Annotated in this window: 50 protein-coding genes and 4 tRNA genes; 26 read left to right on the top strand and 28 right to left on the bottom strand. The window is 63.0% G+C overall.

Going from position 1 to position 57,002, the window contains the following annotated elements; all coding sequences use genetic code 11:
- Positions 1-267: 267 nt before the first annotated feature.
- From pth to AAG813_RS06390, 7 genes are all read right to left on the bottom strand, one after another.
- Entirely contained in the window at positions 268-894 is a 627-nt protein-coding gene (pth, locus tag AAG813_RS06420; RefSeq protein WP_341913018.1) for an aminoacyl-tRNA hydrolase, read from the bottom strand.
- 147 nt (positions 895-1,041) lie between these two features.
- Positions 1,042-1,746, bottom strand: a complete 705-nt coding sequence (locus AAG813_RS06415) for a 50S ribosomal protein L25/general stress protein Ctc (RefSeq protein ID WP_341913016.1) — start codon at positions 1,744-1,746, stop codon at positions 1,042-1,044.
- 84 nt (positions 1,747-1,830) lie between these two features.
- The gene (locus tag AAG813_RS06410) at positions 1,831-2,805 is read right to left on the bottom strand and encodes a ribose-phosphate pyrophosphokinase (RefSeq protein ID WP_293594927.1); all 975 of its coding nucleotides are present in this window, start codon (positions 2,803-2,805) and stop codon (positions 1,831-1,833) included.
- Between the two features lie 245 nt (positions 2,806-3,050).
- Positions 3,051-3,127 (bottom strand) — tRNA-Gln (locus AAG813_RS06405).
- 106 nt (positions 3,128-3,233) lie between these two features.
- On the bottom strand, positions 3,234-4,088 hold the full coding sequence (gene ispE, locus AAG813_RS06400; RefSeq protein ID WP_341913248.1) for a 4-(cytidine 5'-diphospho)-2-C-methyl-D-erythritol kinase: 855 nt from the start codon (positions 4,086-4,088) through the stop codon (positions 3,234-3,236).
- Between the two features lie 38 nt (positions 4,089-4,126).
- Complete coding sequence (locus AAG813_RS06395; protein ID WP_341913012.1) at positions 4,127-4,552, bottom strand: lipoprotein insertase outer membrane protein LolB; 426 nt, start codon at positions 4,550-4,552, stop codon at positions 4,127-4,129.
- Positions 4,553-4,654: 102 nt separating this feature from the next.
- A complete protein-coding gene (locus AAG813_RS06390; protein WP_341913010.1) occupies positions 4,655-6,433 on the bottom strand; it encodes a tetratricopeptide repeat protein in 1,779 nt (592 codons plus the stop codon).
- Positions 6,434-6,496: 63 nt separating this feature from the next.
- Between AAG813_RS06390 and mutM the strand changes: the two genes are divergently transcribed.
- The 3 genes from mutM to mutY all read left to right on the top strand — a co-directional run bounded on the left by mutM (position 6,497) and on the right by mutY (position 10,499).
- A complete protein-coding gene (gene mutM / locus AAG813_RS06385) occupies positions 6,497-7,312 on the top strand; it encodes a bifunctional DNA-formamidopyrimidine glycosylase/DNA-(apurinic or apyrimidinic site) lyase (protein WP_341913009.1) in 816 nt (271 codons plus the stop codon).
- Positions 7,313-7,386: 74 nt separating this feature from the next.
- The gene (locus AAG813_RS06380; protein WP_341913008.1) at positions 7,387-9,357 is read left to right on the top strand and encodes a dynamin family protein; all 1,971 of its coding nucleotides are present in this window, start codon (positions 7,387-7,389) and stop codon (positions 9,355-9,357) included.
- A gap of 89 nt (positions 9,358-9,446) precedes the next feature.
- Complete coding sequence (mutY, locus tag AAG813_RS06375) at positions 9,447-10,499, top strand: A/G-specific adenine glycosylase (protein WP_341913245.1); 1,053 nt, start codon at positions 9,447-9,449, stop codon at positions 10,497-10,499.
- A gap of 97 nt (positions 10,500-10,596) precedes the next feature.
- Here the strand turns inward: mutY and rapZ are convergent, their stop codons facing one another.
- Genes rapZ through AAG813_RS06360 form a run of 3 tightly spaced genes read right to left on the bottom strand, consistent with a single transcriptional unit; the run spans position 10,597 to position 14,011 of the window.
- Positions 10,597-11,499 (bottom strand): RNase adapter RapZ, encoded by a 903-nt coding sequence (gene rapZ, locus AAG813_RS06370; protein ID WP_341913006.1) that lies wholly within the window; start codon positions 11,497-11,499, stop codon positions 10,597-10,599.
- The gene (gene recN, locus AAG813_RS06365; protein WP_341913004.1) at positions 11,496-13,139 is read right to left on the bottom strand and encodes a DNA repair protein RecN; all 1,644 of its coding nucleotides are present in this window, start codon (positions 13,137-13,139) and stop codon (positions 11,496-11,498) included. The genes rapZ and recN overlap by 4 nt, the downstream gene beginning before the upstream one ends.
- Positions 13,136-14,011 (bottom strand): NAD kinase, encoded by an 876-nt coding sequence (locus AAG813_RS06360; protein ID WP_341913002.1) that lies wholly within the window; start codon positions 14,009-14,011, stop codon positions 13,136-13,138. The genes recN and AAG813_RS06360 overlap by 4 nt, the downstream gene beginning before the upstream one ends.
- Before the next feature lie 48 nt (positions 14,012-14,059).
- Between AAG813_RS06360 and hrcA the strand changes: the two genes are divergently transcribed.
- The 4 genes from hrcA to greB all read left to right on the top strand — a co-directional run bounded on the left by hrcA (position 14,060) and on the right by greB (position 15,955).
- Positions 14,060-15,079, top strand: a complete 1,020-nt coding sequence (gene hrcA, locus AAG813_RS06355; RefSeq protein WP_341913000.1) for a heat-inducible transcriptional repressor HrcA — start codon at positions 14,060-14,062, stop codon at positions 15,077-15,079.
- A gap of 27 nt (positions 15,080-15,106) precedes the next feature.
- Positions 15,107-15,183, top strand: a tRNA-Ile gene (locus AAG813_RS06350).
- A 30-nt stretch (positions 15,184-15,213) separates the two neighbouring features.
- Positions 15,214-15,290: transfer RNA gene (locus AAG813_RS06345), tRNA-Arg, on the top strand.
- Between the two features lie 86 nt (positions 15,291-15,376).
- Positions 15,377-15,955, top strand: coding sequence for a transcription elongation factor GreB (gene greB, locus AAG813_RS06340; protein WP_341912998.1), 579 nt, complete (start codon positions 15,377-15,379; stop codon positions 15,953-15,955).
- Between the two features lie 22 nt (positions 15,956-15,977).
- Here greB and AAG813_RS06335 read toward each other — a convergent pair whose 3' ends face one another.
- The 4 genes from AAG813_RS06335 to AAG813_RS06320 form a co-directional block, all read right to left on the bottom strand.
- Entirely contained in the window at positions 15,978-18,224 is a 2,247-nt protein-coding gene (locus AAG813_RS06335) for a bifunctional (p)ppGpp synthetase/guanosine-3',5'-bis(diphosphate) 3'-pyrophosphohydrolase (protein WP_341912996.1), read from the bottom strand.
- Between the two features lie 113 nt (positions 18,225-18,337).
- Complete coding sequence (gene rpoZ / locus AAG813_RS06330; RefSeq protein WP_096662930.1) at positions 18,338-18,541, bottom strand: DNA-directed RNA polymerase subunit omega; 204 nt, start codon at positions 18,539-18,541, stop codon at positions 18,338-18,340.
- Positions 18,542-18,582: 41 nt separating this feature from the next.
- Positions 18,583-19,203, bottom strand: coding sequence for a guanylate kinase (gmk, locus tag AAG813_RS06325; RefSeq protein ID WP_341912993.1), 621 nt, complete (start codon positions 19,201-19,203; stop codon positions 18,583-18,585).
- A gap of 42 nt (positions 19,204-19,245) precedes the next feature.
- Positions 19,246-20,163 carry a YicC/YloC family endoribonuclease gene (locus AAG813_RS06320; protein ID WP_341912991.1) on the bottom strand — a complete coding sequence of 306 codons (918 nt, stop codon included), beginning with the start codon at positions 20,161-20,163 and terminating at the stop codon, positions 19,246-19,248.
- A 66-nt stretch (positions 20,164-20,229) separates the two neighbouring features.
- On the opposite strand from AAG813_RS06320, the gene AAG813_RS06315 reads away from it, so the two are divergent.
- The 7 genes from AAG813_RS06315 (at position 20,230) to AAG813_RS06285 (ending at position 27,183) form a co-directional block, all read left to right on the top strand.
- Positions 20,230-21,237, top strand: a complete 1,008-nt coding sequence (locus AAG813_RS06315; protein WP_077592949.1) for a serine/threonine-protein kinase — start codon at positions 20,230-20,232, stop codon at positions 21,235-21,237.
- Positions 21,234-22,136, top strand: a complete 903-nt coding sequence (locus tag AAG813_RS06310; RefSeq protein WP_293592984.1) for a PP2C family serine/threonine-protein phosphatase — start codon at positions 21,234-21,236, stop codon at positions 22,134-22,136. The genes AAG813_RS06315 and AAG813_RS06310 overlap by 4 nt, the downstream gene beginning before the upstream one ends.
- A gap of 111 nt (positions 22,137-22,247) precedes the next feature.
- Positions 22,248-22,976 carry a ribonuclease PH gene (rph, locus tag AAG813_RS06305; protein WP_341912983.1) on the top strand — a complete coding sequence of 243 codons (729 nt, stop codon included), beginning with the start codon at positions 22,248-22,250 and terminating at the stop codon, positions 22,974-22,976.
- A 46-nt stretch (positions 22,977-23,022) separates the two neighbouring features.
- The gene (gene rdgB / locus AAG813_RS06300) at positions 23,023-23,622 is read left to right on the top strand and encodes an RdgB/HAM1 family non-canonical purine NTP pyrophosphatase (protein ID WP_341912981.1); all 600 of its coding nucleotides are present in this window, start codon (positions 23,023-23,025) and stop codon (positions 23,620-23,622) included.
- A 19-nt stretch (positions 23,623-23,641) separates the two neighbouring features.
- Positions 23,642-24,892, top strand: coding sequence for a radical SAM family heme chaperone HemW (hemW, locus tag AAG813_RS06295; RefSeq protein ID WP_341912979.1), 1,251 nt, complete (start codon positions 23,642-23,644; stop codon positions 24,890-24,892).
- Between the two features lie 304 nt (positions 24,893-25,196).
- Entirely contained in the window at positions 25,197-26,051 is an 855-nt protein-coding gene (locus tag AAG813_RS06290; RefSeq protein ID WP_341912977.1) for an outer membrane beta-barrel protein, read from the top strand.
- Positions 26,052-26,304: 253 nt separating this feature from the next.
- Positions 26,305-27,183 carry a hypothetical protein gene (locus AAG813_RS06285; protein ID WP_341912975.1) on the top strand — a complete coding sequence of 293 codons (879 nt, stop codon included), beginning with the start codon at positions 26,305-26,307 and terminating at the stop codon, positions 27,181-27,183.
- Positions 27,184-27,362: 179 nt separating this feature from the next.
- Here the strand turns inward: AAG813_RS06285 and AAG813_RS06280 are convergent.
- Together AAG813_RS06280 and AAG813_RS06275 are read right to left on the bottom strand one after the other, a co-directional pair.
- A tRNA-Ser gene (locus AAG813_RS06280) sits at positions 27,363-27,450 on the bottom strand.
- 174 nt (positions 27,451-27,624) lie between these two features.
- Positions 27,625-28,347: a DnaJ domain-containing protein gene (locus AAG813_RS06275; protein WP_341912973.1), complete on the bottom strand. Its 723-nt coding sequence runs from the start codon at positions 28,345-28,347 to the stop codon at positions 27,625-27,627.
- A 480-nt stretch (positions 28,348-28,827) separates the two neighbouring features.
- Here AAG813_RS06275 and AAG813_RS06270 point away from each other — a divergent pair, with 480 nt between their 5' ends.
- A complete protein-coding gene (locus tag AAG813_RS06270; RefSeq protein ID WP_341912971.1) occupies positions 28,828-29,238 on the top strand; it encodes a hypothetical protein in 411 nt (136 codons plus the stop codon).
- A 117-nt stretch (positions 29,239-29,355) separates the two neighbouring features.
- Here the strand turns inward: AAG813_RS06270 and ureG are convergent, their stop codons facing one another.
- The 6 genes from ureG to AAG813_RS06240 form a co-directional block, all read right to left on the bottom strand.
- On the bottom strand, positions 29,356-30,012 hold the full coding sequence (gene ureG, locus AAG813_RS06265; protein WP_341912969.1) for an urease accessory protein UreG: 657 nt from the start codon (positions 30,010-30,012) through the stop codon (positions 29,356-29,358).
- 136 nt (positions 30,013-30,148) lie between these two features.
- A complete protein-coding gene (locus AAG813_RS06260) occupies positions 30,149-30,847 on the bottom strand; it encodes an urease accessory UreF family protein (RefSeq protein WP_341912968.1) in 699 nt (232 codons plus the stop codon).
- On the bottom strand, positions 30,844-31,485 hold the full coding sequence (gene ureE / locus AAG813_RS06255; protein ID WP_341912966.1) for an urease accessory protein UreE: 642 nt from the start codon (positions 31,483-31,485) through the stop codon (positions 30,844-30,846). The genes AAG813_RS06260 and ureE overlap by 4 nt, the downstream gene beginning before the upstream one ends.
- Positions 31,486-31,499: 14 nt before the next feature.
- Entirely contained in the window at positions 31,500-33,218 is a 1,719-nt protein-coding gene (gene ureC / locus AAG813_RS06250) for an urease subunit alpha (protein ID WP_341912964.1), read from the bottom strand.
- The gene (locus tag AAG813_RS06245) at positions 33,218-33,523 is read right to left on the bottom strand and encodes an urease subunit beta (RefSeq protein ID WP_341912962.1); all 306 of its coding nucleotides are present in this window, start codon (positions 33,521-33,523) and stop codon (positions 33,218-33,220) included. The genes ureC and AAG813_RS06245 overlap by 1 nt, the downstream gene beginning before the upstream one ends.
- A 219-nt stretch (positions 33,524-33,742) precedes the next feature.
- Positions 33,743-34,045, bottom strand: a complete 303-nt coding sequence (locus AAG813_RS06240; protein ID WP_341912960.1) for an urease subunit gamma — start codon at positions 34,043-34,045, stop codon at positions 33,743-33,745.
- Between the two features lie 147 nt (positions 34,046-34,192).
- Here AAG813_RS06240 and AAG813_RS06235 point away from each other — a divergent pair, with 147 nt between their 5' ends.
- The 4 genes from AAG813_RS06235 (at position 34,193) to infA (ending at position 39,698) form a co-directional block, all read left to right on the top strand.
- Positions 34,193-37,690, top strand: coding sequence for an ATP-binding protein (locus tag AAG813_RS06235; RefSeq protein WP_341912958.1), 3,498 nt, complete (start codon positions 34,193-34,195; stop codon positions 37,688-37,690).
- Positions 37,687-38,658, top strand: a complete 972-nt coding sequence (locus AAG813_RS06230; RefSeq protein ID WP_341912955.1) for a response regulator transcription factor — start codon at positions 37,687-37,689, stop codon at positions 38,656-38,658. Before AAG813_RS06235 ends, AAG813_RS06230 begins: the two co-directional genes overlap by 4 nt.
- Before the next feature lie 489 nt (positions 38,659-39,147).
- Entirely contained in the window at positions 39,148-39,387 is a 240-nt protein-coding gene (locus tag AAG813_RS06225) for a hypothetical protein (RefSeq protein ID WP_341912953.1), read from the top strand.
- Positions 39,388-39,446: 59 nt separating this feature from the next.
- A complete protein-coding gene (gene infA, locus AAG813_RS06220; RefSeq protein ID WP_096662987.1) occupies positions 39,447-39,698 on the top strand; it encodes a translation initiation factor IF-1 in 252 nt (83 codons plus the stop codon).
- Positions 39,699-39,779: 81 nt separating this feature from the next.
- Here the strand turns inward: infA and AAG813_RS06215 are convergent, their stop codons facing one another.
- Entirely contained in the window at positions 39,780-40,391 is a 612-nt protein-coding gene (locus AAG813_RS06215; protein WP_096695463.1) for a DUF502 domain-containing protein, read from the bottom strand.
- Positions 40,392-40,912: 521 nt separating this feature from the next.
- Positions 40,913-41,335, bottom strand: a complete 423-nt coding sequence (locus AAG813_RS06210; RefSeq protein WP_341912949.1) for a hypothetical protein — start codon at positions 41,333-41,335, stop codon at positions 40,913-40,915.
- Between the two features lie 141 nt (positions 41,336-41,476).
- On the opposite strand from AAG813_RS06210, the gene AAG813_RS06205 reads away from it, so the two are divergent.
- Positions 41,477-41,965 carry a CreA family protein gene (locus AAG813_RS06205; protein ID WP_341912947.1) on the top strand — a complete coding sequence of 163 codons (489 nt, stop codon included), beginning with the start codon at positions 41,477-41,479 and terminating at the stop codon, positions 41,963-41,965.
- Positions 41,966-42,172: 207 nt separating this feature from the next.
- Here AAG813_RS06205 and AAG813_RS06200 read toward each other — a convergent pair whose 3' ends face one another.
- Positions 42,173-42,595, bottom strand: coding sequence for a hypothetical protein (locus AAG813_RS06200; RefSeq protein WP_341912945.1), 423 nt, complete (start codon positions 42,593-42,595; stop codon positions 42,173-42,175).
- On the opposite strand from AAG813_RS06200, the gene AAG813_RS06195 reads away from it, so the two are divergent.
- Entirely contained in the window at positions 42,581-47,437 is a 4,857-nt protein-coding gene (locus AAG813_RS06195) for a PAS domain S-box protein (protein WP_341912943.1), read from the top strand. The genes AAG813_RS06200 and AAG813_RS06195 overlap by 15 nt on opposite strands.
- Before the next feature lie 380 nt (positions 47,438-47,817).
- Here AAG813_RS06195 and AAG813_RS06190 read toward each other — a convergent pair whose 3' ends face one another.
- Positions 47,818-48,804, bottom strand: a complete 987-nt coding sequence (locus tag AAG813_RS06190; RefSeq protein WP_341912941.1) for a response regulator — start codon at positions 48,802-48,804, stop codon at positions 47,818-47,820.
- A 213-nt stretch (positions 48,805-49,017) separates the two neighbouring features.
- The gene (locus AAG813_RS06185; RefSeq protein ID WP_341912940.1) at positions 49,018-49,401 is read right to left on the bottom strand and encodes an EF-hand domain-containing protein; all 384 of its coding nucleotides are present in this window, start codon (positions 49,399-49,401) and stop codon (positions 49,018-49,020) included.
- Positions 49,402-49,720: 319 nt separating this feature from the next.
- Here AAG813_RS06185 and AAG813_RS06180 point away from each other — a divergent pair, with 319 nt between their 5' ends.
- Positions 49,721-50,815, top strand: a complete 1,095-nt coding sequence (locus AAG813_RS06180; RefSeq protein ID WP_341912938.1) for an AI-2E family transporter — start codon at positions 49,721-49,723, stop codon at positions 50,813-50,815.
- 69 nt (positions 50,816-50,884) lie between these two features.
- Here the strand turns inward: AAG813_RS06180 and AAG813_RS06175 are convergent, their stop codons facing one another.
- Entirely contained in the window at positions 50,885-51,310 is a 426-nt protein-coding gene (locus AAG813_RS06175; RefSeq protein ID WP_341912936.1) for a hypothetical protein, read from the bottom strand.
- 322 nt (positions 51,311-51,632) lie between these two features.
- Between AAG813_RS06175 and urtA the strand changes: the two genes are divergently transcribed.
- From urtA to urtD, 4 genes are all read left to right on the top strand, one after another.
- Positions 51,633-52,910 (top strand): urea ABC transporter substrate-binding protein, encoded by a 1,278-nt coding sequence (gene urtA / locus AAG813_RS06170; RefSeq protein WP_341912934.1) that lies wholly within the window; start codon positions 51,633-51,635, stop codon positions 52,908-52,910.
- 193 nt (positions 52,911-53,103) lie between these two features.
- On the top strand, positions 53,104-54,678 hold the full coding sequence (gene urtB, locus AAG813_RS06165; protein ID WP_341912932.1) for an urea ABC transporter permease subunit UrtB: 1,575 nt from the start codon (positions 53,104-53,106) through the stop codon (positions 54,676-54,678).
- Positions 54,679-54,680: 2 nt separating this feature from the next.
- The gene (urtC, locus tag AAG813_RS06160) at positions 54,681-55,799 is read left to right on the top strand and encodes an urea ABC transporter permease subunit UrtC (RefSeq protein WP_341912931.1); all 1,119 of its coding nucleotides are present in this window, start codon (positions 54,681-54,683) and stop codon (positions 55,797-55,799) included.
- The gene (gene urtD / locus AAG813_RS06155) at positions 55,796-56,677 is read left to right on the top strand and encodes an urea ABC transporter ATP-binding protein UrtD (protein ID WP_341912929.1); all 882 of its coding nucleotides are present in this window, start codon (positions 55,796-55,798) and stop codon (positions 56,675-56,677) included. Before urtC ends, urtD begins: the two co-directional genes overlap by 4 nt.
- Positions 56,678-57,002 lie beyond the last annotated feature (325 nt).

The raw sequence follows: 57,002 nt of genomic DNA, 5'->3' as shown, positions 1-57,002 counted from the left end.
CAATCGCTCGTCCTGATCCGCTTTCGGCTGCGCTCCTCGGCCCAGCCCGACGGGTGGGGGAAAATTGCGGGTTCGGGTGCGGGGAGACATGACGCGCAAAGCGCGTCATGTCAGCGTCGAGCGGCCGTTATGTTTGCACGCGGGAGCAGCACACGTGGCCAAATGAAGTCCCCCTCCATCGCCCAGCGGGGCGAGGGAGGGGTTAGGGGTGGGAGTGGGGAGTCTGTCCTACTGTCCAGAGCAGACCGCAGGCGCAGCGTGACGCCACTAATCGTTTTCAGAATCCTCAGCTTCGACCTTGCGCGGTGGCTTGGGCCGCTGCGGCGCGCTGGTGTGGATCAGCATGGTGGCTTTTTCCATCTCGCCGGCCAGCAGGTCGGGCACGGCCTTGAGCGCACGCGCGATGCTGTCCTCGATCGCCGCGCGGTGTTCGGGGGACGGTTTTTTCAGCACCCAGTTGATGACTTCGGACTTCACGCCCGGGTGGCCGACGCCGATGCGCAGGCGCCAGTAGTCGCCCGTGCCCAGCTGGGCATGGATGTCGCGCAGGCCGTTGTGCCCGGCGTGGCTGCCGCCGAACTTGAGCTTGGCCTGGCCCGGCACGATGTCGAGCTCGTCGTGCGCCACCAGGATCTCTTCGGGGGCGATCTTGAAAAAACGTGCCAGCGCCGCCACCGATTTGCCCGACAGGTTCATGAAGGTCATCGGCTCGAGCAGCCAGACGGTCTGCCCCTTGATGCTGGTGCGGGCGACGCGGCCATGGTAATTCTTGTCGAGGGCCAGGCTCAGCTTGAGTTCGCGCGCCAGTGCCTCGGTCCACCAGAAGCCGGCGTTGTGGCGGGTCGCCTCGTATTCAGGTCCTGGGTTTCCCAAGCCTACAAAAAGTTTGATCATGCGGTGTGATGAGAGGAAAAAACGGTCTGCAGGCGGGGCCCGCCAACGGATTATGGGCGCAGCCAGACCTTCTCCCAAGAAAAACGGCCCTTGGCCTCCGGGGGAGGACAAGGGCCGCTGGCCTTTTGAGGCCGATGCCGTCAGGAATTACTTCTTGGCAGCAGGCTTGGCGGCGTCAGCCTTGGCGCCGGCTTTGGCTTCCTTGGCGGCAGCGGCCTGGGCGGCCTTGGGATCCACAGGCGCGGCAGCGGCAGCGGCAGCGGCAGCGGCGGCATCGGCTTCAGCTTCTTCCGAAACGGCAGAGACCGACACCAGCACCGGGTTGTCCAGGCCGCCCTTGGCGACAAACTTCACGCCTTTGGGCAGCGTGATGTCCTTGACGTGCAGCGAGCTGCCTTTTTTCAGGCCGGTCAAATCAACGGCGATGAACTCTGGCAGGTCTTTCGGCAGGCAGGAGATGCTCAGCTCGGTCAGCACGTGGTTGACCAGGCAGTTTTCGGCCTTGACCGCGGGCGACTCTTCTTCACCGCTGTAGTGCAGGGGCACTTTCATGGTCAGGCGGGTCTTGGCATCCACACGCTGGAAATCAACGTGCTGGATCAGTTGTTTGAACGGGTGCATCTGCAGATCACGCAGCAAAACCTTCTGGGTCTTGCCACCGAGTTCCATCTCGAGGACGGAAGCGTGGAATGCTTCTTTCTTGATGGCGTGCCACAGTGCGTTGTGATCGAGTTCGATCAGCGACGGTTCACCGGTGCCACCGTAAACGATACCGGGCGTGCGGCCCGTGATGCGGAGACGGCGGCTCGCACCCGTACCCTGCTTGGCGCGCTCAAAAGCGACGAATTTCATAATCTTCTCCAAAAGAGGTGGGCCGCGACCAGCTCACCCCGACATAAAAAAGCTGCACGAATGCAGCCGGCTTTTCGCTCCGGATCAGAACAGGTTGTCCTGGTCCGAAAACAAACTCATGACCGACTCACCGTTGGCGATGCGCTGGATTGTCTCGGCAATCAGCGGTGCCACGGAGAGCTGGCGAATTTTCTTGCAGTCCTGTGCGGCCTGGCTCAACGGGATGGTGTTGGTGATTACCACTTCGTCGAGGGCTTCGCCCTGCGCAATGCGTTCAATCGCGGGGCCCGAAAAAATCGGGTGGGTGCAATAGGCGTAGACCTTTTTGGCGCCGCGCTCCTTGAGCACCTCGGCCGCCTTGACCAGTGTGCCGGCCGTGTCGATCATGTCGTCCATGATGACGCAGTTGCGCCCGTCGATGTCGCCGATCACATGCATCACTTCCGACACATTGGCTTTGGGCCGGCGCTTGTCGATGATGGCCATGTCGCAGCCCAGTTGTTTGGCCAGCGCGCGGGCACGGACCACGCCGCCGACGTCGGGTGACACCACCATCAGGTCGTTGTAGTTTTTCTGGCGCAGGTCGCCCAGCAGCACCGGCGAGGCATAGATGTTGTCCACCGGGATGTCGAAAAAGCCCTGGATCTGGTCGGCATGCAGGTCCATGGTCAGCACGCGCGAGACACCGACGGCCTGCAGCATGTTGGCCACCACCTTGGCGCTGATGGGCACGCGCGCCGAACGCGGGCGCCGGTCCTGGCGGGCGTAGCCGAAGTAGGGGATCACGGCGGAAATGCGCTCGGCCGAGGCGCGCTTGAGCGCGTCGACCATGATCAGCAGTTCCATCAGGTTTTCATTGGTCGGCGCGCAGGTGGACTGCACCACGAACACGTCACGCGCGCGCACATTCTGCTGGATCTCGACCGTCACTTCCCCGTCGGAGAAACGTCCCACATGGGCGGCGCCCAGCGAAATGCCCAGATGCTGGGCGATCTCGGATGCCATGCTCGGATTGGCATTGCCCGTGAAAAGCATGAAGTCGGAGTGGTGCGGTTGCATGTGTGGCCCAGCGGGTGTCCAGGAAGAAAACGTTGCTGAATGGATAAAAGCAATAAACGCACTGAAAACACGGACGCCCTGTGTCCGTCCCATGTCAATGCGGCTTCTGGCCATTTCCTGCCCGGCCAATTCAGCGTCTGAATTGCGCAGGCAGCGCCTTCACCGGAGACACTCAACAGTCAGCGAGCACGGCCCCCGTTGTCGGGGGCCTAAAAACACGGGCCCCACATGGGACCCGAAAATTTTGGCAGGGGTGGAAGGATTCGAACCTGCGAATGCCGGAATCAAAATCCGGTGCCTTAACCAACTTGGCGACACCCCTACACAGGTAGATTGTCAGACCTGAAAACTGTCAAAGACATCTCTCAGGAAACCGGCAACCAACCCTTTAATCGTTGTTTCTGGAAACACATTCCATGGCCCGTATCTTACCAACCGGCCAGAGGATGTGCCTCCAGGTTGCTGCACTTGCGGACCTGCCAGTCGCCCGGGGCGACCGCAAGTTCCATCTCGTGCGGCATATGCGCAAATACAGCACTTCCCGAGCCAGTCATGCGGCCTTGCAAATGCTGCATGGACAGCCAATCGAGGGATTGGCCAACCTGCGGACACAAGGCCTGCGCGACTGGCTGCAAGTCGTTATGGCCGAATTCGTAAACAGAGCCATTTGCGTTTGCAGCAAAGCCTCGGATTGTAGCAGTTTCTGTATCGCGTTTGAGCGCGGGCGAGCGGAAAATGGCGTCGGTCGGCAGCCCGGCGGCGGGTTTGACCACGACAAAACGGGCGGCGGGCAGGACCAGCGGCGTGATTTCTTCACCGACACCCTCGACCCAGGCGTGGCCGCCACTGAGGAAAAACGGTACGTCGGCACCGAGGCCAAGGGCGATGGCCTGCAGTTGCTCCGCTGGCAACCGGACGCCCCACAGGCGCTGCAGGCCCAGGAGGCAGCTGGCGGCATCGGACGAGCCGCCTCCCATGCCGGCCTGCGACGGAATGCGCTTTTCCAGCCCGATGTGCACGCCCAGCGTGGTGCCGGTCGCGTTTTGCAGCGCCCGCGCGGCACGCACTACCAGGTCTTCGGCCGGCAGCGCTTCGCTGGCCTCGCTGCCCAGGTCGGTGCGCGTGATCTGGCCATCCTGGCGCAGCTCGAAATGCAGGGTGTCACACCAGTCGATCAGCATGAACACCGACTGCAGCAGGTGGTAGCCGTCGGGGCGGCGCCCGGTGATGTGCAGAAACAGGTTGAGTTTGGCCGGCGCCGCGACATCGTAGATCGCCTTCAGCGGCGCGGCCGAAGCAGGGCGCGGCAGGCCGGCGTGCATCAGGGCGTCGCCAGCACGATGCGCAGGTCCGAGCGCGGTTGCGGCACGGTGCGGCTGGCCGAAATCCGGCCCTCGGCCTGTTGCGAAAGATCGGCATTCCAGCCGGCCGCGGCGGTGTTTTTTCCGTCCAGCCAGTCGAACAGCGCCGGCAGCGGCACGGCTGCACCGGTGGCTTTTTCAATCAGTTCGTCGACGGTGGCAAAACGCTGGATCTGGTTGCCGGAATCGAGCACGGCCTCCTGCGGCGACCAGCGCAACACGGCCAGGCTGTTGCCCAGCGGGCTGTTGAGCGTCAGCTCACCCTGGATGGGATTGCCCTTGAGTTCGAAGCCGGCAAAAAAGGCCTGGGGCGGCTCGCTTTGCACCTGCAGGCTCATGCGGCCGGCCCAGAACGATTTTTTTGCATCTTTTTGGCCTGCAGCCATTGGTGGGCTTGCGCAACCAGCTATGAAAAATGTAGCAAATAGCAGGCTCACCAGCAGGGTGGCCGACCGGCGCAGCGGGGCGTCAAAGACGGTCATGGCGGTTTACAGCCTGACCCGCAGGCGCTTGAGGGTCTCCAGCAGCGTCTCGTTCTCGGCGTTGAGCAGCATGCCTTCCTTCCAGATGGCCAGGGCCCTGTCGCGCTGACCCAGGCTCCACAGGACCTCGCCGAAATGCGCGGCGATCTCGGCGTCGGGCTTGGCCTTGTAGGCGGCTTCAAAAATGGTCAGGGCTTCGGCCTTGTTGCCGAGTCGGAACTCCACCCAGCCCAGGCTGTCCTTGATGAAGGGGTCCTCGGGGGCGTACTCCAGCGCCTTCAGGATCAGCTGTTTGGCCTCGGGCAGGCGCACGTTGCGATCGGCCAGCGAGTAACCCAGCGCGTTGTAGGCGTGGTGGTAGTCGGGCTTGCGCGCCACCACCTGGCGCAGCAGGCGCTCCATTTCCGGCAGTGCATTGAGTTTCTCGGCCATCATGGCCTGGTCGTAGAGAAGCTCGGGTTCGTCCGGGAATTGCGTGACGGCCTGCGCCAGCAACTCGTAAGCACTGCGATATTCCTTTTGCTCGCGCAGCAGGTTGATCTCGGCCATCAGCTTGTTGCGTTTGTCATCGGGGCTGCGTTCGGGCAATTGCCGGATCAGCAGGCGGGCCTCGTTGAGTTTGCCTTGCCGGGCCAGCAGCGAAGCGCGGCGCACCTGCGCCTGGACCAGTTCCTGCGCATCGGGGATCTTGGCGATCCAGCTCTCCGCTGCGGCGAAATCCCGGCGTTTTTCTGCAATCTGCGCGAGCGACAGGTAGGCCTGCGACAGGCCGCGACTGGTCTGTGGTTGGGCTTCACCCTTGCTGGCCAGTTCGATGTAACGCAGCAGCGACGTCTGCGCTGGCGCCAACTGGTTGTCCTGCAGCTGCAGGGAGCCCAGCACCAGCCAGCCTTCAGGGTAGTCGGGCTTGTCGCGCGTGACCAGCTGCAGCTGCGCGCTGGCCTCGGCATAACGCTGGACATCGAGCAGGACGCGGGCATAGGCCATGCGGATTTCGGGCGGGGTCTTGGGGTTGCCCGCCAGGTATTTCTGGACCAGAGCCTCGGCACGCGGCAGTTTGGGATCCATCATCTCCAGTGCCAGCAAGGTCGGTCCTTCGGCCGCCGGGTCGATGGCCTGCCCGCGTTCGGCCGCCTCCAGCGCGCCTGGCAGGTCGCCGGCGGCCAGCCGCATGCGCCCGACGGCGGTCCAGGCTGCTGCACCTGTGGCGGGGGCCTTGAGCTCGTCGGCCAGCGCCTGCTCGAGCACGCTGGCGGCGAGTTTTTTGTCGCTGGCACGGGCAAAAAATCGTGGCAGGTTGATGATGGCCTGCGGGCGTTCGGGCTGGGGCGTGAGCTTCACTTCATTTTTCAGCGGCTCCGTGGTCTCGGTGATGCGGTTCAGCGCCAGCAGGATTTGCAGCACATAGCGGTTGGCTTCGCGCGAGGCTGGCTGGGCCTGGCGCCAGGCCTGTGCGGCCTGCAGCGCTGCGTCGCCCGAGCGCGACTGCAAGGCGATGTCGGCTGCGCGCTGGTACAACTGGGCGTCGTTGGTTTTGCGAGCCGCGTCCAGCATCAGTGAAAAACCGGTCGGGGCATCACCTTCCCGCGCCGTGAGTTCACCGAGCAACACCTGGTAGAACAGCTCGCCGTCCAGGCTGGATGGCACGGGGGTGGCGTCCTGGGCCGCGGCCGGCGCCTCGGGCTGGGCAGCGGGTGGCAAGGCCGGGGCAGGCTGGGCGGTCTGGGCCCACAGCACCGGCACTGCCAGGCAAAGTGCACTGAAAACGCTGATAAGTTGTTTCATCGGACCATGATAATTGAAGCCTGCGCCCGCGCAGGTGTGTTCCCTGATTGACCCGAGTTGCCCATGCCCGAATTGCCTGAAGTCGAAGTCACCCGCCTGAGTTTTGCCAGCCGCGTTGCCGGCGCAAAAATACTGGACCTGCAGATGGGTAAGCCGCTGCGCTGGCCCCTGGGCTGCGATGCCGCGCAGCTGACCGGGCGCACCGTGCTCGAGGTCCGCCGGCGCGGCAAATACCTGCTGCTCGACACCACCGGCGGCCTGCTGCTGATCCATCTGGGCATGTCCGGCAGCCTGGGCTTCGGGACGAACTTGCCGCCGCCTGGAAAACACGACCATTTCGACCTGCGCACCACGGCAGGCACCTTGCGGCTGCACGACCCGCGCCGCTTTGGTGCGGTGGTGTATGCGACTGCCGAGCACGACGCCGCGGCGCAGAAGCTTCTGGGCCGGCTGGGCGTGGAACCGCTGACGGAAGCGTTTGACGCGCTGGCCTTTCACCGCGCGCTGCAGGGAAGGAAAACGGCGATCAAGCAGGTGTTGCTGGCTGGCGAGATCGTGGTCGGTGTTGGCAACATCTATGCTTCGGAAGCGCTGTTCATGGCCGGCATCCGTCCGACCGTGCGGGCGGGGCGGCTGAGCAAGCCCCGCGCCGCCAGGCTGCATGCGGCGATCCGCAGCGTGTTGGCCCAGGCGCTTGCAAAAGGCGGCAGCACCCTGAAGGATTTTTCCAACGCCATGGGCGAGAGCGGCTACTTCCAGCTCGAAACCATGGTGTACGACCGGGCCGGCCTTCCCTGCAAGCTGTGTGCGGCGCCGATCCGCATGCTCCGGCAGGGGCAACGTTCCACTTTTTACTGTGTCAACTGCCAGAAACCCTGAACATCCGTTCCGCCCCGGGCAGACCGTTTCCGGTGGGCGATGCTATATTGATCGATCTATGTCCACGGCGCACCATGTCTTTTAACCAACAATTTGACCAGCACGGCGCCTGGCGGCGCGCGTTTGCCTTGCGCCTCAAGCTTTTGTCCGAATGGATGAAGGGCCACGATCTGCTCAACGCCGCCGTGGAAGAGCGCCTGCTCCGGCTGGAGTCGCAGGTGCGCTCGGACAAGGTCATGGTGGCCTTTGTTGCCGAATTTTCGCGCGGCAAGTCCGAGCTGATCAATGCGATCTTTTTCGCCGGTTACGGCCGGCGCATCATGCCGGCCAGTGCCGGCCGCACGACCATGTGCCCGACCGAGCTGGGCTACGACGCGGATGCGCCGCCCTGCCTGCGCCTGTTGCCCATCGAGACCCGGCTCAAGCCACAGGCCTTGATGGAGTGGCGCATGGTTCCCGAGAAATGGACACGGGTCGACCTCGATGTGAACGACCCGGTCAAGCTCTCGAAGGCACTCGAAAAGGTGGCCGAAGTCAGCCATGTCACGCAGGACGAAGCGCGTGCGCTGGGCTTCTGGCATGACGACGCGCCGCAGGACAATCCGCGGGTCAATGCGGCCGGTCTGGTCGAGGTGCCGAAGTGGCGCCATGCGCTGATCAATATCGCCCATCCGCTGCTCAAGCAGGGCCTGGTGATTCTGGACACGCCGGGCCTCAACGCGATCGGGGCCGAGCCGGAGCTCACGGTGAGCCTGATTCCGCAGGCCCACGCGGTGGTTTTCATCCTGGCGGCCGACACCGGCGTGACCAAATCCGACCTGGCGATCTGGCGTGAACACCTGATCACCGAGGGCGACGACAACGATGCCCGCCTGGTGGTCCTCAACAAGATCGACACCCTGTGGGACGCCCTGAGCTCGCCCGCGCAGATCCAGGCCCAGATCGACCGCCAGCGTGCCAGCTCGGCGGAGATTCTCGGGTTGCCGGTGGCCCAGGTCATTCCCGTTTCGGCCCAGAAAGGCCTGGTCGCCAAAGTCACAGGCGATGACAAGCTGCTGCAGGCCAGCTGCCTGCCCGGGCTGGAGCTGGCGCTGGCACAGGGCGTGATGGGGCAGCGGCAGAAAATACTGCGCTCGGCGGTGGCCGCCGGCATTGTCGAGCTGCGTGCCGAGGCCGGCCGCGTCATCCACATCCGCCGCCGCGACCTGGCCGAACAGATGATCGAGCTGCGCGGCCTGCGCGGCAAGAACGACTCGGTCATCAAACACATGCGTTCGCGCATCGAGCAGGAGCAGGTCGAATTCAACGCCAGCGGCGCCAAGATACAGGCCGTGCGTTCCATCCACCTGAAACTGCTCAGGGAAGTGTTTCACCTGCTCGGCACACCGACCCTCAAGACGGAACTGGCCGAACTGACCCACGCACTCAAGCAGCCCGGCATCAAGCTCGGCGTCAAGAAAGCCTATGGCCAGACCTTTGCGCGGCTGCGCGAAGGCCTGCAGAAGGCCCAGACCACCAGCGCTGACATCCAGAACATGCTGAGCGGATCGTTCAAGCAGCTCAATGCCGAATTCGGCTTTTCCCTGCAGGCGCCCAAAGAGCCCGAAATGAGCCGTTTCCTGGTGGACCTGGAGCAGATCGAACGCAGCCACCTGCAGTACCTGGGCGTGGCCAACATCCTCAAGCTGGCGCAGCCGGATTTTTCCGAACGGCTCGTGCGCGCTCTGGCGACGCGGCTGCGCGTGGTCTACGAGACGGCGCTCGGCGAGGTCGAGTTGTGGAACAAGTCGGCCGCCTCGCAGCTCGATGCCCAGCTCAAGGAGCGTCGGCGCAACTTCAGCCGCCGCATCGAGGCGATCGAACGCATCCAGCAGGCTGCCACCGGCCTGGATGAACGCATTGCCGAAATCGCCGCGCAGGAGCGGGCGCTCGATGAACTCGACGGCAAGCTCGACGAACTGACGGACCAGCTGGTGCATGCACCTGCCAGTCCGCATGACCCGGCGCTGGCGGCTCCTGCCGCCCCAATGATCCAGGCCGCCTGAGCGCGGGCATGGCCCCAAGCTCCACGCCCGGTGCCGGTGTGTCCCCGCTGCTTGCCGGGGCGACCGAAACCGGTTTGCAGACGGCGGCACTGGGCAGCCGGTTTTCCACACAGGTCGTGCGCTGGCAGAAAAGCCACGGACGCCACAGCCTGCCCTGGCAGAACACGCGTGACCCTTACCGCGTCTGGCTGTCCGAGATCATGCTGCAGCAAACGCAGGTGGCCACGGTGCTTGACTACTACACCCGTTTCCTGGCGCGGTTTCCGGCGGTAGCCGATCTGGCCGCCGCCGCACAGGACGATGTGCTGGGTTTGTGGAGCGGGCTGGGTTATTACAGCCGGGCCAGAAACCTGCATCGCTGTGCGCAGGACGTCGTGCGCTTGCATGGCGGGCAATTTCCGCAGACGGCAGAGCAGTTGCAAACCCTGCCCGGCATCGGGCCTTCGACCGCGGCGGCCATCGCCTCGTTCTGCTTTTCGCAGCGGGTCGCCATCCTGGACGGCAACGTCAAGCGGGTGCTGACCCGGGTCACCGCGTTTGCCGGCGATCTGGCCTCCAGCGCGCAGGAGCGGGCGCTGTGGGCCATCGCCACCGAGCTGCTGCCGCGCCGCCAGCTGCTTGAGACCATGCCGCGTTACACGCAGGGCCTGATGGATCTGGGCGCCACGATTTGCACAACACGCCAGCCCGCCTGCCTGCTGTGCCCGGTGCAGGGCATGTGCCGGGGCCTGGCCAGCGGCGCGCCGGAGAGTTTCCCGGTCAAGACCCGCAAGCTCAAGCGCAGCGCGCAGTCGCTCGCGCTGCTGTGGGCAGAAAAAGCCGACGGCAGCGTGTGGCTGGAACGGCGCGTTGCGCCCGGCATCTGGGGCGGCCTGTATTGTTTTCCGGTGTTCGGCAGCGAAGAGGATTTGCTGGCGGCCTTGCCCGCGTCCCTGCAGACCCGGCTGACGGCGCTCCCGCCCTTTGTGCATGTGCTGACCCACAAGGACCTGCGCCTGTCGCCCATGGTGCTGGCGCTGTCGGCCCGGGAGGCCAGAAGCACCCGCCTGCCGGGCGGCGGCGCCTGGTTTGCGCGGGACGCCTGGGAGGCCCTGGGGCTGCCGGCACCGATCAGGAAGTTGCTCGCGCAGCGCGCGGCCTGATTTCCCGTGGTATGTGATAAAAAAGGCCTCCAGCCCTTGAGGGGCGGGCGCAAGCAGCTATCAAAATAAGAGTAAGACCGGCCTGCGGCGGCCAGCCTCAGGGCGCCGCGTCGAGTTCCCGGTGGCGCTTGAGCGTGACCCAGTGCGGGCCGAAGGCCTGCGCCAGCTGCTCGACCAGGTACACCGAGCGGTGCTGGCCGCCGGTGCAGCCGATGGCCACCGTCACATAGCTGCGGTGGTCGCGCGCCAGCGCCTGCAGCCAGTGGCCGATGAACTGCTCGATGTGGCGGAACATGTCGGCCACCTCGGGGTGGCCTTGCAGATAGGTCACCACCGCCTCGTCCTTGCCGGTCAGGCGGCGCAATTCCGGTTCGTAGTGCGGATTGGGCAACATGCGCACATCAAACACGTAGTCGGCATCAACCGGCACGCCGCGCTTGAAGGCAAACGATTCAAACACCAGGGTCAGCTGCGTGGCCGGTGAGGAAATCAGCGCCTTCACATAACCCTGCAGCTGGGACGGCCGGATCATGCTGGTGTCGATGACATGGGCATGTTCGCGCAGCTCGCCGAGCAGTTCGCGCTCCTCGCCAATCGCATCGACCAGGGCGCGCTGCTGGTCCAGGTCATCGCGCCGCGACAGCGGGTGCATGCGCCGGGTTTCCGAGAAGCGCCGCACCAGCGTGTCGGTGCTGGCGTCGAGAAACACCGATTGCACCGCCACGCCCTGTTCCCGCATCTGCGCGAGTTGCAGCGGTACCAGCGGCAGCGAGATGGCGCTGCGCACGTCCATCGCGATCGCCACCTTGCTGGCGCCGTGCTGCTTTTCCAGCGCGACAAAAGGCAGCAGCAGCTCGGGCGGCAGGTTGTCCACGCAGTAGTAGCCCGCGTCTTCCAGGGCATGCAGCGCGATGGATTTGCCGGAACCGGACATGCCGGTGATCAGCACCATGTCCATGTCCGCGGCCGTGGCTGGTGTGGGGTCGGTGGCAGCGTTCATTGGCCCAGCATTTCCTTGGCGTGGGCCAGTGTGGTGCCGGAGAGCTTTTCGCCGCCCAGCATGCGGGCCACTTCGGCCACCCGTTGCTCGCTGTGGACCAGCTCGACGGTACTCACGGTCTGGCCTTTGTCCGGACGTTTGGCCACCATCAGGTGATGGTCGGCACAGGCCGCGACCTGGGGCAGGTGGGTGACGGCCATGACCTGTCGGTCCTTGCCGAGCTGTTTCATCAGGCGCCCTACGGTTTCGGCCACGGCGCCGCCTACGCCCGAATCCACTTCGTCAAAAATCAGGGTCTGTGCCTGTCCGAGCTGGCTGGTGGTCACGGCAATGGCCAATGCAATGCGCGACAACTCGCCGCCAGAGGCAACCTTGCCGACCGGCCGCGGCGTGCTGCCGCTGTGGCCGGCCACCAGAAATTCAGCCTGCTCCAGCCCATGCTGCGCGGGCTGCTCCAGCTTGCCCAGGGCCACTTCGAACCTGCCGCCCTGCATGCCCAGGCCCTGCATCGCCTGGGTGATGGCCTTGGCCAGCAGGGGCGCGGCCTTGCTGCGGGCTTTCGACACCTGGCGTGCTGCATCCATGTAGGCGGCCTGGGCCTCTTGCTCGGCTTTTTCCAGGCCCACAAGGTCGGCCGCCGCATCGAGTTTTTGCAGTTCGCTGCGCCAGGCGGCCAGCAGTTCCGGCAACTCGGCCGGCGTGCGTTTGTAGCGGCGTGCCAGGCTGACCCACAGCGAGAGGCGCTCATCGAGTTCGGCGAGGCGCTGCGGCTCCAGTTCGGCATGCCGCGCGTAGCCATGCAGCGAATGCACGGCATCCTCAATCTGTGCCAGGGCACTGCTTAAAACCTCTGTCAGCCCTTTGAATTCGGGCTCAATATGCTCCTGATTCTGTATCGCGGTGAGGGCGCGGCCGAGCAGGGCCGTGGCGTTGTCGTCGGACTCCTGCAGCGCATCGACCGCCGTCTGCACCGCGTCGCGCAAGGCCTGCACATTGGACAGCCGGCTATGCTGGGTGTTGAGTTCTTCCCACTCGTGCTCGCCCGGTGCCAGCTTGTCGAGCTCGCCGATCTGCCAGGCCAGGCGTTCGCGCTCGCGCTGCAGGCTGTCCTGCGCCTCACGCGCTTCCACCAGGGCCTTGTGCGCGCTGCGCCAGGCTTGCCACGGCTGCGCCAGGGCCTGGGCCGGCACGCCAGCGTAGGCATCGAGCAGGCCGCGCACCGCATCGGGCCGGGTCAGGCTTTGCCAGGCATGCTGGCCGTGGATGTCGACCAGCAGGTCGGCAATTTCGCGCAGCTGGGTGGCTGTGGCCGGGCTGCCGTTGATCCAGGCCCGGCTTTTGCCCTGGGCATCGATCGTGCGGCGCAACAGCAAGTCGTCTTCGGCGGCAAAGCCGGCCTGGTCCAGCCAGAGACCCAGCTGGGCCGGCGCGTCAAAGGTGGCGCTGATCTCGCAGCGCTGCGCGCCTTCGCGCACCACACCGGCGTCGGCGCGTGCGCCCAGGGCCAGCTGCAGGGCGTCAATCAGGATCGATTTGCCGGCGCCGGTCTCGCCGGTGAGCACGGTGAAGCCGCTGTCCAGGTCCAGCGCGAGTTCGCGCACGATGACAAAGTCGCGCAGGGCGATGTTTTTAAGACTCATACCGCACCCTCATTCCAGTGAAGTTTTTTGCGCAGGGTGTCGAAGTAGCTCCAGCCCTTGGGGTGCAAAAAGCGCATCTGGTACTCCGAGCGCCTGACGCTGATGCGGTCGCCGTGCAGCAGGCTGGCCAGCGACTGCATGTCGAAATTGGCACTGGCATCGCGGCCCGCGACAATTTCCACGGTGACCTCGCCCGTGTCAGGCAACACGATGGGCCGGTTCGACAGCGTGTGCGGCGCAATCGGCACCATGACCCAGCCCGAAATCGACGGGTGCAGCAGTGGCCCGCCGGCCGACAGCGCGTACGCCGTGGAGCCGGTCGGCGTCGAAATGATCAGGCCGTCGGCGCGCTGGTTGGCCACAAAACGGCCGTCGACTTCGACCCGCAGTTCGACCATGCCCGACGTGGCCCCACGGTTGACCACCACATCGTTCATCGCGGTGGCGCTGAAGACGCAGCGGCCGTCGCGAACCACCTTGGCCTGCATCATCCAGCGCCGGTCCTCGTCATATTCGCCACGCAGCATGGGTTCCAGCGCCGTCTGGAAGTCCTCGAAAGCAATGTCGGTGATGAAGCCCAGGCGTCCCTGGTTGATGCCGACCAGCGGCACACCGAACTGGGCCAGTTGCCGGCCTATGCCCAGCATGGTGCCGTCGCCGCCGACCACCAGGGCCAGGTCGCAATGCGCACCGACGCCGGCCACATCGAGCACCGGGTACTGCGTCAGGCCGGTGTTGCTGGCCGTGTCTTTTTCCAGCGTGACCTCGCAACCCTGCGCGTGCAGGAAGTGGGCAATTTCCTCCAGCGCGGAGCGTGAACCCTGTGCGTGGTACTTCCCGATCAGGGCGACGTGACGAAATTGCGACTTCATCGCCAAATTACATCACAACATCCTTGCCAAGCTTCGTAGAATGGCTTCATGCTTGATGAACGTGCCCGCCTGTTGTTAAAAGCGCTTGTGGAGCGCTACATCGCCGACGGTCAACCGGTCGGTTCGCGCACCTTGTCCAAGGCCTCCGGACTGGACCTGTCGCCGGCGACCATACGCAATGTCATGAGCGACCTGGAGGATCTGGGCCTCATCGTCAGCCCGCACACCTCGGCTGGCCGCATCCCGACCGCCCGCGGCTACCGCCTGTTTGTCGACACCATGCTGACCATGCAGCGCGACCAGTATTCGTCGCTCGGCGCGCTCGGCGCCCCCCGCCTGGCACCGGACCAGCCGCAAAAGGTTTTCAGCAACGCCGCCAACATCCTGTCGGACCTGTCGCAGTTTGTCGGTGTCGTGATGGCGCCGCGCCGCACGTCCGTGTTCCGTCACATCGAATTTTTGCGCCTGTCCGAAAAACGCATCCTGGTCATCATCGTCTCGCCGGACGGCGACGTGCAGAACCGCGTGATCTTCACCGAGACCGACTACACCCAGAGCCAGCTCATCGAAGCGGCCAACTTCCTCAATTCGCACTACGCCGGCATGGCGATCGAGGAAGTGCGCGAGCGGCTGGGGAGCGAGGTGGAAGAATTGCGTGGCGAGATCGCCAGCCTGATGCAGGCGGCGGTACAGGTCAGCAGCGAAGCGATCGAGTCGCGCGACGAGGTGGTGATCTCTGGCGAACGCAACCTGCTGGCGGTCAGCGATTTCTCCAGCGACATGGGCAACCTGCGCAAGCTGTTCGACCTGTTCGAGCAGAAGGCCCAGCTCATGCGCCTGCTCGACGTGTCCAGCCGGGCCGAGGGCGTGCGCATCTACATCGGCGGCGAAAGCCAGGTCGTGCCCTACCAGGAGCTGTCCATCGTGACCGCCCCTTACGAGGTGGACGGCAAGGTCGTGGGCACCCTGGGCGTGATCGGGCCCATGCGCATGCCCTATGAAAAAATGATCCAGATCGTCGACATCACGGCCAAGATGGTCAGCAGCGCACTGAGCCACAGCAAGTAGGGCCGGTACAATCTGCACTGGCGACGTGGGGCGTTAGCTCAGTTGGTTAGAGCAGAGGACTCATAATCCTTTGGTCCACAGTTCAAGTCTGTGACGCCCTACCACCCAATTAATAGGCTATAATTCGAGGCTTAGCGGCTGTAGCTCAGTTGGATAGAGTACTTGGCTACGAACCAAGGGGTCGTGGGTTCAATTCCTGCCAGCCGCACCAGACGTCAAGCCCTGGAACCGAAAGGTTCCAGGGCTTTTTCGTTACGATGTCCCGATCTGGACACGTTTTGACTGCTTCAGTCCCCCATGAGCAAAGCCTTCACCAAAGAAACCGACGCGGACGACGATGACGAGCTGTTATTGCCGCCTTTGCCTGCGGGCGGCAAAAACTACATCACGCCCGAGGGTTACGCCCGGCTCAAGGCCGAGCTGCTGGACCTGATCGACAACGAGCGGCCCAAGGTGGTGGAGGTGGTGCATTGGGCCGCCAGCAACGGCGACCGCTCCGAAAACGGCGACTACCACTACGGCAAGAAGCGGCTGCGCGAGATCGACCGGCGCATCAGGTTTTTGACCAAGCGGCTTGAAATCGCCGAGATTTCCGACCCGGCCGTGCACCACGGCAGCGATCAGGTGTTTTTTGGTGCCACCGTCAGCTACATCGACAGCAGCGGTTCCGCTCAGACGGTGACCATCCTGGGCATTGACGAGGCGGACAGTGCGCGCAACCAGGTCAGCTGGATTTCACCGATTGCCCGCGCGCTGCTCAAGGCGCGGGTCGGTGACGAAGTGAAACTGGCGACCCCGGGCGGACTCAAGGACATCGAGGTGATGCAGGTCAGTTATCCGGCGCCAGACGCCCCCGGCGCGCAGCGCGATACCTGAACCCGACAGCCTCGATGACCGTTCAGACGCCGGGTTTGGCGCGCTGGACGCGCAGCACCGACGGGGTTCGCTTGACGCTGCGCATGACGGACGCCAGGTGGATGCGGTCACGCACCGCCACATCAAAACGCAGGTCGGTCGCATCCTGCGCCGGATCCTGTCCCATGTCCACATGCGTGATGTCGGCCTCCGCGGCGGCCAGTGCCGAAGCCACGCGGGCGAGCACGCCCTTGCCGTTGGTGACCGTGACCAGTAGGCCGGTTTCAAAGGTGCGCGTGGGTTCGTCCGACCAGTCGACCGCAATGAAACGTTCGCTGTCGCGGTGCTGCAGTTTTCTGGCGACGGCACAGTCGTCCGTGTGGACCACCAGCCCTTCGCCTCGGCCCAGATAACCCACGATGGCGTCGCCCGGAATGGGCCGGCAACACGGGGCAAACTTCACCGAGGCGCCTTCGCTGCCGTCCAGCACCAGCGCACCCTGCGAAATCGACTCGTGCGCCGTGTAACGCTCGCGGCTCATCAGCAAGGGGTCCGGTTTTTCGCCGGTTTCAGCCAGCAGGGTGACGATGCGTTTGGCGATCATGCTGGCAATCCGTTTGCCCAGACCGATGTCGGTCAGCAACTCGGCGCGCGAGCGGTTGCCGCTGAAGCGCAGGATCTTTTCCCAGGTGGCGTGGTGGGCGTCGTCGTCCTCGGACAGCCGCTCGCGGTCTATGCCCTCGGCCCGCAGGGCTTGCGCCAGCATTTTTTCGCCCAGGTCCTGTGACTCGCTCAGGGCCATGGTTTTGAGGTGATGGCGAATCTTGGACCGGGCCTTGCCGGTGCGCACAAAACCCAGCCAAGCGGGATTGGGGCTGGAGACCGACGCGGTGATGATCTCGATCACGTCGCCGTTGTGCAGCTCCGAACGCAGCGGAACCTGCTCGCCGTTGACCTTGGCGGCGACGGCGCGATGGCCCACGTCGCTGTGGATGGCGTAGGCAAAATCGACAATCGTTGCGCCGCGCGGCATGGCCATGATCTGGCTTTTTGGCGTGAACACATACACGGCGTCGGGAAACAGGTCGATCTTGACGTGGTCCCAGAATTCGGCGGCATCGCGGGTTTCATGCTGGATGTCGAGCAGGGACTGCAGCCACTGGGTGCCCAGCCGCTGCGAGGCATCGCTGTCCGGGTCGGTGGCCTTGTAGAGCCAGTGCGCGGCAACGCCGGATTCGGCGACGATGTGCATGGCCTCGGTGCGCATCTGGAATTCGATGTTGGTGCCGAACGGGCCGACCAGCGTGGTGTGCAGCGACTGGTAGCCATTGACCTTGGGAATTGCGATGTAGTCCTTGAACTTGCCCGGCAGCGGCTTGTAGAGCTGGTGTAACACGCCCATGGCGGTGTAGCAGGCGGTGACACTGGCGACAATGACGCGAAAGCCGTAGATGTCCGTCACCTGCGCAAACGACAGGTGTTTTTCGTCCATCTTGCGATAGATCGAATAAAGCGCTTTTTCGCGCCCGTAAATATGCACCTGGATGCCGGCGCTGGCAAACGCCGCTTCCACTTCGGACTGAACCCGCTTGATCACATCGCGCCGGCGGCCACGGGCGCGGGCCAGGGCCTTGGTCAGCGTGGCATAGCGCCATGGGTACAAATGCTGGAAGGCCAGGTCCTGCAGTTCGCGGTAGGTGGCGTTCAGGCCCAGGCGATGCGCAATCGGCGCATAGATGTCCAGGGTCTCTCGCGAAATGCGTTGCCACTTGCTGCGCGGCACGTCGCTGAGCGTGCGCATGTTGTGGCTGCGGTCAGCCAGCTTGATCAGGATGACGCGCACATCGCGTGCCATCGCCAGCAGCATCTTGCGAAACGACTCGGCCTGGTTTTCCTCGCGGGTGTTGAACTCCAGCTTTTCCAGCTTGGTCAGGCCGTCCACCAGTTCCGCGACCGGTGCGCCAAAACGCTCGATCAGCTCCGGTTTGGTGACGCCGCAGTCCTCGATGGCGTCGTGCAGCAGGGCGGCCATCAGGGCCTGCGCGTCCAGTTTCCATTCGGCGCACTGCTGCGCCACGGCGATCGGATGGGTGATGTAGGGCAGGCCACCGTTGCGTATCTGGCCCAGATGCGCTTCATCGGCAAAGCGGTAGGCGGTCCGGACGTTGTTGACGTCCTCGGCGCTCATGTAGTCCAGCTTGGCCGTGAGCGCAGCAAAACTCGCCGCGGCTGCGTTGGCGGCGGCCGGGGTGGACTTGACGGTTGCGATGGGGAAATCCAGGGCGCTCATGCCTTAAATGTATCGTGGTGCCGATAAAACGTGCAAAAAGCGGGCATTACACGACCTTGGGAAAACAAAAAAGCACCGCAGGCGGTGCTTTTTGGGAGGAGAGGCGAGGTGCTTCAGCTGGGGACTTTTTTCAGCATTTCGAGGCCGATTTTGCCTTCGGCGATTTCGCGCAGGGCGGTCACGCCAGGCTTGTTCTTGCTCTCGATTTTGGGGGCATGGCCCTGGCTCAGCATGCGGGCGCGGTAGGTCGCGGCCAGAACGAGCTGGAAGCGGTTGGGGATTTTTTCCAGGCAGTCTTCAACAGTGATGCGGGCCATGATGATCTCCGGGTTAAATGGGGGAATGAAGCAGCAGCAGGTCAGGCAATGTGCAGGGCCTGGAAGGTCTCGGCGCGGGCACGTCTTTGGGCTGCAAACTTGAGCCGCTGGGCATGAACAATGGTTTTCAGGTCGAAAACGGCTCGTTCAAATAACTCGTTGATTATAACGAAATCGAATTCGTGGGCCTGGGCCATCTCGATGGCGGCGTTTTTAAGCCGCAATTCGATCACTTCCGGCGTATCCTCGCCGCGCCGCTCCAGCCGCGAGCGCAACTCTTCCCAGCTCGGCGGCAGGATGAAGATCAGCACCGCATTGTTGAAAATGCGCTTGATGTTGATCGCGCCCTGGAAGTCGATTTCCAGGATGACGTCGGCACCGGTGGCCACGCGTTCCTCGATGGTCTGCCGCGAGGTGCCGTAGCGGTGGCCATGCACATGTGCCCACTCCAGGAAAGAGTCGCGCAGCACCATGCCGTCAAATTCCTCGGGCGAGATGAAGAAGTATTCGCGGCCATGTTTCTCCTGCCCGCGCGGCGGCCGGGTGGTGTGCGACACCGCGGGCTGCACCCGTGCATCGAGTTCCATCAGGGCCTTGACCAGGCTGGATTTGCCGGCACCACTGGGCGCGGCGACAACAAAGAGATTTCCGGGGTAGTCCATATCGGCGGGTGTTGTGGGTTGTTGTTCTGGCCGGGGCTGGCCTCATTCAATGTTCTGGACCTGCTCGCGGATCTGCTCGATCAGCACCTTCATGTCCACCGAGACATGGGTGAGTTCCAGCGACCCGGATTTGGAACCCAGCGTGTTGGCTTCTCGGTGCAGCTCCTGGATCAGGAAGTCCAGCCGTTTGCCGACTTCGCCGCCAGCGGCCAGCAGCCGGTCGATTTCGTCCAGGTGCGACGACAAGCGTGTGATTTCTTCCGCCACATCAATACGTATCGCAAAGGAGGTGGCCTCCGTCAGGGCCCGGTCCTGCGCCGCTTCGGGCAGGGTGCTGCCGCCGCCCAGCGCCATGGCTTCCTGCCAGCGTTCCATGAAACGGAGCTTCTGCTGCTCGACCAGCTTGGGCACCATGGGCACGGCCGAGGCGGCGAGCGCGCGCAACTGCGCCGTGCGGTCCAGCAGCATCTGTGCCAGCCGGGCGCCTTCGCGCTCCCGGGCCGCCAGCAGGTCCTTCAGTGCTTTTTTGGACAGCTTGAGCAACTCGTCACTGTAGTCGTGGGTGGTTTTGTCCTCGCCGCCCGCCAGGCGCAGCACATCGGCCACACTCAGGGCTGCGGCGTGCGGCAGCCAGGATTTCACCGTGTCTTCCAGGGAGCCCAGACGCTGCAGCGTGCTGGCAGCCGGGGCGCGCAGGCTGCTGCCGGAGCTGCTTTCCAGCGACACGCGCATTTCAATCTTGCCGCGCTTGAGCTTGCCGGTCAGCAGTTCGCGCAGGGCAGGTTCGGTCTGGCGCAGCTCATCAGGCAGGCGGAAGGCCAGATCCAGAAAGCGGCTGTTGACCGAGCGTATCTCCACGCCCAGGCGCGCGCTGGCGTCCGTCCCGGCGTCCGTTTCCGGGGTATTTCGCGCAGGGGTGGATTGGACGGCTGCATAGCCTGTCATGCTGTAAACTGACATTGAGTAATACGCTTTTTGTAGAGAAACAGGACTTGGTGATCCCGTCACCTTGCTTAATCCCGAATTATGTCAAAGGTCAAGCCCGCGCCACTTCCACCCGATACCGTCATTGGCGGCTATCGCGTGGTGCGCAAGCTGTCGGCCGGCGGGTTTGGGGTAGTTTACTTGGCTGTTGACAACGAGGGCCAGCAGGTCGCCATCAAGGAGTACCTGCCGTCCTCGCTGGCCAGTCGCCCGCCGGGCGAGTTGCTGCCTCAGGTGCAGCCCGAAAAACTCTCGCTGTACCGGCTGGGCCTGAAGAGTTTCTTCGAGGAAGGCCGTTCGCTGGCCCAGATCTCGCACGCCTCCGTGGTGAGCGTGCTGAATTTCTTCCGCGAAAACGAAACCGTTTACATGGTGATGAACTACCTGGAGGGCGGCACCCTGCAGGATTTCATCATCACCGCACGCGAACTCAAGAAACAGAAGGTGTTTCGCGAGTCGACCATCCGCTCCCTGTTTGACGAGATCCTGCGCGGGTTGCGCATCGTGCACCAGCACAAGATGCTGCACCTGGACATCAAGCCGGCCAACATCTTCGTGACCGACGACAACAAGGCCGTGATGATCGACTTTGGCGCCGCCCGCGAGGTGCTGAGCAAGGAAGGCAACTTCATCCGCCCCATGTACACCCCCGGCTTTGCCGCGCCCGAGATGTACCGGCGTGATTCGTCGATGGGGCCATGGACCGACATCTACGCTATCGGCGCCTGCATTTACGCGACCATGCAGGGTTATCCGCCCAATGACGCGCCGCAGCGGCTTGAAAAAGACCGTCTGTCGCTTGCACTCTCCCGCTTGCGCGGCGTGTATTCCGACAACCTCATTGAAGTGGTTGAATGGTGCATGTCACTCGATCCCTTGTCGCGGCCGCAGTCGGTTTTTGCCTTGCAGAAAGAACTCAGTCGCGAGGGTGAGCGGCGCTACACCAAGCTGACCGTCGGCGAAAAAATGCGGCTGCAGTTTGACAACATGGTGTCAGACACCAAGAAAACCGCGCGCAAGGCCACTGGCTTTGCGACGAAATTCAAATGAAATTCTCGGTCTTTCAGGTCAGTCGCAAGGGCGGTCGCGAAAAAAACGAAGACCGCATGGGGTACTGCTACACGCGCGAGTCGGGCCTGTTTGTGCTGGCCGACGGCATGGGCGGTCATCCCGAGGGCGAGGTTGCTGCCCAGCTGGCGCTGCAGACCATTTCTGCGCTGTACCAGAAGGAAGCCCGGCCGCTGGTCAGGGACACCACTGAATTCCTCTCGTCGGCCCTGATGGCGGCGCACCACCAGATCATCCGTTATGCCAGCGAAAAAGGCATGCTGGACACGCCGCGGACCACGGTGGTGGCGGCCATTCTGCAGGGCTCGGGCGCGACCTGGGTCCATTGCGGCGACTCGCGGCTCTACGTGGTGCGTGACGGCGAACTGCTGACGCGCACGCGCGACCACTCCTACCTGGAGCAGCAAAATGCCGGCATCATCAAACTCGAGCGCCTGAACCGCAACATCCTGTTCACCTGCCTGGGCTCCCCGTCCAAGCCGGTGTTCGACATCGCCGGCCCGGTGGTCCTGCAGCAGGGCGACAAACTGATGCTCTGCTCCGACGGCCTGTGGGGCACGCTGACCGACGCTGAAATTGTGCGCCACATGGCTGGGAACAGCGTGTCTGACGCCGTGCCCGACATGGTTGAACACGCGCTGCGCAATGGCGGCGAGCACAGCGACAATGTCACGGTGCTGGCCATGGAGTGGGAAACGCCCGACGCTTTCGAATCGACGCGCGGTGTCTCGACCGACAGCATCATGGACGGCGTGTTTGCCTCGACCATCCAGGCCGGCGTGCTCGATTCCAGCGTCGAAGACCTTGACGATGAGGCGATCGAACGCTCCATTGCCGAAATCAACGAGGCGATACGCCGCTCCGCGGCGAAAAAAGCCTGAGTTGCCGGGCCTGGCCGACATCGGCCCAGGTACGGTCTTGAGCCCGACTGTCCCGCTTTCTTTCCTTCTTTTTTGTTTCCCCGGGCGTAGTGACGCCAGAAAGCCCTGACCATGAGTTCATTTTCGCGAAGCAGCGCCCGTGCCGCCGACCAGTTGCGCCCGGTGCGCATCACCCGTGCCTACACCGCCTATGCGGAAGGCTCGGTCCTGATCGAGTTTGGTGCGACCCGGGTGTTGTGCACCGCCTCGGTCGAGGAAAAAGTACCGGGCCACAAAAAAGGCAGCGGGGAGGGCTGGGTCACCGCCGAATACGGCATGCTGCCGCGCGCCACCCACACGCGCAGCGACCGCGAGGCCGCGCGCGGCAAGCAGAGCGGCCGCACGCAGGAAATCCAGCGCCTGATCGGCCGTTCCATGCGCGCGGTGTTCGACCTGAAAAAACTCGGCGAACGCACCATTCACCTCGACTGCGACGTGATCCAGGCCGACGGCGGCACACGCACCGCCAGCATCACCGGCGCCTTTGTCGCAGCGCAGGACGCCGTCAACAAACTGCTGGCCGAAGGCAAGCTCAAGGAAACGCCGATCATCGGTCACGTGGCCGCGATTTCCGTCGGCATCGTGCAGGGCACGCCCTTGCTCGACCTCGAATACATTGAAGACGTGAGCTGCGACACCGACATGAATGTGGTGATGACCGGCGCCGGCCACTACGTCGAAGTGCAGGGCACCGCCGAAGGTGCAGCCTTTTCGCGCCAGGAAATGGATGCGCTGCTCCTGCTGGCTGAAAAAGGCATCAGCGAGCTGGTCGTGCTGCAGCAGCAGTCGCTCCTGAATTGATAGCTGCTTGCGCACGTCCTGATTGGGATAAAGCCATATTTTGCATATGAAAATCGTCCTGGCATCGAACAACCCCGGCAAACTCGCCGAACTGCAGGCCATGCTGGCGCCGCTCGGCGTGACGCTGTTGAAACAGTCTGATCTGGGCATTCCCGAGGCCGAGGAACCTTTTCGCACCTTTGTTGAAAACGCCCTGGCCAAGGCGCGCCATGCGTCCAGGCTCAGCGGCCTGCCGGCGCTGGCCGACGACGCCGGCCTGTGTGTCGATGCCTTTGGCGGCCTGCCGGGCGTGGACACGGCTTTTTACGCCACGCAGTTTGGCTACGAAAAAGGCGACGACAACAATGTGCGCGCCCTGCTCGAGCAGATGGCCGGCATCACCAATCGACGCGCCGCCCTGGTCAGCACGCTGGTGGCGGTGCGTTCCGCCGACGACCCCGAGCCCCTGATTGCGGTGGGCCGCGTCAGCGGCGAGATCGCGCCCGAGCCGGCCGGCAGCAACGGTTTTGGTTTCGACCCGGTGATGTTCATCCCGGCCTTCGGCAAGACCTTTGCGCAGTTGCCGGTCGAGGTCAAGAATGCCAACAGCCACCGCGGCATGGCGGCGCGCCAGATGATGGACCTGATGCGCGAGCGCTGGTTGTGAACGTTTTTACTTGCTTCCCATGATCTTTCCCATTCCTGTTGTCAGCGCGCCGCCGGTGGAGGAAACCGGGGCGGGGCTCAAGGACATCCAGCATTACATGCGGGACGGCACGCTGCAGCTCAGCGCCTTGCCGCCGCTGTCGCTGTACGTGCACCTGCCCTGGTGCCTGAAAAAATGCCCGTATTGCGATTTCAACTCGCACGAGGCGCAGGGCGAACTGCCCGAACAGCGTTACCTCGATGCGCTGATGGCCGACCTCGAAACCTCGCTGCCGCTGATCTGGGGCCGCTCGGTGCACAGCATCTTCATTGGTGGCGGCACGCCCAGCCTGTTCTCGCCGCAGGCCATCGACCGCCTGCTGGGCGACATCCGCGCGCGGCTGCGGCTGGAGCCTGACTGCGAAATCACGCTGGAAGCCAACCCCGGCACGTTTGAGAAACACCGTTTCAGGGCCTTTCGCAGCGCCGGTGTCACGCGGCTGTCGATTGGCGTGCAGAGTTTCGACGACAGGCACCTGAAAGCCCTGGGCCGCGTGCATGACCGCGTCCAGGCGCTGGCCGCGGTTGAAGAGGCTGCGCAGTCTTTCGACACCTTCAACCTCGACATCATGTACGCGTTGCCGGGCCAGACGCTGGAGAACCTGGAGCAGGACATGCGGCAGGCGCTGGCGCTGCAGCCGCCGCATATCTCGATTTACCACCTGACGGTCGAACCCAACACGTATTTCGCCAAGTACCCGCCAGCGCTGCCGGAAGAGGACGACGCCTACGCCATGCTGGACCGCATCACCGAACTGACCGCCGTGGCGGGCATGGACCGGTACGAGGTCTCGGCTTACGCCAAGCCCGGCCACCGCTGCCTGCATAACCTGAACTACTGGAAGTTCGGCGACTACCTCGGCATTGGGGCCGGCGCCCACAGCAAGCTCAGTTTTGCGCACCGCGTGGTGCGCCAGGTGCGCTTTCGCGAGCCCAGGCTCTACATGGACAAGGCGCTGGCCGGCACCCCGGTGGCGCAGGACACCGAGGTCAGCCGCGCCGATTTGCCGTTTGAATTCATGCTCAACGCCCTGCGCCTGCGCGAGGGCTTCAAGCTGCAGGACTTTGCCGAAAGAACCGGCTTGCCGTTGACGGCCATCCACGCCGGGCTGGACGAGGCCGAACGCAAGGGCCTGATCGAACGCGACTTTGCGCGCGTCAAGCCAACCGAGCGCGGCTTTGACTTCCTGAACGATCTGCAGACGCTGTTTCTTGATCCTGACCAGTCATAAACCGGCTGTTCGCTTTCTGGGCAGCGGCCGGCCTTTGACGCGAGCCGTGCCCCACAGGTAGCAATCGCATGACCAGGGATACGGACCCCAAGACTTGGTCCAGGCATCCCTCGCGAATTCGTAGTGTTGCTTTTTCGCGAAATGACGTTGTTTGCTGCCATCTTCCTACAAACGGGCGATGCATGCCCACCCATATTAGTCATTGATTGCACTCTTGGTCTGACCTGTATTTGTCAATACGAGTCAAGCCAGCAATGCATCACAGGCTTTTTTTTCAACTGTCTCAACCCTTAGGACAAACATCATGACAGCATCAAAATTCCCGGCAGCCCGGCGCGGACTGGGTCTTATCGCTCTGGCGGTACTGGCAACTGTTTCCAGCTCCGGCGCCTTCGCGCAAGACGAGACCACCGGTCCGTACATTGGCGGCAACATCGGTGCCACCCGCGCCAACTTCAACAACGATTCGATCAACCAAACCCTGGTCGGTCAGGGCTTGAGGGTCGGTTCCGCGACTGAGGACAACAGCGGCACGGGCTACAAGCTTTTCGGCGGCTACCAGCTCAACCGCAATTTTGCGATTGAAGGCGGTTATTTTGATCTGGGCAAGTCCAGCTACACGGTTAACGCCAACCGGGTTATCGGTAACGCGCCCGGTACCTTCAACGGCGAAACCCGTGTTCGTGGTCTGAACCTGGATCTGGTGGGCATGTTGCCTGTGTCCGATCGCTTCTCCGTCTTCGGTCGCGTTGGTGCCGCTTATGCGCAAAGCAGGGCCAGCTTCAACAGCACCGGCGCCGTGCCTGTGAACACTTCCAACACGCGTAACAACGACACCAACCTTAAAGTTGGCCTGGGCATGCAGTACGCCATCACGCAAGCGCTGGCTGTGCGTGCCGAACTGGAACGCTACCGCATCAATGACCCGGTCAGGAACCGCGGCCACATCGACATGGCCTCCCTTGGCCTGGTCTACCGTTTTGGCCCCAAAGCGCAGACCCCTGTTGCCCAGGCCTATGTGCCACCAGCCTATGTCGCTCCGGCACCGGCACCTGCCCCGGTGTATGTCGCTCCCGCGCCGGCACCTGCCCCGGTGTATGTCGCTCCGCCGCCCGCTTATGAGCCACCAGCCCGTCCGGCTAAGCAGGGTCGTAACTAAAGTCAGGTAGGGGTCACGGGGGTGAAAACTTCCGCGGCCCCCTTGCTTGAGCTGATACGGCGGGCTGACCGCTGATTCAGCAATCGGCAAAGGGTCCGGCTGAACAAAGCAACACGAACCATTCGCGGTTGTGTCGGGCCCTCTGCCATTGGATTGACGCAGAAAAAGAACCTGGCCTGTCAGAGGCACGCTGCATAATCCGACGGTTCATTCCGTCTTGACAGGTTACTATCTCGTGAACAGGCAAACCACGATGGCAACTCAGATAACAAAAAATCAACGCATGTTTGGGGCTGGGCTGCCGCAAGCCGGCTTCTCCCCCTCGTTGGCCGCATTTCTGGCCAGAACAGTACTGCTCGGCGCAGTCGCTTTCAACACACTGATACTTCCAGCCGTGGCCGCGCCAAACGCGCCCCCCCTGAGTACGCTCGACCCTGCCACAGCCCCGCGTGACCATGGCAGCGTCTCGGCACCCGCCGAATCGCAGGTCGCTTCCGTTCAGCTTGTCAGGCTGGCCAACTTTGGACAGGAAGTCGCATCGCCGGAGTCCCGGAAACTGGCCGACTGGGTGGTCGACTCAGCAGACAACGGCAAGTTGCCCTTCATGATCATCGACAAGGTGCAGGCGCGTGTGTTCATGTTCGACGCACAGGGACAGCTTCGAGGTGCTTCTTCTGCCCTGCTGGGTCTTGCCGTTGGCGACCACACCGTTCCCGGTATTGGCCAGCGCAAGCTGTCGAGCATTCTTCCGGCGGAGCGCACCACGCCTGCCGGTCGTTTCGTGGCTTCACTCGACCGGGATATCCACGGCCACGAGGTTCTCTGGGTGGACTACGAGTCCGCCCTTTCGCTGCACCGGGTAGTGACGGGGCAGCCCAAGGAGCGCCGGGCTGAGCGCCTGGCCACACCGAGCCCACTGGACAACCGCATTTCCTTTGGCTGCATCAATGTGCCGGTCAAGTTCTATGAAAACGTGGTGAGCCCGTCGTTTACCGGAACCAGTGGCATCGTCTATATCCTGCCGGAAACCCGCTCAGCCCGCGAAGTTTTCGGCTCGTACGATGTTCAGGATTCTTCGCGCCAACAAGCCTCAGCCCGCGTCGCTCCGGCAGGTGCTGCCAGCGCCAGATAGTCCCGCGTTCGAGGGTGACAGGGAGCCGTTTCCAATTCTGCAGGCGACCTTTCCAGATCACAGGATGTCGGGTTGGCTCGCTGGCTGAAAAGCTGCATGAAGATGCTAGGCACTGGATGGCCATTGCGGCCGAGCCAGATAGTCCGCTTCGGGACAAATTGATCAAGTCGATAGGGGACTGGCGGAAGCGGTGAGATTCGAACTCACGAAAGGTTTCCCTTTGCCGGTTTTCAAGACCGGTGCAATCGACCACTCTGCCACGCTTCCAAGGAATGTAGTTTAACCCGGGAATAAGGTGACTGACTCAAGACCATATGGCCATATGCTTCCCGCGTGGGCAGACAGGCCGGTCGGCGACGGAGGTAGCGCCATGCAGTCAAAAAGTTGAAGATGGACGGTCGCAACAGGCCGTTTGACAAATGCTCCCGGGCGCCAGCGAGTTCAGCAGTTTGATCTGCCATATTGCATTTGGCAAAGATCCCGGATGGTCTGTTTATCGGTGGCAACGCGTCGCTGCGACTCATAGACTTTTTGCCGCGCATCATTTTTAGCCTGAGCTTCGCGCCGCTCCTTGTCCCTTCGCTCATTCTCCTGCAGTCGTACCGCAAGGTTCTGCTGTTGCAGGTCCGCATTGGCGGCAATTCTGGCGCTTGCAACGCTCTCAGCCCTGAACTGCCTGTCCTGCCTTTCGGCGTCGGCTTGGGCTCGCACCCGATCAGCATCCTTTTTCGCCTGCAGGGCTTCCGCCTTGGCCGCCTCATCCGCTTCCAGCTTCTTCTGGGCCAGCTCCTGGGCAGCAAGGGCCTTGCGCGTTTGGTCCCGCGAATAGCTCATATACCCGCCGATCGCAAACATCGCGACGACGGCGAGCACCATGATGATGAGCAGCGTATTCATGCGCGACGGCTCGGCTTCGATGACGACGCGCGGGCGAGGCGCCGACGGCTGCGCTGCAGTGCTCAACTTGCGGTCATGCCCCTCACGCATCTCCGGACTGGACAAAATTTTGTACGCATCCTGAATGGCCCGAAGGCGTGTCACGGACTCTGGATCCTCGACCAGGCGCTCTTTGGAGAAATGAGCCGATGCCTTTCGGAAAGCCTCATTTATTTCCACTTGGCTGGCGTTACCAGGTACGCCCAAAATGGCATAACACGACTTCATTGATTCTCCCTCGCGGCACTCTTGCAGCTTTGCTGCTGTTATTCGAACGTTCGGATATTACTGGAGAAAGCGCCGATTCAGGTTCGGCTTAGGCATCCTCTCGCTTGAGCTTTTTCGTCCCCGGAGCAGGGAGGGGTGCTATTGGTATTAGAAGGAAGTAGCGGACTGGCCAGGCATTGCCGTATTCAAGATCCTCCCGCAAGTACTCCTCACACCGGGCCGGTTTTTTCAGATGGTAGGCCAGGCCACCGCAGCCAACGTGATTTAGGCCAACAGGCTCGGCAAGCGTAGCGACTGGCACCCACGGATGCAGCTTGACCGGGTTCAGCGCGCGGGCGGTAGTACTAACGTTTCATCCTCCCCCAAAAATGGCAGCGGGAAACCAACACCTCGTCCGTTTGAGAGGGGACTTGCAGATTCAACTGCTACGCTTCATTGCAACCAATCCTCCAACTACGTAACAACAAGGTTAGAAGACTTATGCATTACTTACCATTTATCGGCGCCTTCCTCTTCTTTGCATTTATCGCACCATTGAAGGTGACGCTCGCAACTTGCGCCATGCTGCTCATCGTCACAACCGTCATCCGCTTTACTACGCGAGCGGTTTCAGGAGTTGACTCCTCATACGGAGAAGCAGCAAAGGCAATGGGGCTGTCGTTTTTCTTTGTCGTGATCGCATTCTTTGCGTTGCTGAGCTTTTCCACAGGCACAGGTATCAATCAGTTCAGCGGCCTTGCAGGCTACTTGGTGTTCGTCGCATTCTTACTGTCCTATGTTCTGGGGTTCAAGTTAAGTCTTGGGTTGCCACTTGGAGCAAGCACCATCGTTGCAGTGATATCTACCGTCGCTTCCACTGCACTCTTTCTTGCCTTTAGAAGCTTGGCCTGAACTTCTCTGCCTTCGGTCTCCGTCTTCTAGGCCTTCAAAGGAAAGGACGTGCCCCGACAAGCCGGGCCACGCCCTTCATCTCAATTGTTAGGCTTCAGCAACGCAAAGGACGGCCGTTCAGCTCGCGCCGAGCATGCCCTTGCTTTCAATGAACGCCACCACCTCCGCCAGCCCTGTGTTGGTCTTGAGATTGGTCATGACAAAAGGCTTCAAGCCTTTGGCCGTGGTGCGCATGCGGATGGTGTCGGCTTCCATCACGGCGAGGTCCGCGCCGACGTAAGGGGCGAGGTCGGTCTTGTTGATGACGAACAGATCGCTTTTGGTGATGCCGGGGCCGCCCTTGCGTGGGATTTTTTCGCCAGCGGCGACGTCGATCACGTAAATCGTCAGGTCGCTGAGTTCGGGGCTGAAGGTGGCGGCCAGGTTGTCGCCGCCGGATTCGACAAACACCACGTCGGCGTCGGGGAAGTCTTCCAGCATGCGGTCGATCGCCTCCAGGTTGATCGACGCGTCTTCACGAATGGCGGTGTGCGGGCAGCCGCCGGTTTCCACACCCATGATGCGTTCGGCCGCCAGCGCGCCGCTGACGGTCAGGATGCGCTGGTCTTCCTTGGTGTAGATGTCGTTGGTGATGGCCACCAGGTCGTACTTGTCCTTCATGGCCTTGCACAACATTTCGAGCAGGGTGGTTTTGCCAGAGCCGACGGGGCCGCCTATGCCGACACGCAGCGGTGGCAGATTTTTTGTGCGGTTGGCGATGTGGTGCATGCTCATTGGAAGTGCCTTGCGAGTGTGATGTGGTTTTGTTTGTCGGTCATCCCGGACTTGATCCGGGAACCATGGCGTTTGTTCTGCGCGGAAATCGGGGCCATGGATTGCGGGTCGAGCCCGCAATGACGCTTATCGGTGCTCATGATCTGAACAGCCGTGAATACTGGGTTTCGTGTTGCGAGGAAAGAATCGCCAGCATCGGCGAAAAGGCCTGGCGTTCTTGGTCTTCAAGTGCCATGGCCATGCTGATGGCCGCCGGAATTTCTGCCGCCAACCGCGCCAGGATGCGCTGGCCGGCGCTCTGGCCCAGCGGCACCGACTTGAGCGCGGCCTGCATCATGTTCTCGGCCCAGCCGAAGGCGTAGGCGGTCAGGCAGTCGGGCACACCTGCTGCCAGCGGGGAAGCGGCCAGTGCAAAGGTGACGGGGTAGGTCGGTGGCAACTTCGCGCAGGCGTCGATATGCGCGTCGCTGACGCTGTGGTGGTTGCGCAGCCACTCGAGCAGCGATCGGCCCATCTGTTCGGCTTGCGCCCGCAGCTCGCTGGTTTCGCGGGTCTGCAGCACCCAGTCGTTGAGGGCCTTGATCTTGTCTAGATGATTGTTGCGCCAGGCCGGGATGGCCTGCGCGATCACCGCGAGGTCGCCGCGCGCCAGGTTCAGCTGCAACTGGTCGCTGAGCCAATTGGCCGCTATGCTTTCTGTAGCTACTCCCGCCCGTTCGACGCCGGCTTCCAGCCCTTCCGAGTAGGAAAAACCGCCGACGGGCAGGGCCGGAGAGGCCAGCCAGATCAGTTGCAGCAGGCTGGCGGCCGGCAGGGGCTGGGCGGTTGCGCTCAATGGCTGTGCGGCTTGTGTGGGTGGGTCTGGATCGCGACCGGCAGCGCTTCGTGGTGCGTGTGGTCATGGCCGTGATCGTGGCCATGGCTGCAGTCGGGTCCGTGCACATGCGGCGCAGGTGCCGCCGCCGGTGCTGGTGCGTGGGCGTGCCCATGGTCGCCATCATGTGCATGACCATGGCCGCCCGTACTGTAAGCGCCGCCTTCGGGCTCGAAGGACTCGCTGACTTCGTTGACGATCAGATGCATGGAACGCAGCATGTCGGCCAGCACATGGTCGGGTTCGATCTTCAGGTGGTCGGGTTTCAGTTCAATCGGGACATGCCGGTTGCCCAGGTGGTAGGCGGCGCGTACCAGATCGAAAGGCGAGCCGTGCGAAGGGCAGGCGGTGATGCGCAGCACCGTTTGCGCTGCGGCAATCACCTTCACCATGGAGCCGTCTTCGGCCACCAGCACGTCACCGCCGCGCACCAGCGTGCCGCGCGGTAAAAAGATGCCGAGCTGGCGGCCCAGCGAGTCGGTGGCTTCGAAGCGGCTTTTCTGGCGGATGTCCCAGTCGAGTTCGACCGTGGCCGCACGTTTGAGCAACACGAGTGCCAGGCCAGCGCCCTGCGGCATGATTTTGGAAACCTGGAGCATGGAAAAAAGTCAGTTCAGAAAAGAAAGTAGCGTTGTGTCATCGGCAGGCTGACGGCCGGCTCGCAGGTCAGCAGCTGGCCGTCCGCGCGCACCGAGTAGGTCTGTGCATCGACCTCCATTTTCGGCGCGTAGTCATTGTGGATCATGTGCCGTTTTTGCACGCCGCGTATGTTTTTCACGGCGACCAGGTTTTTGGCCAGGCCGAAACGTTCCTTGATGCCGCCAGCCAGGCCGGCCTGCGAGACAAAGGTCAGCGAGCCCTTGGCAATCGCGCCGCCGAAGCCGCCGAACATCGGGCGGTAGTGCACCGGCTGTGGCGTCGGGATGGACGCGTTCGGGTCGCCCATGGCGGCCATGGCGATGAAGCCGCCCTTGAGGATCAGCGCCGGCTTGATGCCGAAAAAGGCCGGTTTCCAGACCACCAGGTCAGCCCACTTGCCGAGTTCGATGGAGCCGACCTCGTGCGCGATGCCGTGCGCAATCGCCGGGTTGATGGTGTATTTGCTGATGTAGCGTTTGGCGCGGAAGTTGTCGTTGCGTTCGGTGTCGCCGGGCAGCTTGCCGCGCTGCATTTTCATCTTGTGCGCGGTCTGCCAGGTGCGGATGATGACCTCGCCGACGCGGCCCATGGCCTGGCTGTCGCTGCTCATCATGCTGATGGCGCCCAAATCATGCAGCACGTCTTCGGCGGCAATGGTTTCCTTGCGGATGCGGCTTTCGGCAAAGGCCAGGTCTTCGGCAATCGCCGGGTCCAGGTGGTGGCAGACCATCAGCATGTCGACGTGCTCGTCCAGCGTGTTGACGGTGTAGGGCATGGTCGGGTTGGTCGAGGACGGCAGGAAGTTCTGCTCACCGACCACCTTGAGGATGTCGGGTGCATGGCCGCCACCCGCGCCTTCGGTGTGGAAGGCGCAAAGGGTGCGGCCCTTGGTGGCGGCAATCGTGTTTTCTACAAAACCGCTTTCATTGAGCGTGTCGCTGTGGATGGCGACCTGGGTGTCGGTTTCATCCGCGACGTCCAGGCAGTTGCTGATCGCGGCCGGGGTGGTGCCCCAGTCCTCGTGCAGCTTCAGGCCGATCACGCCGGCGTCGATCTGTTCGTGCAGCGCGGCCGGCAGGCTGGCGTTGCCCTTGCCGAGAAAGCCGAGGTTCATCGGAAAGGCGTCGGCGGCCTGCAGCATGCGTTCAATGTTCCACGGGCCCGGCGTGCAGGTGGTGGCAAAGGTGCCGGTGGCCGGCCCGGTGCCGCCGCCCAACATGGTGGTGACGCCCGAGGTCAGCGCTTCCTCGATTTGCTGCGGGCAGATGAAGTGGATGTGCGAATCGATGCCGCCGGCGGTGACGATCATGCCCTCGCAGCTGATGATCTCGGTGCCGGGGCCGATGATCATCTCGACGCCGGGCTGGGTGTCGGGGTTGCCGGCCTTGCCGATGGCTGCGATGCGTCCGCCCTTGAGGCCGATGTCGGCCTTGACGATGCCCCAGTGGTCGATGATCAGCGCGTTGGTCATCACGCAATCCATCACCCCTTCGGCACGCGTCTTTTGCGACTGCGCCATGCCGTCTCGAATGGTCTTGCCGCCGCCGAATTTCACTTCCTCGCCGTAACTGCCGGCGCGCAGCGTGTAGTCGGCCTCGACCTCGATCATCAGGTCGGTATCGGACAGGCGCAGGCGGTCGCCCACGGTGGGGCCGAACATTTCGGCATAGGCTCGGCGTCCGATCGTGGCCATTACAGTTTTCCTTGGATGAGGCCGCGAAAGCCGTAGATTTTTCGTTCACCGGCGAAGTCCACCAGCTCCACCGTGCGCTGCTGCCCTGGCTCGAAACGCACAGCCGTGCCGGACGCGATGTTGAGCCGCATGCCCTGCGCGGCGGCGCGGTCGAAGGCCAGCGCCCCATTGGTCTCGGCGAAGTGGTAGTGCGAGCCGACCTGGATGGGCCGGTCGGCGGTGTTTTGCACCACCAGGGTCAGCGTGCGCCGGCCCGCGTTGAGCACATGGTCAGGGCCTTCGGTGAACAGCTCGCCTGGAATCATGAGGGCCTCACTTGTCGCCGTTGGACAGCCAGATGGCGACAGCAAGCACGCCTGCCATGGCGACAAAACCCCAGACGTCCGTGGCGTGCCAGTGGGTGCCCGCCATGGCGTGACCTTCATGGGCAAATGAGGTGCCAGCCCCCGCTGTTATTGCGAAAACAGCTATATTTTTGAGAGTATTTGGGATGTTCATGATGCGGGCCCTGGTGTAGTGGGGGGTTAGACAATCGGCTGATGCACAGTGACCAGCTTGGTGCCGTCGGGGAAGGTGGCCTCGACCTGGATGTCGGGGATCAGATCGGCGATGCCGTCCATCACGTCGGCACGGGTCAGAATCGTCCGGCCTTCGCTCATGAGCTGGGCCACGGTTTTGCCGTCGCGCGCGCCTTCCATCACGGCGGCGCTGATCAGCGCGACGGCTTCCGGGTAGTTCAGTTTCAGGCCGCGGGCCTGGCGCCGTTCAGCCAGCAGCGCAGCGGTAAAAATCAGCAGCTTGTCTTTTTCTCGCGGGGTCAGTTCCATGGGTTCTCCGGGGTCGGCTGCAGCAGGGGGCGCACTGCCGGGGTGCAAGAATGGTGCCACAGGAGCGCGGGGCACAGCGCTGGTTTTCTCCTCTATGGCATGGAACCTGCACTTCAGCAGGCTTCGCCTGATGCCGTATTGACACCCATGGACACCACCGCCACGCCGCCGCCCCTGCCGACCCCGGCGGTGCCCCCGTGGGCGCCTGCTGCGCCTGCACAGGTGGGGCCCGAGGCGCCGGTGCAGCGCATCATCAAGGTCCGGCGCGACTACAACAGCTGGGTCGCCAGCGAAACCATGGAAGACTACGCGCTGCGTTTCACGCCGCAACGCTTTCGGCGCTGGTCCGAGTGGCGGGTCGCCAATACCGCGTTTGGTGCGGCCTCGTTTCTGATCCTGGAAGCGGTGGGGGCCACCTTGCTGGTGAAGTACGGCTTCACCAACGCTTTCTGGGCCATCGTCGCCACCGGCCTCATCATTTTCATGGCCGGCCTGCCGATCAGCGTGTATGCCGCCCGTTACGGCGTCGACATGGATTTGCTGACGCGTGGCGCGGGCTTCGGCTACATCGGCTCGACCCTGACCTCGCTGATCTACGCGTCCTTCACCTTCATTTTTTTTGCGCTCGAGGCGGCGGTCATGGCCTATGCGCTGGAGCTGGCGCTGGGCATTCCGCCGAGCTGGGGTTACCTGATCTGCGCGCTGGTGGTGATCCCCCTGGTGACCCACGGGGTGTCGGCCATCAGCCGCTTGCAGGTGTGGACGCAGCCGCTCTGGCTGATCATGCTGGTGGTGCCGTTTGTGTATGTTTTGGTGCGTGACCCGGGTGCTTTTGCAGGGATAACGCACTACAAAGGTGAAAAAGGCACGAGTTCAGGGTTTGATCTGCACTTGTTTGGTGCTGCTTTGACGGTAGGTATCGCGCTGATCACACAAATGGGCGAACAGGCCGACTACCTGCGTTTCATGCCGGTGCGTACGGCGGCCAACCGTCGCCGCTGGTGGGCCGGCGTGCTGGCCGGCGGCCCGGGCTGGGTGTTGCTGGGCGTGGTCAAGATGCTGGGCGGCGCTTTTCTCGCTTACCTGGCGATCCAGCACATGGTGCCGCTGGAGCGCGCGGTGGACCCCAACCAGATGTACCTGGCAGCTTATGAATACGTGTTTCCGCATTACGGCTGGGCGGTGGCGGCGACGGCGCTGTTTGTGGTGATCTCGCAGCTCAAGATCAATGTCACCAACGCCTATGCGGGCTCGCTGGCCTGGTCCAATTTCTTTTCGCGTCTGACGCACAGCCACCCGGGGCGGGTGGTCTGGGTGGTGTTCAACACGCTGATCGCCTTCATGCTGATGGAGATGAATGTGTTCCAGGCCCTCGGCGATGTGCTGGGCCTGTACTCCAACATCGCCATCGCCTGGATGATGGCGGTGGTGGCCGACCTGGTCATCAACAAGCCGCTGGGCCTGTCGCCCAAGGGCATCGAGTTCAAGCGCGCCCACCTCTACGACATCAACCCGGTGGGTGTGGGTGCGATGGCGCTGGCCTCGCTGCTGTCGGTGACTGCACATCTGGGCCTGTTCGGCCCGCTGGCCCAGGCTTTTTCTGCGGTCATTGCGCTGGGCACGGCTTTCATCACCTCGCCGCTGATTGCCTGGGCGACGAAAGGGCGTTATTACATTGCCCGCCAGGGCGAAACGCCCGAGGCCGATGTCCAGGGTAATTACAAACCCTATGCACTCAAGCGTTGCGTGATCTGCGAGCGCGACTATGAAGGCCCGGACATGGCGCATTGCCCGGCCTACCAGGGCCCCATCTGTTCGCTGTGCTGCACGCTGGACGCGCGTTGCGGCGATTTGTGCAAGCCGCAGGCCAGCCTGTCGGCGCAATGGTCGGCCACGCTGCGCTGGCTGCTGCCGCGCCGCATCTGGCCTTACCTGGATACCGGCCTGGGCCACTTCCTGCTGCTGATGCTGATCATCGTGCCCTTGCTGGCCAGCGTGTTCGGCCTGCTGTACCACCAGGAAATGCGCGCCTTGCTGGACCTGCAGGCCGCTTCCGAATCGGCGCTGCGCTCCGGGTTCCTGAAGGCCTACATGGCGCTGCTGGTGATTGCCGGGCTGGTGGCCTGGTGGCTGGTGCTGGCGCACAAGAGCCGGCAGGTGGCGCAGGAAGAATCGAACCGCCAGACGCATTTGCTGATGAAGGAAATCGAGTCGCATCGCCAGACCGACGAGGCGCTGCAGCAGGCCAAACGCGTGGCCGACCTCGCCAACCAGGCCAAGAGCCGCTACATCAGTGCGATCAGCCATGAGCTACGCACGCCGCTCAACAGCATCCTGGGTTATGCGCAGCTGATGGGTGAAGACACGTCGATCCCGCTGCACCGGCAGCAGGCGGTGGGCGTCATCAAGCGCGGCGGCGAACACCTGCTGTCGCTGATCGAGGGCACGCTGGACATCGCGCGCATCGAAAGCGGAAAACTCACGCTCAATGTCAAACCGATGCACTTCACCGACCTTGTGCAGGAGATGACCGGCATGTTTGAACTCGAGGCGCAGGCCAAGGGCCTGTCCTTTCATTTCGAGTCCGAAGGCACGCTGCCGGTGGTGGTGCGCGCCGACGAAAAACGCGTGCGCCAGATCCTGATCAACCTGCTGGGCAATGCCGTCAAGTTCACCGCCCGGGGGCGCATCAACCTGCGCTTGAAATACGCGCGCGAGATGGCCAGCATCGAAATCGAGGACACCGGCCCCGGCCTGTCGGCGCAGGAGATCGAACGCATCTTCGAGCCTTTCACGCGCGCGTCCACGCCCGGACCGGCCGCGCCCGGCGCGGGCCTGGGCCTGACGATTGCCAAGATGCTGACCGACCTGATGGGCGGCGAACTCACGGTGGCCAGCACGCCGGATGTCGGCTCGGTGTTTCGCGTGAAGCTGTTTTTGCCCGAGATGCGGCTGGCGCCCGGCGCGGCCTTGCCCGCGCCTTCGTCGCGCGCGCACAAGGCGCGTTACGGCTACGCGGGTCCGCGCCGGCGCGTGCTGGTGGTCGACAACGAGGAGGCCGACCGCGAGCTGCTCGTCAATGTGCTGCAGCCGCTGGGCTTTGAGATTCGCACGGCCGCCAGCGGCCACGACTGCCTGGACCTGCTGGCCGCAGGTTACCGGCCCGAGGTCATCCTGATGGACTTGGCCATGCCCGGCATCGACGGTTGGGAAACGCTGCGCCGCGTGCGCGCCGCGGGCCATGCCGGCATTCACCTGGCGATTGTGTCGGCCAACGCCTTCGACAAGGGGCTGGACAACGACGTCGGCATCCGCCTCGAGGACTTCATCCTCAAGCCGGTGCGCCACAGCGAGTTGCTGGACTGGCTGGAGCGGCGCCTCGCGCTGGTCTGGCTGGAAGCGCCGTTGCCGGCCCCGGCGGCACCGTCCGCTCCGGCGCTGCCGCGCATCTACCCGCCGGCCGCGCAGCTTGACGCCCTGCGCGAGGTGGTCAACCTCGGTTACTTTCGCGGCATCATGAACACCCTGGACGAGATCGAGAAATCACAGCCGCAAAGCGCCGGTTTTGCCGCGGAGATGCGCGGCCTGGCGCGCCAGTTCCAGTTCGAGACCATGAGCCAGCAGCTCAGCCAGGTGCCGACATGAACGACCGCACCCTCGCACAAACGCTGGACCGCGCCAACAGCGACGTGGTGCTGATCGTCGATGATGTGCCCGACAACCTGTCGGTGTTGCACGATGCGCTTGATGAATCGGGCTACACCGTGCTGATCGCCACGCATGGCGAGGCCGCCCTGCAGCGCGCGGCCCAGGCGCTGCCCGACATCGTGCTGCTCGACGCGATGATGCCTGGCATGGATGGTTTCGAGGTGGCCAAACGTCTGAAGGCCGACGCCCGCACGGCGCACATTCCCATCATCTTCATGACCGGGCTGACCGAGACCGAGTACCTGGTGGCCGCGCTGGAGTCGGGTGGCGTCGACTACGTGACCAAACCGATCAAGCCCAAGGAGGTGCTCGCGCGCATCGGCGTGCACCTGCAGAGCGCGCGCGAAAAGCGCCAGGCGCGCAACGCCCTGGACGCCTTTGGCTACGCCACCATCACGGTGCGCGCCAGCGACGGCAAGCTGATGTGGCAGACACCGCTGGCGCGCGAGCTGCTGCAGCAGTATTACGGCACCAGCGCGCCACAGACGCCCGAAGCCGTGCTGACCTGGTTGCGCCGCAACCTGGCCGATGCCGAACGGCAGATCGAGCCGCCGCGGCTGGTGTGCGAGAGTGCCGCTTCGGTGGCGCGCCGCCTGACCTTTCGCCTGCACCAGCAGACTGGCGACGACGACTGGCTGATCATCATGCGCGAGGAGTCCGACGACACCGTGATCCAGGCCATGAGCCTGAGCTTCAAGCTCACGGCGCGCGAGGCCGAGGTGCTGTACTGGGTGGTCAAGGGCAAGATCAACCGCGATATCGGCGACATCCTGGGCACCAGCCCGATGACAGTGAAAAAACACCTGGAGCGGGTGTTTGCCAAACTCGGCGTCGAAACCCGTACGGCAGCGGCCGGCATGGCCATGAGCCGGATCCGGCTGCTGCATCCGCAGTTTGAACAGTAGATAGAGCCCCCACGTTCGCCCGCTGCGCGTAGCTCTCTGCCCCCCGAGGGGGCGCTGCGCCTGCGGCCCGGCGAAGCCGGTTCCGCGGCCCTGGCTTGACCGGGCGGGCGCTCACCCCTCCCGCTGCGCGTATCTCGTTGCCTGGGGGATGGCTTTGTGCAGGCAGGCGTGGTAACGGTTACAATACGTGATTCGGTAAAGCATCAGCTTTTTACATCGAAGCCCCCTTACCACGCGGCTTCCTTCTCAAATGCGGCGCTTCCAAGAGCCCGAATTCACAGTGTTTTCAGTGCCCCTACAGCGCTGAACCCTCTCAAACACTGTTCCATTTCCGGCGAGCACCTCCCCCAACGGTGCCCACGCAAGGCTCAACCAGCCAGTCCTTTATGTTGTAAAGCCTGGCGGTCAGGACCCGAACACGCGCGGGCTTGCTTGCAAGCCGTTATTTCCTTATTTATCAAGCCGGGAAAAATACCCGGCACGGATTTTATGAACATCGATCACACCAATATCGCGGTGGGCAAGTACCTTGTCTCCCCGCTCGCCAAACCGCAGGGCGAAGGCCTTTACGCGGCGTCGGTTTCCATCCGCTCCGGGCGCGGCAGTGCCACGCATGACCGTGTGCTGCGCTTTAGCGAACTTTTTGACACCGCGGCGGGTGCCGTGCATTACGCTACCGAACACGCCCTGGGCTGGATTCACGAGCGCACGTCGCCGGTTTGCGCCTGACGGGCTCTGCCCGATCGCCTGCACCACAGATTTTTTCAAATTCGCAAGGAGTTTTCATCATGGCCAAAGAAGAACTGATTGAAATGCACGGACTGGTCAACGAAGTGCTGCCGGACTCGCGCTTTCGCGTGACGCTGGACAACGGCCACAAGCTGGTGGCTTACACCTCCGGCAAGATGCGCAAGAACCACATCCGCATTCTGGCGGGCGACCAGGTGTCGCTGGAGCTGTCGCCTTACGACCTGAGCAAGGGCCGCATCACGTTCCGGCACATTGCTGGCCGCGGCCCGGGTCCTTCGCGCAGCCACTAGGCTTTCTTGGACGCGATTGGCCTCCAGCCCTTCAGGGACGGTCGCCAACAGCTATTTTATTGATAGCATTCAACAGCCGGCTCAGGGTCGGGGTGCGTTGTCCGCAGACGTCGGCGGCCGCGCCATCCATGCGAACATCGACGAGCGCATCGCTTCTTCCACCGTCATGGCAATGGGTTGCACCCATTCGACCGGCACGAAGACGGTGTAGCCGCCAATCATGTAGCCCATCGGCAGATACACCGCCACCCGTTCCCCCGGCAAAAAGCCCGCGGGCAAATCCGCAAAACTGCGGCGCGTGATCAAGCCCACAATCTCGAGCCCGTTGTCCGGCATGCGCAGGATCACCACGCTTTGTTCGCCCTGCTTGCCCGTGGGCGAAAAGTAGTCGGCAAAACTCTTGAGCGACGAGTAAATGCTTTTCACCACAGGCAGGTTGGTGAAGGGCAGCTCGACAAACAGCAGCGCCTTGCGCACGCGCGGGTTGGACACCAGGTAGCCAATCAGCACGATGCCCAGCATGCCCACCACCAGCCCCATGCCCGGAATGTAGAAGTCGCCGAACAGCGGCCGCAGTATCCACAGCGCCACAGTCTCCATCCATGCCAGCATGACGAAGAGCAGGTACAGGGTCAGGGCCAGTGGCAGGATGGTGATCAGCCCGCGGAAGAAATATTTGGAGAGCTTTTTCATGGTGGCTTCAAAAAATGGAAAGTCGGGCCGGGCAGGGTGATGAGCAGGGCCCCAATATACCGAAGCTCTGCGACAGGTGTCCCGCATCCAGGTGTGGCGTTCAACGCGGCAGTGTAGGTCTGGCCCTACCTTGGTTGGGGTCCGCTTCCGGCACTCGCGCCTGCAAGAGGTGTTTATCTTTGGGTTTCGTACTTAACAAGGAGAAATCACATGCCCATCATTGCCTGGTTACTCGGTGTTCCGGTCACCGTCATCATCCTCCTGATGTTGTTCGGCGTCTTTTGAATCCGGGAGGCACTTCATGCTTCGTAAGCTGCTTGTTTTAGCCATCACTTCCGGTCTGGCGGCCAGGCTGTATCGCCGTTACGCCAGCAGGCGCAGTCCACCCATGACCCCGGTCAGACAAACTGCGACGCGGCGCCGGCGGGCGGGTGTTCAGAGCGATCAGCTCTGAAGCCCTGCTCCGACTTGCCTGGTCGAGTCGGTGCAGGTCTCACTTGGCATTGCGTTGCGGCCGGCGATCATTCCATTTTTGACACGGGTCCAAAACAGGCCTTGAGTGAGGCTTTTTCGCAGACCAGCATCTTGTTGCGCTGCGGGTTGAACTGAATGAAGCGGGTGATCTTTTCACCCGGTCCTTCCAGCAACGCCCCTGAACAATCCTTCTTGTCGTTTTGCCGGACCACGGTTTCCACCAGTTTGTAGAAACCGCTGGCGTCCGGCAGCTTGGCGACCTCATATGTTTTTTCGGCCACTTCCTGCCCACTGGTGCTGAGCACCGTGCGGTTACTGCGGTAGTGCCACGTCTCGGTGCAACTGCCACCAAACAGCGACCAGGACCAGGTGCCTGTCAGGGGGTGGGCGTTCGCCGGTGCGGGTTCGCCGGCAGCCTGCAGCAGCGGAGCGGTTATCAGCAGGCAGGCAGTGAAAAGCAGTTTTTGCAATCAGGACTTTCTTAGAGACAAGGGATGGGAGGGGGCGGAACGGTCAATGCTACTCCCCTGGCAGCCTGGCCCCCCCGGGGCCGCGCGTCACGGAAGGAGGGCGTGGCTATAGTGGGGGATGTTCACGCTGAAGGAAACCCCATGAAAAAGTCCACACTGCCCGCGCTGTCCGTCCTGTCCGCGTTGTTGCTCGGCTTCTTATCACCCGTCCAGGCCCAGAGCATTGGCGAGGTGGACACGGTGTTCAAGTTCATCGGACCTGATCACAAGATCGTGGTCGACGCCCACGATGACCCCAAGGTCAGGGGCGTCACCTGCTACGTATCGCGTGCCAAAACCGGTGGCATCAAGGGCGCGGTGGGTCTGGCCGAGGACAAGTCGGAAGCATCCATTGACTGCCGCCAGGTGGGGCCGGTGTCGTTTGTCAAACCGCTGCCGCAGCAGGAAGAGGTTTTCAGCGAGAGGATATCGCTGGTTTTCAAGAAGATACGCATCGTGCGCATGGTCGATGCCGCCCGCAACACCCTGGTGTACCTGACGTATTCGGACAGGGTGATTGAAGGCTCGCCGCAAAACAGCGTCGCGGCGGTCCCCGTTGATCGCGCCATGAAGATTCCGCTGCAGCCTTGATGCCGGCGCTGTGGGAAGGCCATTCGGCGCAGTTTGCAGAGGCCCGTGCAGCGCGGGGACCGACCAACCGCGGACTTTTCCCTATTTCAAATTTCCCGCGGAGGAGCATACTTATTTCTACTGCTGATACACAGCTCACAATATAAAAAACTTGTTAGGGAAGGCGCGGACAGGGGATGTGGAACAAATCTGCTGGCAATCCGATGGCTACCCGACCGCACCGGCGGCGCGGGTTGCGTCAGCTTGTCTGCAGCACGGTGCTATCCACCCTGAGGCTCCAGCGTGAAAGGTAACGAAGACCTCGCTGAAGAAAACCGTCGCCTGAAGGCCCGGCTGCTTGAACTTGAAAGCGCCCGCGACCGGCTTGATCGGGCCGTTGCCGAACAAAAGCGCGAGGCCGATTTGCTCAGGATCAGCGTGCAGGGATTGCGCGACCTGGCCACGATCTCGGCAGACTGGTACTGGGAACAGGATGCGGAGCATCGGTTTGTCAGATTTTCCGGCGAACAGGTGAGCGTTGAGCTCGACATTGAACGGAACAGTCACATCGGCAAGTGCCGTTGGGAGCTTGAGGGCGCAGTTCCCCTGAGCGGGTCGTGGGAGGCGCATCGCGCCTTGTTGGATGCGCATCAGCCGTTCCGCAATTTCGAGTACATGCGCAAGCTCGGCGACGATCTGCCGCACTACCTGTCGGTCAGTGGCATTCCGGTCTTTGACGACCAGAACCGCTTCCTCGGTTATCGGGGGACGGTGCATGACATCAGCGCGATCAGGCGGTCGGAAGCAGCTGAGCGGCAAGCCGCCGGCTTTCTCGATGAAGTGGTGGACAACCTGCCGATCGCCCTGCAACTGAAGTCCGTGCAGGACGGGTTCCGGATTGTGGGCTGGAACAAGGCGGCCGAGACTTTGTACGGAGTGAGCCGCGAAGAGGCGATGGGCAACACAGTGCACGGTCTCTGGCCGGAAGAGGAAGCGGACTACATGCACGCCGCCGACCTGGAGCTGGTCGCCGCAGGCGTCATGCAGGACCTGCCCGACCGCCTGGCCGGTACAAAGCACCGTGGTGCCATCCGCGTTCACATGCGCAAGGTTCCGCTGAAGGACGCCAGCGGCGCCGTCACCCATATCCTGGTCACCAGCGGGGACGTCACCGGACGTCTGGCCGCCGAGGCCCGCCTGCGCTACAGCCAGGAACGCTTCCGCAGCCTGACCCAGCTTTCCTCCGACTGGTACTGGGAACTGGACGACCAGTTCCGCTTCACCCGGATGTCCAGCGGCGCGGCTCGCTTTGGCAGGCTTCCCGCGGATGCGGGAGGGCAGGTCCAGATCAGCGACTACATAGGGCGGACGCGCTGGGACATTGACGATAGCCCGCGCAACGAGGCGGCCTGGGCGGCGCATCGTGCGCAGCTTGAAAGCCATGAAACCTTCCGCGATTTCGAATACGAGCGCGTGGACACGGACGGCAGGCGCATCTTTTTCTGCATCAGCGGCGAGCCTGTGTTCGACACGGACGGGAAGTTCACAGGCTACCGCGGCGTGGGCACCGACATCACTACGCGCAAACAGACTGAAGCTGCGCTGCTGGCCAGCGAGGCCCGCTTTCGCAGCGTGGTCGGTGCGCTGGCCGAAGGCGTGATCATGCGTGATGGCGAGGGGCGAATCCTCGATTGCAATGCCAGTGCTGAGCGTATTCTGGGCCTGACGCTGGTCCAGATGCGAGGCCAGACCCTGGTCGGGCCGGAGTGGCAGACGCTGCGCGAAGACGGTTCGCTGATGGCCGAGGGTGAACGGCCCAGTGCGGTGGCCAGGCGCACGGGCTTGCCGCAGTCCAACGTGGTGGTCTGTTACCGCAAGCCCGAAGGCAGGGATTTGTGGGTATTGATCAATGTGAGGCCGCTGTTTGACCATGCGGGCGACGCCCGGTCCGGGTTCGTAAGCACTTTCACCGACATCACCGAGCGCAAGCGCGCCGAGATGGAAATTGTCCGGCTCAACGTGGACCTGGAAAACCGGGTCTCACGCAGGACGGCCCAGCTCGAGGCGGCCAATACGGAACTGGAGGCCTTTTCCTATTCCGTGGCGCACGACCTGCGTTCCCCGCTGAGTTCCATCGACGGCTACTGTGCCTTGCTGCAAAAGGCGGTGTCGCCGCAAGCCGACGAACGCGCGGGCCACTACCTGAGCCGGATACGCGGCGGTGTGCGGCGCATGGGCGAACTCACCGACGGGCTGCTGCTGCTTGCCAAGCTGTCGCGCACCAGCCTGAACTGGGAAACCGTGGACCTCGGCGCCGAGGCGGAGCGGGTCGTTGCGCAATTGTCAGAAAACGAGCCTGGCCGCGACGTTCGGGTGACGGTCGAGCCCGGCATGCTGGCCAGGGCGGACGTCTCGCTGATCCGGCAGGTCATCGAGAACCTGATCAGCAACGCCTGGAAGTTCAGTGCGAAAAAGACCTGCACGGAGATCCTGGTCGGCCGTGAAACCGTGGCCGACCAGCCGCCTGTGTATTTTGTGCGGGACAAGGGCGCGGGATTCGACATGGCTTATGCCGACAAGCTGTTCGGCACCTTCCAGCGCCTGCATTCGCCGGAAGAGTTTGCCGGCAGCGGCATCGGCCTGGCCACGGTCAAGCGCATCATCATTCGGCATGGCGGGCGGATCTGGGCCAGCTCGGTGCTGGGTGAGGGCAGCACGTTTTATTTCACGCTCGGAAGCGACCAGGGCAATGCCTCGTCGGGTGAAGATGGTTCCTCAGAAGAAGCGGGCATTGCGCTGGCCCTGCCGCGCTCACGCCACCTGTTCAGGGACACGGGCCAGACGGCCCGGGATACGACGGGTTCGCTGATCAGCAGCGACAACGATATTTACTCTGCCGGCGACCAGCAGTTCAGCAGTGCTTTCGAACATGCAGCGATCGGCATGGCGCTGATTGCCATCAACTCGCGCCGGCTTCGGGTCAACAGCGCCTTCTGCCAGATGCTCGGGTACTCCGAAGCGGAGATGCTGGCCCGCACCGTGCGCGACGTCAGCCATCCGGACGACATCGAATGGGACCTGCTGCAGCGTAAAAGGGCGCTGGCGGGCGAGATTGAAACCTACCAGTGGGAAAAGCGCTATATCCACAAGTCCGGGCATACCGTCTGGGGCTACCTGACGTGTTCGCTGGTGCGCGATGCCGACCGCAAGCCGCTGCACTTCATCTCCCAGGTGCAGGACATCACCGAGCGGAAAGAAGCGGAACGCACCCTGCGCGAGAGTGAAGAGCGGTTTCGTGCGCTGACCGAGCTGTCGTCCGACTGGTTCTGGGAGCAGGATGCGGACTTCCGCTTCGTGCGGATTTCCGCTGAAGGGCGCCGCACCCACACGGCGGCGTTCAAGGGTGACAAGTCCATCGGAAAAACGCGCTGGGAACTGCCTTATGTGCAGATGGACGACAGCGTCTGGGCGGCCCACAGGGCGCTGCTGGAAAGGCATGAAGTCTTTCGTGATTTTGAAGTCACACGGCTCGACACGCAGGGAAAGATCCGCCATGTGTCCATCAGCGGTGTCCCCGTTTTCGACGCGTCTGGCCGCTTCACCGGTTACCGCGGAACCGGCCGCGACACCACCGACATGCACCGCGTCAGCAGCGCGCTGCGTGCCAGCGAGCAGCAGTTGCGCGAGATCACCGACACCGTGCCGGCCCTGATCGCCTATGTCGACAGGGCGCAGTGCTTCCGCTTTCACAACCGGGCCTATGAGGAAGGGTTCGGTCTGTCGCATGAGCAGATCGACGGAAAAACCCTGCTCGAGGTCATGGGCGAGGAGTTTTACCAGGTGGTGCGTGCCCGGGTCGACGAGGTCCTGTCGGGCTACCCGGTGGTCTACGAGCGCACCCAGAAAACCGCGCGCGGCGACCACCGCGACTACGTGGTCAATTATTTCCCGCGCTACGGTGACGGCAAGGAAGAAGGCGAGGTCATCGGGTTTTATTCGCTGGCGACCGACGTGACCGAGCTCAAGCGCATCGACCGCATGAAAAGCGAGTTTGTCTCCACGGTCAGTCATGAGTTGCGCACGCCGCTCACCTCCATCCGCGGTTCGCTGGGCCTGATCTCCGGTGGTGTGGCCGGCGAGTTGCCGGCGGCCGTCAAGACCCTGGTGGATATCGCCAGGAACAACTGCGAGCGGCTGATCCGTCTGATCAACGACATCCTGGACATCGAAAAAATCGAGTCCGGCAAGATGCGCCTGGATCTGCAGGTGGTCGAGCTCCAGCCCTTGCTGGCACAGGTGCTGGCGGCCAACGAAGGCTTCGGGGCGGCACAGAACGTCAGCCTGCGCCTGGATTTCCCGGAGGGTGGTCTGCGGGTCCAGGTGGACAGCGACCGCCTGGCCCAGGTGGTGACCAACCTGCTGTCGAACGCGATGAAATATTCACCGCCGGGCGGGGTGGTGGAGGTCCATGTCAAACGCGGCGGCCTCGGCGTGCGGGTGGAAGTGCGTGACCACGGGCCGGGCGTTCCGGAAGAATTCCGCAACCGCATCTTCCAGAAGTTTTCCCAGGCGGATTCGTCCGACACACGCCAGAAGGGCGGCACCGGGCTGGGCCTGAATATTTCCAGGGCGATTGTCGAACGCCTGGGTGGCAGCGTGGGTTTTGACAGCCAAGCCGGGATGGGCTCCACCTTTTTCTTTGAACTGCCCGAATGGAAAGAGGCTGCACCGCGCGCTGCAGCCGAGCCCCGGGTCTGCACCCGTCCGTGCGTGCTGATCTGCGAAGACGACCGGGACATTGCCCGCCTGATCGCGATGATGCTGGACAAGGGCGGTTTTGACAGCGACATGGTTTACTGCGCCTCCGAGGCGATGGCCCATCTGGCGGCCAACCGGTATGCCGCCATGACGCTGGACCTCAAGCTGCCCGACCAGGATGGCATCACACTCATCCGCACGCTGCGCAGCCAGGACGGCACGCGTGATCTGCCCATTGTGGTGGTGTCGGCCATGGCCGGGGAGGGCCAGATCCAGTTCAACAACCAGCCCTTGACGGTGTCCGGCTGGCTCGAAAAACCGATTGATGAAAACCTGCTGATCCGCAGTCTGCGCCATGCGATGGACGGCATGGCCGAGGGCAAGCCCCGCATCCTGCATGTCGAGGACGATCTGGATATCCAGCGCATCACGGCAGCGATCGTGCAGGACTTTGCCACCTTTGAATTTGCCGCCACGCTGGAGGAAGCCCGCGCATGCCTGCTGACGCAGACCTACGACCTGGTCCTGCTCGATCTGACCCTGCCCGGTGAATCAGGCTGGGACCTGCTGGCCGACGTCGAAGCGCTGGAGCGGCCGCCGCCGGTCGTGGTGTTCTCGGCGACCGAGGTGGACCGCGCCCAGGGAACCCGGGCCGCTGCCGTGCTGGTCAAGGCGCAAACCTCGAACGATGAACTGCTGCAGACGCTGCAGCGGGTTCTCAGCCTGACGCGCTGATCGAGGCGCGCTGAGGAGGCGGACTTGCTGCTGCCAGCCCGCTTCCGGGCGTTTACATCCGGCCCAGGTCCTGGATGGCGTCCACGATCATGCGCGAACCTGTGGCGATCAGCAGAATGTCGCTGGCCACGCGCACATATTTGTGGCCGGAGGGGGGTACTCAGCTGGCTCAGCACGGCATTGGGCACCGGGTAAAACACCACGTCGCGCGGCAGGGGCTGGCCCATGGCCCATTTTTTGGCCTGGCCTGGAGGCATGCAGCCATTGTTTTTCTTGGCCAGGCCGGGCGGGCAACGGCCTGCGCTGTACTGCTTGCCGTAGTAATCACGGATCGCCACGCGTTGCTGGTAGACAGCCCGTCGTGCGAGGCTTCCTGGGGTTTACAGCCTGGCCCAATCGGAATAGCTGACCAGGGCCGGGCGCGGCGCATGGCCCAGCAGCCGGTGCAGCGCGACGCACAGGCCGCTGAGATCGTCGCCCTTGCTGATCACAAGCGCTGCACCTTCGTCGTAGGCCCGGGCTTCGAGCGCGCTGTCCATGTAGCCGGAAATGATGATGACGGGCAGGTCGGCCCGCAGCGCCTTGACATGCCTGAGCAGGTCTATCCCCGTGTGGGTCTGCAGCCGGTAGTCGGTCACCAGCACATCACAGCCGAAAGGATCGGCCTGCAGGGCGACCAGCGCCTGCCGGGCGCTTTCGTGACAGGTGACGCGAAAGCCCGCCTGGGGCAGCGTGTCACTGACCAGCGCCCGCATGGCTTCATAGTCGTCCACATAAACGACATGGGGCTTGTCCTTGCCCGCGTCAGTACCGGCCGCGGCTTCCCGCGGCACGGCGGCCGGCAGGTAGATATCAAAGGCCGTGCCGCGACCGGGCTCGGGCGACACATTGATCATGCCCTGGTGCCGCTCAATGATGTCGCGCACCTCCGGCAGCGGCAGGCGGCGTGCGCTGGCAGGCCTCTCGTCGGTCAGCGCAGGCGCGGGCACCAGCGTGTGGAAGGGGCCGGTGGCCGCCCGGCTGCTGTTGCTGATGACCAGCCGTGCGTAACGCCGGGGCGGCAGTCCGCCCTGCAGCTTGCCGGCATCGGGGTCCAGCACCACGTCATCCAGCAGCACCTCGGTCATCTCCACCACGATCTGTGTTGCCAGGCCCACCATCGACTGCCACGCGACGATACAGGCGCTCAGCAGGGCGTGCTCCAGCCGGTCGGCGTTGGCGCGCAGCCAGGGGTCTTCATGGGAGAGTTCCAGCGCCAGGTCAACTTCGCGGGGAAGCAGGGCACGAAAGCGGTGCAGGGCCCGCAACACGATGGGCTCCAGCCTCTGATTGAGCGGTTCTTCAGCGTGCGGAGCGTCGGACGGCATGGATTTCTTTCCGCGGCAGGGGGTCGGCCAGCGCGCGGGTGCGGCGTTGAGCGCGACAGGGAAAGACTAGGTCTTTTGGTCTAAGGCGTCAATCAGGCTTGTCCGGGCGCACACGCCGCAGGCCACGGAATGTGATGCCGAAAACGGATGTAGCCCAATACAGACGGGCGGGAGGTGCTATCAATCAGGGAGCGCTCCCGCCGTGATTCGCTGTCAGCGGCTTTTGACCTGGTTCAATGCGCTTTCGAACTCCTGGTGCGACAGGGCGCTGTCCTTGTTCGTGTCGGCTTCATCAAAGTGCCTGGCCACGCCGCGAAAACCGGAGGCCTCTTCGCGGCTGATCTTGCCGTCCTTGTTGGTGTCCATGAAGCTGAAGGCCCGCGCGATGTCGCCGGCGCTATATTTGGGCTCGGTCGCTGCCGAGGCCGTCGAGACCACGGAGGTGGACGGCGCAGACGGTGCCTGAACCGCCGGCGGCGCGGCCGCGGCCGGCTGGGCATGGGCGACGGGTGCCAGCAGCGCCGTTGCGGTGGCGAGGGCGAAGAGGGTACGCAATGGGGTAGGGGATGCGCCTCGTGAGGCGGTGGTCATAGTCATCGGTGTCCTGACGGTAGTGGCTAACATGCTTCATTGAACGCCAATCGACGTTGGGGCGCCAGCAAGGTTGCACGGTGTTGCGTGACTTTACATCGCAGAAGGCGCGCGACACATTTCTTTGCGCTGACCGGGTCGTTCGGGTCGCCCGCTGACAGCAGCTGTCCGGCCTGTCCCACACGCCGCAAACCTCTGCACTGGCGAGCCAGCCGTACGATGGGAGCGATCATCAGGCGGAGCGTCACCGCGCCAATGGAAACCGGCCTTCCCGGTGCCCTCTGTGCGGCGGTCGATACCCCCATCCAGCAGGAACCGCGAAGCCATGAACCTCCCCGACGCAGCAAAATCCACCGCGCTTGAAGACAAGACCTTTCTGCTACTGCTGCTGGCCGTCTCGGTGGCGTTCCTCTGGATCCTCTGGCCGTTTTACGGCGCGGTGTTCTGGGGTGCAGTGCTGGCCATCATGTTCAAACCGCTGTACCTGCGCGTGCTCAGGGCCATGCCAGCCAGGCGTGTGGGTGCCGCATTGCTCACGCTGCTGATCATTCTGGTGGCGGTCATCCTGCCGGTGGGCATCGTGACGGGGCTGCTGATCCAGGAAGGCGGCAGCGTCTACCAGCGCATGCAGTCGGGCGAACTCAGTGTGGCGCGTTACTTCCAGCAGGTCTACGAGGCCTTGCCGGCCTGGATCACCAGTCTGCTCGACCGCTTCGGCATGAACAACTTCGGGCTGGTGCAGCAGCGGATCACCGAAGGGCTGACCAAGGGCAGCCAGTTTTTCGCCACGCAGGCGCTGAGCATCGGGCAGGGCACCTTCGACTTTTTCGTCAGCTTTTTTGTCATGCTCTACCTGCTGTTCTTCCTGCTCCTCGACGGCTCGACCCTGGTCATGCGCATCAAGAATGCCGTGCCGCTCAATGCAGAGGTCAAGCGCAAGCTGGCAGCCAAGTTCACCACGGTCATTCGCGCCACGGTCAAGGGCAACATCGTGGTGGCCCTGATCCAGGGCGCGCTGGGCGGCCTGATCCTGTGGGTGCTGGGCGTGCATGCGCCGGTGCTGTGGGGAACGCTGATGGCCTTTTTGTCGCTGCTGCCGGCTGTCGGGGCGGCCATGGTCTGGCTGCCTGTTGCGATTTACTTCCTGGCGACGGGTGCCATCGTCAAGGGTGTGGTCCTGATCGCCTTCGGCGTGCTGGTGATCGGCCTGGTCGACAACATCCTGCGACCGGTGCTGGTCGGCAAGGACACGCGGATGCCGGACTACGTGGTGCTGGTGTCCACGCTGGGCGGCATGGCGCTGTTTGGCCTGAACGGCTTTGTCATCGGTCCCGCCATCGCGGCGATGTTCATGGCCGCCTGGGATCTGTTTGCCAGGGCGCGGCAGGCGGAGGACCTGGAGCCGCCCGAGGCACCCTGACCTCAGCCTGGCGGCATCCCTGACGGAACAATTCGCAGGCTCAAGTGCCCGGAAATGCCGGAACCACCCTCAACGGGGTACCACCTTGTAGGATCGGCCATCCGCTGCGGAGCCCGCGCTTTCTCCCTGGACGATCAGCGGCGCAAACACGCGAATCTCGGTCGTGACCGGTACGGTGAATTGGGTTTCCAGCGTGGATTTCCCGTTTCCCTTCGCGATCACCTTGACATCCTGGCCAAGCTCCGAACTGTCGGCCGCCAGAACGAGAAGCTTGATCGTTCCCGATGCCGAGGTCAGCACATAACTGACGTCGACCTTCAGCCTGACTTGCTGCCCCGGGTGAAACACCTGGCTGGTGTCGGGTGAGATGGAGGTGATTTGCGCCAATGAACCGAAGGGCGGCTTGCTGGCCGGTTGCCCCGTGGATTGGCAACCGAGCAAAAAAGTGGACGCAGCCAGCGCCGCGAACAGGGAGGGTGAAAATTTGATGTGCATTGTTCGATCCTGAACCGGATGAAGACAAATGTCAAAGAAGAGGTGGGACTGGCAGGTGCAAAAGGGAAAAGGCGACACACCGGTTCCAGCGTGGCTGCCCCGGGCGCAGGTCTCCAGCTACTGCGCCGCCATGAGCTTCAGCCTCCCTGAATCACGCTGGGCAGGGAACCGGCGCGCGTGCTGTTCCTTGCCTGCATACGCCACCCGGCGTATTCCCCAATCCCTTTCCGGTCCCCAGAATCGCTTCATCGCTTCGCAAAAACCTCCGTCTGGCGGCTGTGCGAGGCGAAACGCGAACCACCTACCTACCGGAGAAGCACACATGCAACGTCGTTTTACCCTCAAGGCGCTGAGCGCCGCCGTCGCCCTGGCGGGCCTCTCGGTCCTGCCAGCCCATGCCCAGTCGGGTGGCACCATCAAGGTGGGCATTCTGCACAGCCTGTCGGGCACCATGGCCATCTCGGAAACCGTGTTGAAGGACACCGTGCTGATGGCGATTGACGAAATCAATGCCAAGGGCGGCGTGATGGGCAAGAAACTCGAGCCCGTGATCGTGGACCCGGCTTCCAACTGGCCCCTGTTTGCCGAAAAAACCAAGCAGCTGCTCGGTCAGGACAAGGTCTCGGTGATTTTCGGCTGCTGGACCTCGGTGTCGCGCAAGTCGGTGCTGCCGGTGGTTGAAGAAATGAACGGCCTGCTGTTTTACCCCGTGCAGTACGAGGGTGAAGAGCTGTCCAAGAACGTGTTCTACACGGGTGCCGCCCCCAACCAGCAGGCCATCCCTGCGGTGGACTACCTGATGAGCAAGGCCGGCGGCGGTGCCAAGCGCTGGGTCCTGCTGGGCACCGACTATGTGTACCCACGCACTACCAACAAGATCCTGCGCGCCTACCTGAAAAGCAAGGGTGTCAAGGACAGCGACATCGACGAGAAGTACACACCGTTCGGCCACTCCGATTACCAGACCATCGTGGCGGACGTGAAAAAGTTTTCTGCCGGCGGCAAGACCGCGGTGGTCTCCACCATCAACGGTGACTCCAACGTGCCTTTTTACAAGGAACTCGGCAACGCCGGCCTGAAAGCCAAGGACGTGCCGGTGGTCGCCTTCTCCGTGGGTGAGGAAGAGCTGCGCGGTGTGGACACCAAACCGCTGGTCGGCCACCTGGCGGCCTGGAACTACTTCCAGTCGATCAAGAGCCCGGCCAACACCGAGTTCATCAAGAAGTGGTCGGACTACGCCAAGGCCAAGGGCATCGCCGGCCACAAGGACAAGCCGCTGACCAACGACCCGATGGAAGCCACCTATATCGGCATCAACATGTGGAAACAGGCGGTCGAGAAAGCCAAGTCCACCGACACCGACAAGGTGATTGCCGCCATGGCCGGTCAGACCTTCAAGGCGCCGTCGGGCATCGTCTCCAAGATGGACGAGAAAAACCACCACCTGCACAAGTCGGTGTTCATCGGCGAGATCAAGGCGGACGGCCAGTTCAACGTGGTCTGGAAAACACCTGGCCCGGTGAAAGCCAAGCCATGGAGCCCGTACATCGAAGGCAACGACAAGAAGCCTGACGAGCCGGCAAAAATGGCCTCCAAATAAGGCGGCTACCTCCGGCCCCGTGTGGGCCGGGCGGTGCAAGCCGCACCTGGTTTGCAGAAACAGGTGCGGTTTTTTTGTGGTCTGGCCCACTTCTTGCACTACTCCGGTGCATGGTTTTCAAGGAAGTTGCAGCCTGGGCACAACGCCAAGCAAGTACCGGCTGGCTGCTGTGCCCAACCTACAGGTTCTTCTCATGATGATTCGCACATTCCTTCTGTCTGCTACGTTTTTTATAGCTGCCGGCGCTCACGCCTTGAGCGCGGACGAGGTCAAAGGCATGGCACTTGGCGAGACCGAGGCGCGCGCCGAGGCGCTGAACAAGGCCGCTGCCAACCCCGACGACAAAACCGCCGCTTTCATCCAGGCGCTGGCCGACGATGCGGTCAAGACCGCGGGCGACCAGGTGTTTGTCATGAAGGACGACAAGGGTTATGACCCCATTACTGGCGCCGAACTGACGGTGCCCGCCGACGCGGAAGACGTGATCAACAACAACATGATGCGCGGCGAGCTGGACAATGCGCTGGCCGCGCTCAAGCTGTTTTCGAAAGACGACAAGGTGCGCGCCGACGCCATCAAGACACTGGCCAGCGGTAGCGACGAAGCGCGCCTGCCGTTGATCGAAAAAGCCTGGGCCGCCGAAACGGTTCCTGCGCTCAAGAATCAACTGGAGATGGTGCGCGCCACCATTTTTCTGGGCAGCACTGACAAGGCCAAACGGCTGGAGGCCGCTGCCCGCCTGTCCGGCAGCAACAACCCGATCAGCAAGACCGTGCTGATCGCACGCCTGGCAGAAGAGGACGATGCCGAGGTCAAGAGCGCGCTGCAGGCTTCGCTGCGCAAGGTCGAGTCCGCGCTGGCCTGGGGCGACAAGCTCGGGGCGGTGTTCAGCGGCATCAGCCTGGGCAGCATTTTGCTGCTGGTGGCGCTGGGCCTGGCCATCACCTACGGCCTGATGGGCGTCATCAACATGGCGCACGGGGAGCTGATGATGATTGGCGCCTACGCCACCTACGTGGTGCAGGGCCTGTTCCAGAAGTATTTGCCCGGCCTGTTCGACTGGTATTTGCTGGCGGCGGTGCCGGTGGCCTTCCTGGCCTCGGCCCTGATGGGCGCGGCATTGGAGCGTGGCGTGATCCGTTTCCTGTATGGCCGCCCGTTGGAGACCCTGCTGGCGACCTGGGGCATCAGCCTGATGCTGCAGCAGCTGGTGCGTTCCATCTTCGGTGCGCAAAACGTCGGCGTCGAAAACCCGGTCTGGATGAGCGGCGGCGTGCAGGTGCTGGGCAATTTGTCGCTGCCCTACAACCGCCTGGTCATCATCGGTTTTGCAATTGCGGTCTTGCTGGGCATGGCCTGGCTGATCAGCAGGACGCGGCTGGGCCTGTTCGTGCGCGGGGTCACGCAGAACCGGCCGATTGCTTCCTGCATGGGCGTGAACACGGCGCGCGTGGACACCTATGCGTTTGCGCTCGGGTCGGGCATCGCGGGCCTGGCCGGCTGCGCGTTGAGCCAGGTCGGCAACGTCGGCCCGGACCTGGGCCAAGGCTACATCGTCGATGCCTTCATGGTCGTGGTGCTGGGGGGCGTGGGTCAGCTGGCCGGCACCGTGTACGCAGCCATGGGCCTGGGCGTCCTGAACAAATTCCTCGAGGGCTGGACCGGCGCGGTACTGGCCAAGATTGCGGTGCTGGTGCTCATCATCATCTTCATCCAGAAGCGGCCCCAGGGCATCTTCGCGATGAAGGGCCGCTCGGCTGAGGCTTGATCATGACTACATCGACTTACTCCGTGACTCTCCCCGCCAAAGGCCCCATGCTCACGCGTACCGGCTGGAGCGCTTTTCTGGTGGTGCTGTTGCTGGTCTGCGCGCTGGCACCGGTGCTCAACCTGATGGTGCCCGAGACCAGCATGTTCCACATGAGCACCTATGCGGTGGCACTGATCGGCAAGATCATGTGTTACGCCATCGTGGCGCTGGCCATGGACCTGATCTGGGGTTACACCGGCATCTTGTCGCTGGGCCATGGCCTGTTCTTTGCGCTGGGCGGCTACGCCATGGGCATGTACCTGATGCGCCAGATCGGCCGCGACGGCAACTACAAAAGCGACTTACCCGACTTCATGGTGTTTCTCGACTGGAAGGAACTGCCCTGGCACTGGACCTTCAGCGACAGCTTCATCGCCACCTTGTTCCTGATCGTGCTGGTGCCCGGAGTGGTGGCTTTTGTGTTTGGCTACTTCGCCTTCCGCTCGCGCATCAAGGGTGTGTATTTCTCCATCATTACGCAGGCCATGACGTTTGCGGCCATGCTGCTGTTTTTCCGCAACGAGACCGGCTTCGGCGGCAACAACGGTTTTACCGACTTCAAGCGCATCCTGGACATGCCGATTGCCACGCCGACCATGCGCATGGGGCTCTTTGTCATCACCGGGTTGACGCTGCTCGGCTTCTTCCTGTTTGCCAAGTGGCTGGTGCGCAGCAAGTTCGGGCGCGTGCTGCAGGCGATCCGCGATGCCGAGACCCGGGTGATGTTCTCGGGTTACAACCCGATCGGCTACAAGCTGACAATCTGGACCCTGTCGGCCGTGATGTGCGGCATTGCCGGTGCGCTGTACGTGCCGCAGGTGGGCATCATCAACCCGAGCGAAATGAGCCCGGCCAACTCGATCGAGATGGCCATCTGGGCTGCGGTCGGCGGGCGCGCCACCCTCATCGGCCCGATTGTTGGCGCCTTCATCGTCAACGGCGCCAAGAGCTGGCTGACGGTGGCCTATCCCGAGTACTGGCTGTATTTCCTGGGCATGCTGTTCATCGCCGTCACGCTGTTCCTTCCGAACGGTATGGTTGGCCTGATCAGGAAGCTCCGGAAAGGGGGTGAAAAATGACCCCCGATCTTCTTGAACAGGGTGCCGCACGCATTGAAAAGCGCCGGGCCGAACTGGAGGCCGGCAAGTCCAACACCGAGTCGGGCGGACGCAACGCAAGCACAGGCCGCATCGCCACGCCGGGCGAGGTGGACGTGGCGCACGGCCGAATTTTGTACCTCGAAGATGTGAGCGTGAGCTTCGACGGTTTCAAGGCCATCAACAAACTCTCGCTCGACATCGCCCCGGGCGAGTTGCGCTGCATCATCGGCCCCAACGGTGCCGGCAAGACCACGATGATGGATATCATCACCGGCAAGACCCGGCCCGACGAGGGCACGGTTTACTTCGGTAGCACCATCGACCTGTTGCGCCACACCGAGCCGCAGATCGCGCAGCTCGGTATTGGCCGCAAGTTCCAGAAACCCACGGTGTTCGAGCAGCTCACGGTGTTTGAAAACCTTGAACTCGCACTCAAGACCAACAAGGGCGTGAAGTCGTCGATGTTCTTCAAGCTCGACTCGGCGCAAAGCGACCGCTTGGCCGAGATCCTGGTGACGATTCATCTGGCCGATAGCGTGGGTCGCATGGCCGGCAACCTGAGCCATGGGCAAAAGCAATGGCTGGAGATCGGCATGCTGCTGATGCAGGACCCCAAGCTGCTGCTGCTCGACGAGCCGGTGGCCGGCATGACCGACGAGGAAACCGCGCGTACGGCCGAGCTGTTCCTCACGCTCAAGGGCAAACATTCGCTGATGGTGGTCGAACACGACATGAGTTTCATCCGGACGATTTCGGAGATCGTTACGGTGCTGTGTGACGGGTCGGTGCTGGCGCAGGGGACGCTGGATCAGGTGCAGGCGGATGAACGGGTGATCGAGGTGTATCTTGGGCGTTGATTTCGCCAACGCCCGGAGCGAGTCTGTCCGCGCTTCCGCGGTCCGCCAACAAGCCGGGGGTTGCCCGGCGGCAACTCACTTTCTTTTGCGTCGCCAAAAGAAAGTAAGCAAAGAAAAGGCGACCCTGCTGTCTGCGTCCCCCTTCGCTTGCGCTACGGGGGCAACCTGCGGTGCTCGGTCCAGCCGGGGCCGGGCTCGAACTCGCCTTCGGCTCAGACAATCGCCCGTCCTGATCCGTCTGGACCTCCGCTCCTCGGCGCAGCCAGAAGGGTGGAGGGATCGGGTGCGGGCTCGAATTCGGGTACGGAATCGGGCTCCGGCGAGG

Source organism: Polaromonas sp. YR568, from assembly GCF_943371715.1.
Taxonomy (GTDB): domain Bacteria; phylum Pseudomonadota; class Gammaproteobacteria; order Burkholderiales; family Burkholderiaceae_C; genus Polaromonas.
This window is presented reverse-complemented; position numbering and strand designations above follow the sequence as displayed.

Bases quoted from the DNA above. Each gene is read 5' to 3' on its own strand.
- pth (WP_341913018.1), bottom strand. From the start codon at position 894: ATGATCAAACTTTTTGTAGGCTTGGGAAACCCAGGACCTGAATACGAG.
- AAG813_RS06415 (WP_341913016.1), bottom strand. From the start codon at position 1,746: ATGAAATTCGTCGCTTTTGAGCGCGCCAAGCAGGGTACGGGTGCGAGC.
- AAG813_RS06410 (WP_293594927.1), bottom strand. From the start codon at position 2,805: ATGCAACCGCACCACTCCGACTTCATGCTTTTCACGGGCAATGCCAAT.
- AAG813_RS06395 (WP_341913012.1), bottom strand. From the start codon at position 4,552: ATGGCTGCAGGCCAAAAAGATGCAAAAAAATCGTTCTGGGCCGGCCGC.
- AAG813_RS06390 (WP_341913010.1), bottom strand. From the start codon at position 6,433: ATGAAACAACTTATCAGCGTTTTCAGTGCACTTTGCCTGGCAGTGCCG.
- mutM (WP_341913009.1), top strand. From the start codon at position 6,497: ATGCCCGAATTGCCTGAAGTCGAAGTCACCCGCCTGAGTTTTGCCAGC.
- AAG813_RS06380 (WP_341913008.1), top strand. From the start codon at position 7,387: ATGTCTTTTAACCAACAATTTGACCAGCACGGCGCCTGGCGGCGCGCG.
- rapZ (WP_341913006.1), bottom strand. From the start codon at position 11,499: ATGAACGCTGCCACCGACCCCACACCAGCCACGGCCGCGGACATGGAC.
- recN (WP_341913004.1), bottom strand. From the start codon at position 13,139: ATGAGTCTTAAAAACATCGCCCTGCGCGACTTTGTCATCGTGCGCGAA.
- AAG813_RS06360 (WP_341913002.1), bottom strand. From the start codon at position 14,011: ATGAAGTCGCAATTTCGTCACGTCGCCCTGATCGGGAAGTACCACGCA.
- hrcA (WP_341913000.1), top strand. From the start codon at position 14,060: ATGCTTGATGAACGTGCCCGCCTGTTGTTAAAAGCGCTTGTGGAGCGC.
- greB (WP_341912998.1), top strand. From the start codon at position 15,377: ATGAGCAAAGCCTTCACCAAAGAAACCGACGCGGACGACGATGACGAG.
- AAG813_RS06335 (WP_341912996.1), bottom strand. From the start codon at position 18,224: ATGAGCGCCCTGGATTTCCCCATCGCAACCGTCAAGTCCACCCCGGCC.
- rpoZ (WP_096662930.1), bottom strand. From the start codon at position 18,541: ATGGCCCGCATCACTGTTGAAGACTGCCTGGAAAAAATCCCCAACCGC.
- gmk (WP_341912993.1), bottom strand. From the start codon at position 19,203: ATGGACTACCCCGGAAATCTCTTTGTTGTCGCCGCGCCCAGTGGTGCC.
- AAG813_RS06320 (WP_341912991.1), bottom strand. From the start codon at position 20,163: ATGTCAGTTTACAGCATGACAGGCTATGCAGCCGTCCAATCCACCCCT.
- AAG813_RS06315 (WP_077592949.1), top strand. From the start codon at position 20,230: ATGTCAAAGGTCAAGCCCGCGCCACTTCCACCCGATACCGTCATTGGC.
- AAG813_RS06310 (WP_293592984.1), top strand. From the start codon at position 21,234: ATGAAATTCTCGGTCTTTCAGGTCAGTCGCAAGGGCGGTCGCGAAAAA.
- rph (WP_341912983.1), top strand. From the start codon at position 22,248: ATGAGTTCATTTTCGCGAAGCAGCGCCCGTGCCGCCGACCAGTTGCGC.
- rdgB (WP_341912981.1), top strand. From the start codon at position 23,023: ATGAAAATCGTCCTGGCATCGAACAACCCCGGCAAACTCGCCGAACTG.
- hemW (WP_341912979.1), top strand. From the start codon at position 23,642: ATGATCTTTCCCATTCCTGTTGTCAGCGCGCCGCCGGTGGAGGAAACC.
- AAG813_RS06290 (WP_341912977.1), top strand. From the start codon at position 25,197: ATGACAGCATCAAAATTCCCGGCAGCCCGGCGCGGACTGGGTCTTATC.
- AAG813_RS06285 (WP_341912975.1), top strand. From the start codon at position 26,305: ATGGCAACTCAGATAACAAAAAATCAACGCATGTTTGGGGCTGGGCTG.
- AAG813_RS06275 (WP_341912973.1), bottom strand. From the start codon at position 28,347: ATGAAGTCGTGTTATGCCATTTTGGGCGTACCTGGTAACGCCAGCCAA.
- AAG813_RS06270 (WP_341912971.1), top strand. From the start codon at position 28,828: ATGCATTACTTACCATTTATCGGCGCCTTCCTCTTCTTTGCATTTATC.
- ureG (WP_341912969.1), bottom strand. From the start codon at position 30,012: ATGAGCATGCACCACATCGCCAACCGCACAAAAAATCTGCCACCGCTG.
- ureE (WP_341912966.1), bottom strand. From the start codon at position 31,485: ATGCTCCAGGTTTCCAAAATCATGCCGCAGGGCGCTGGCCTGGCACTC.
- ureC (WP_341912964.1), bottom strand. From the start codon at position 33,218: ATGGCCACGATCGGACGCCGAGCCTATGCCGAAATGTTCGGCCCCACC.
- AAG813_RS06245 (WP_341912962.1), bottom strand. From the start codon at position 33,523: ATGATTCCAGGCGAGCTGTTCACCGAAGGCCCTGACCATGTGCTCAAC.
- AAG813_RS06240 (WP_341912960.1), bottom strand. From the start codon at position 34,045: ATGGAACTGACCCCGCGAGAAAAAGACAAGCTGCTGATTTTTACCGCT.
- AAG813_RS06235 (WP_341912958.1), top strand. From the start codon at position 34,193: ATGGACACCACCGCCACGCCGCCGCCCCTGCCGACCCCGGCGGTGCCC.
- AAG813_RS06230 (WP_341912955.1), top strand. From the start codon at position 37,687: ATGAACGACCGCACCCTCGCACAAACGCTGGACCGCGCCAACAGCGAC.
- AAG813_RS06225 (WP_341912953.1), top strand. From the start codon at position 39,148: ATGAACATCGATCACACCAATATCGCGGTGGGCAAGTACCTTGTCTCC.
- infA (WP_096662987.1), top strand. From the start codon at position 39,447: ATGGCCAAAGAAGAACTGATTGAAATGCACGGACTGGTCAACGAAGTG.
- AAG813_RS06215 (WP_096695463.1), bottom strand. From the start codon at position 40,391: ATGAAAAAGCTCTCCAAATATTTCTTCCGCGGGCTGATCACCATCCTG.
- AAG813_RS06205 (WP_341912947.1), top strand. From the start codon at position 41,477: ATGAAAAAGTCCACACTGCCCGCGCTGTCCGTCCTGTCCGCGTTGTTG.
- AAG813_RS06200 (WP_341912945.1), bottom strand. From the start codon at position 42,595: ATGCGCATCCAACAAGGCGCGATGCGCCTCCCACGACCCGCTCAGGGG.
- AAG813_RS06190 (WP_341912941.1), bottom strand. From the start codon at position 48,804: ATGCCGTCCGACGCTCCGCACGCTGAAGAACCGCTCAATCAGAGGCTG.
- AAG813_RS06185 (WP_341912940.1), bottom strand. From the start codon at position 49,401: ATGACTATGACCACCGCCTCACGAGGCGCATCCCCTACCCCATTGCGT.
- AAG813_RS06180 (WP_341912938.1), top strand. From the start codon at position 49,721: ATGAACCTCCCCGACGCAGCAAAATCCACCGCGCTTGAAGACAAGACC.
- AAG813_RS06175 (WP_341912936.1), bottom strand. From the start codon at position 51,310: ATGCACATCAAATTTTCACCCTCCCTGTTCGCGGCGCTGGCTGCGTCC.
- urtA (WP_341912934.1), top strand. From the start codon at position 51,633: ATGCAACGTCGTTTTACCCTCAAGGCGCTGAGCGCCGCCGTCGCCCTG.
- urtB (WP_341912932.1), top strand. From the start codon at position 53,104: ATGATGATTCGCACATTCCTTCTGTCTGCTACGTTTTTTATAGCTGCC.
- urtC (WP_341912931.1), top strand. From the start codon at position 54,681: ATGACTACATCGACTTACTCCGTGACTCTCCCCGCCAAAGGCCCCATG.
- urtD (WP_341912929.1), top strand. From the start codon at position 55,796: ATGACCCCCGATCTTCTTGAACAGGGTGCCGCACGCATTGAAAAGCGC.